Source organism: Streptomyces sp. Tu 3180 (genome assembly GCF_009852415.1).
Lineage (GTDB): Bacteria > Actinomycetota > Actinomycetes > Streptomycetales > Streptomycetaceae > Streptomyces.
In genome coordinates this window covers 8256120-8313790 of sequence record NZ_WOXS01000002.1, presented here as the reverse complement: position 1 = coordinate 8313790, position 57671 = coordinate 8256120, and the positions used below count along the sequence as shown (strand labels likewise).

47 protein-coding genes and 8 pseudogenes (2 of these 55 cut by a window edge) are annotated in these 57671 nt (G+C 72.7%); 30 read left to right on the top strand and 25 right to left on the bottom strand.

Features of this window, described 5'->3' with window-relative positions:
- The 6 genes from GL259_RS37155 to GL259_RS37130 all read right to left on the bottom strand — a co-directional run.
- Positions 1-600, bottom strand: partial view of an AfsR/SARP family transcriptional regulator gene (locus tag GL259_RS37155; protein WP_159538144.1) — the 5' portion only. It extends 228 nt beyond the left edge of the window; 600 of the gene's 828 nt are visible here — the first part of the coding sequence; it begins with the start codon at positions 598-600; the stop codon falls past the left edge of the window.
- A 409-nt stretch (positions 601-1009) separates the two neighbouring features.
- Entirely contained in the window at positions 1010-1639 is a 630-nt protein-coding gene (locus tag GL259_RS37150; protein WP_243762517.1) for a ScbR family autoregulator-binding transcription factor, read from the bottom strand.
- A gap of 32 nt (positions 1640-1671) precedes the next feature.
- A complete protein-coding gene (locus GL259_RS37145; RefSeq protein ID WP_159539278.1) occupies positions 1672-3255 on the bottom strand; it encodes an acyl-CoA carboxylase subunit beta in 1584 nt (527 codons plus the stop codon).
- A gap of 117 nt (positions 3256-3372) precedes the next feature.
- Entirely contained in the window at positions 3373-3570 is a 198-nt protein-coding gene (locus GL259_RS37140) for an acyl-CoA carboxylase subunit epsilon (protein WP_159528431.1), read from the bottom strand.
- A 1266-nt stretch (positions 3571-4836) separates the two neighbouring features.
- Positions 4837-6066: a cytochrome P450 gene (locus GL259_RS37135; protein ID WP_159538140.1), complete on the bottom strand. Its 1230-nt coding sequence runs from the start codon at positions 6064-6066 to the stop codon at positions 4837-4839.
- 105 nt (positions 6067-6171) lie between these two features.
- Positions 6172-6852, bottom strand: a complete 681-nt coding sequence (locus GL259_RS37130) for a ScbR family autoregulator-binding transcription factor (protein ID WP_159528433.1) — start codon at positions 6850-6852, stop codon at positions 6172-6174.
- A 320-nt stretch (positions 6853-7172) separates the two neighbouring features.
- On the opposite strand from GL259_RS37130, the gene GL259_RS37125 reads away from it, so the two are divergent.
- Positions 7173-9131 carry an acyl-CoA dehydrogenase gene (locus GL259_RS37125; protein WP_243762516.1) on the top strand — a complete coding sequence of 653 codons (1959 nt, stop codon included), beginning with the start codon at positions 7173-7175 and terminating at the stop codon, positions 9129-9131.
- 710 nt (positions 9132-9841) lie between these two features.
- Here the strand turns inward: GL259_RS37125 and GL259_RS37120 are convergent.
- The 3 genes from GL259_RS37120 to GL259_RS37110 form a co-directional block, all read right to left on the bottom strand.
- Complete coding sequence (locus tag GL259_RS37120; RefSeq protein WP_243762515.1) at positions 9842-10954, bottom strand: PP2C family protein-serine/threonine phosphatase; 1113 nt, start codon at positions 10952-10954, stop codon at positions 9842-9844.
- 151 nt (positions 10955-11105) lie between these two features.
- Positions 11106-11564, bottom strand: coding sequence for a Fur family transcriptional regulator (locus tag GL259_RS37115; protein WP_208026579.1), 459 nt, complete (start codon positions 11562-11564; stop codon positions 11106-11108).
- Positions 11561-11983: an ATP-binding protein gene (locus GL259_RS37110; RefSeq protein WP_159538136.1), complete on the bottom strand. Its 423-nt coding sequence runs from the start codon at positions 11981-11983 to the stop codon at positions 11561-11563. The genes GL259_RS37115 and GL259_RS37110 overlap by 4 nt, the downstream gene beginning before the upstream one ends.
- A gap of 791 nt (positions 11984-12774) precedes the next feature.
- Between GL259_RS37110 and GL259_RS37105 the strand changes: the two genes are divergently transcribed.
- Positions 12775-14280 (top strand): M1 family metallopeptidase, encoded by a 1506-nt coding sequence (locus tag GL259_RS37105; protein WP_243762514.1) that lies wholly within the window; start codon positions 12775-12777, stop codon positions 14278-14280.
- 284 nt (positions 14281-14564) lie between these two features.
- Here GL259_RS37105 and GL259_RS37100 read toward each other — a convergent pair whose 3' ends face one another.
- The 3 genes and pseudogenes from GL259_RS37100 to GL259_RS37095 form a co-directional block, all read right to left on the bottom strand.
- On the bottom strand, positions 14565-14954 hold the full coding sequence (locus GL259_RS37100) for a hypothetical protein (RefSeq protein WP_159538132.1): 390 nt from the start codon (positions 14952-14954) through the stop codon (positions 14565-14567).
- A gap of 510 nt (positions 14955-15464) precedes the next feature.
- A pseudogene (locus GL259_RS39595) lies at positions 15465-15592 on the bottom strand (IS5/IS1182 family transposase); the annotation flags it as partial.
- Between the two features lie 79 nt (positions 15593-15671).
- Positions 15672-16871, bottom strand: coding sequence for an Ig-like domain-containing protein (locus GL259_RS37095; protein ID WP_159538130.1), 1200 nt, complete (start codon positions 16869-16871; stop codon positions 15672-15674).
- A 268-nt stretch (positions 16872-17139) separates the two neighbouring features.
- Between GL259_RS37095 and GL259_RS37090 the strand changes: the two are divergent.
- The 5 genes and pseudogenes from GL259_RS37090 (at position 17140) to GL259_RS37070 (ending at position 22815) form a co-directional block, all read left to right on the top strand.
- Positions 17140-18280: pseudogene (locus tag GL259_RS37090) on the top strand (peptidoglycan bridge formation glycyltransferase FemA/FemB family protein).
- Complete coding sequence (gene murJ, locus GL259_RS37085; RefSeq protein ID WP_279578647.1) at positions 18277-19947, top strand: murein biosynthesis integral membrane protein MurJ; 1671 nt, start codon at positions 18277-18279, stop codon at positions 19945-19947. Before GL259_RS37090 ends, murJ begins: the two are co-directional and overlap by 4 nt.
- Positions 19948-19970: 23 nt before the next feature.
- A complete protein-coding gene (locus tag GL259_RS37080; RefSeq protein ID WP_159538126.1) occupies positions 19971-20654 on the top strand; it encodes a response regulator transcription factor in 684 nt (227 codons plus the stop codon).
- A gap of 137 nt (positions 20655-20791) precedes the next feature.
- Positions 20792-22207 (top strand): HAMP domain-containing sensor histidine kinase, encoded by a 1416-nt coding sequence (locus GL259_RS37075; protein WP_243762626.1) that lies wholly within the window; start codon positions 20792-20794, stop codon positions 22205-22207.
- Positions 22204-22815 carry a hypothetical protein gene (locus GL259_RS37070; RefSeq protein ID WP_159538122.1) on the top strand — a complete coding sequence of 204 codons (612 nt, stop codon included), beginning with the start codon at positions 22204-22206 and terminating at the stop codon, positions 22813-22815. Before GL259_RS37075 ends, GL259_RS37070 begins: the two co-directional genes overlap by 4 nt.
- Before the next feature lie 264 nt (positions 22816-23079).
- On the opposite strand, the gene GL259_RS37065 is transcribed toward GL259_RS37070, so the two are convergent.
- The 4 genes and pseudogenes from GL259_RS37065 to GL259_RS38065 form a co-directional block, all read right to left on the bottom strand.
- Complete coding sequence (locus tag GL259_RS37065) at positions 23080-23754, bottom strand: LysE family translocator (protein WP_159538120.1); 675 nt, start codon at positions 23752-23754, stop codon at positions 23080-23082.
- Between the two features lie 104 nt (positions 23755-23858).
- Entirely contained in the window at positions 23859-24236 is a 378-nt protein-coding gene (locus tag GL259_RS37060) for a hypothetical protein (protein WP_159538118.1), read from the bottom strand.
- 637 nt (positions 24237-24873) lie between these two features.
- Positions 24874-25104, bottom strand: a pseudogene (locus GL259_RS37055) (hypothetical protein); the annotation flags it as partial.
- Between the two features lie 18 nt (positions 25105-25122).
- Positions 25123-26433 (bottom strand): hypothetical protein, encoded by a 1311-nt coding sequence (locus tag GL259_RS38065; RefSeq protein WP_159538116.1) that lies wholly within the window; start codon positions 26431-26433, stop codon positions 25123-25125.
- 287 nt (positions 26434-26720) lie between these two features.
- On the opposite strand from GL259_RS38065, the gene GL259_RS37045 reads away from it, so the two are divergent.
- Positions 26721-27500 (top strand): hypothetical protein, encoded by a 780-nt coding sequence (locus tag GL259_RS37045; RefSeq protein WP_243762513.1) that lies wholly within the window; start codon positions 26721-26723, stop codon positions 27498-27500.
- A gap of 888 nt (positions 27501-28388) precedes the next feature.
- Here the strand turns inward: GL259_RS37045 and GL259_RS37040 are convergent.
- The gene (locus GL259_RS37040) at positions 28389-28973 is read right to left on the bottom strand and encodes an XRE family transcriptional regulator (protein ID WP_159538112.1); all 585 of its coding nucleotides are present in this window, start codon (positions 28971-28973) and stop codon (positions 28389-28391) included.
- A gap of 118 nt (positions 28974-29091) precedes the next feature.
- Here GL259_RS37040 and GL259_RS37035 point away from each other — a divergent pair.
- From GL259_RS37035 to GL259_RS37025, 3 genes and pseudogenes are all read left to right on the top strand, one after another.
- Positions 29092-29486: pseudogene (locus tag GL259_RS37035) on the top strand (EamA family transporter); the annotation flags it as partial.
- Between the two features lie 47 nt (positions 29487-29533).
- Complete coding sequence (locus GL259_RS37030; RefSeq protein WP_159538110.1) at positions 29534-30241, top strand: phenylalanine--tRNA ligase beta subunit-related protein; 708 nt, start codon at positions 29534-29536, stop codon at positions 30239-30241.
- 38 nt (positions 30242-30279) lie between these two features.
- The gene (locus GL259_RS37025; protein ID WP_159538108.1) at positions 30280-31179 is read left to right on the top strand and encodes a dihydrodipicolinate synthase family protein; all 900 of its coding nucleotides are present in this window, start codon (positions 30280-30282) and stop codon (positions 31177-31179) included.
- A gap of 139 nt (positions 31180-31318) precedes the next feature.
- Here the strand turns inward: GL259_RS37025 and GL259_RS37020 are convergent, their stop codons facing one another.
- On the bottom strand, positions 31319-31684 hold the full coding sequence (locus GL259_RS37020; RefSeq protein ID WP_159538106.1) for a hypothetical protein: 366 nt from the start codon (positions 31682-31684) through the stop codon (positions 31319-31321).
- Between the two features lie 801 nt (positions 31685-32485).
- Here GL259_RS37020 and GL259_RS37015 point away from each other — a divergent pair.
- On the top strand, positions 32486-32851 hold the full coding sequence (locus GL259_RS37015; RefSeq protein ID WP_159538104.1) for a transglycosylase family protein: 366 nt from the start codon (positions 32486-32488) through the stop codon (positions 32849-32851).
- Positions 32852-34020: 1169 nt separating this feature from the next.
- A complete protein-coding gene (locus GL259_RS37010; protein ID WP_159538102.1) occupies positions 34021-34440 on the top strand; it encodes a hypothetical protein in 420 nt (139 codons plus the stop codon).
- A 96-nt stretch (positions 34441-34536) separates the two neighbouring features.
- Here the strand turns inward: GL259_RS37010 and GL259_RS37005 are convergent, their stop codons facing one another.
- From GL259_RS37005 to GL259_RS36995, 3 genes and pseudogenes are all read right to left on the bottom strand, one after another.
- Positions 34537-35271 carry a LysE family translocator gene (locus GL259_RS37005; RefSeq protein WP_208026577.1) on the bottom strand — a complete coding sequence of 245 codons (735 nt, stop codon included), beginning with the start codon at positions 35269-35271 and terminating at the stop codon, positions 34537-34539.
- A gap of 373 nt (positions 35272-35644) precedes the next feature.
- Positions 35645-36601, bottom strand: coding sequence for a hypothetical protein (locus tag GL259_RS37000; RefSeq protein WP_159538100.1), 957 nt, complete (start codon positions 36599-36601; stop codon positions 35645-35647).
- Positions 36602-37436: 835 nt separating this feature from the next.
- Positions 37437-37706, bottom strand: a pseudogene (locus GL259_RS36995) (TetR family transcriptional regulator); the annotation flags it as partial.
- A gap of 238 nt (positions 37707-37944) precedes the next feature.
- On the opposite strand from GL259_RS36995, the gene GL259_RS36990 reads away from it, so the two are divergent.
- The 5 genes and pseudogenes from GL259_RS36990 to GL259_RS36970 all read left to right on the top strand — a co-directional run bounded on the left by GL259_RS36990 (position 37945) and on the right by GL259_RS36970 (position 42745).
- On the top strand, positions 37945-39210 hold the full coding sequence (locus tag GL259_RS36990; protein WP_159539272.1) for a GAF domain-containing protein: 1266 nt from the start codon (positions 37945-37947) through the stop codon (positions 39208-39210).
- Between the two features lie 102 nt (positions 39211-39312).
- Positions 39313-40836, top strand: a complete 1524-nt coding sequence (locus tag GL259_RS36985; protein WP_159538096.1) for an aldehyde dehydrogenase family protein — start codon at positions 39313-39315, stop codon at positions 40834-40836.
- Positions 40837-40911: 75 nt separating this feature from the next.
- Positions 40912-41611 (top strand): annotated as a pseudogene (locus GL259_RS39225) (IS5 family transposase); the annotation flags it as partial.
- Between the two features lie 195 nt (positions 41612-41806).
- Positions 41807-42205 (top strand): hypothetical protein, encoded by a 399-nt coding sequence (locus GL259_RS36975; RefSeq protein ID WP_159538094.1) that lies wholly within the window; start codon positions 41807-41809, stop codon positions 42203-42205.
- Positions 42206-42463: 258 nt separating this feature from the next.
- Positions 42464-42745 carry a hypothetical protein gene (locus tag GL259_RS36970; protein WP_159538092.1) on the top strand — a complete coding sequence of 94 codons (282 nt, stop codon included), beginning with the start codon at positions 42464-42466 and terminating at the stop codon, positions 42743-42745.
- Between the two features lie 106 nt (positions 42746-42851).
- On the opposite strand, the gene GL259_RS36965 is transcribed toward GL259_RS36970, so the two are convergent.
- Positions 42852-43076, bottom strand: a complete 225-nt coding sequence (locus GL259_RS36965) for a hypothetical protein (protein WP_208026575.1) — start codon at positions 43074-43076, stop codon at positions 42852-42854.
- A gap of 50 nt (positions 43077-43126) precedes the next feature.
- On the opposite strand from GL259_RS36965, the pseudogene GL259_RS36960 reads away from it, so the two are divergent.
- The 12 genes and pseudogenes from GL259_RS36960 to GL259_RS36905 all read left to right on the top strand — a co-directional run.
- Positions 43127-43330, top strand: a pseudogene (locus GL259_RS36960) (NADP-dependent oxidoreductase); the annotation flags it as partial.
- Positions 43331-43388: 58 nt separating this feature from the next.
- Positions 43389-43532, top strand: a pseudogene (locus GL259_RS39590) (MerR family DNA-binding transcriptional regulator); the annotation flags it as partial.
- 374 nt (positions 43533-43906) lie between these two features.
- Entirely contained in the window at positions 43907-44695 is a 789-nt protein-coding gene (locus GL259_RS36950; protein ID WP_159538090.1) for a GntR family transcriptional regulator, read from the top strand.
- A 64-nt stretch (positions 44696-44759) separates the two neighbouring features.
- On the top strand, positions 44760-44987 hold the full coding sequence (locus GL259_RS36945; RefSeq protein ID WP_159538088.1) for a ferredoxin family protein: 228 nt from the start codon (positions 44760-44762) through the stop codon (positions 44985-44987).
- Between the two features lie 36 nt (positions 44988-45023).
- Positions 45024-46367 (top strand): ABC transporter substrate-binding protein, encoded by a 1344-nt coding sequence (locus GL259_RS36940; protein WP_159538086.1) that lies wholly within the window; start codon positions 45024-45026, stop codon positions 46365-46367.
- On the top strand, positions 46364-47248 hold the full coding sequence (locus GL259_RS36935) for an ABC transporter permease (protein WP_159538084.1): 885 nt from the start codon (positions 46364-46366) through the stop codon (positions 47246-47248). The genes GL259_RS36940 and GL259_RS36935 overlap by 4 nt, the downstream gene beginning before the upstream one ends.
- Positions 47232-48005, top strand: coding sequence for an ATP-binding cassette domain-containing protein (locus GL259_RS36930; RefSeq protein ID WP_159538082.1), 774 nt, complete (start codon positions 47232-47234; stop codon positions 48003-48005). Before GL259_RS36935 ends, GL259_RS36930 begins: the two co-directional genes overlap by 17 nt.
- Positions 48002-50791, top strand: a complete 2790-nt coding sequence (locus GL259_RS36925) for a fumarate reductase/succinate dehydrogenase flavoprotein subunit (protein WP_279578646.1) — start codon at positions 48002-48004, stop codon at positions 50789-50791. The genes GL259_RS36930 and GL259_RS36925 overlap by 4 nt, the downstream gene beginning before the upstream one ends.
- Before the next feature lie 787 nt (positions 50792-51578).
- Positions 51579-52940 (top strand): bifunctional o-acetylhomoserine/o-acetylserine sulfhydrylase, encoded by a 1362-nt coding sequence (locus GL259_RS36920; RefSeq protein WP_159538080.1) that lies wholly within the window; start codon positions 51579-51581, stop codon positions 52938-52940.
- Positions 52937-54133, top strand: a complete 1197-nt coding sequence (locus tag GL259_RS36915) for a homoserine O-acetyltransferase (protein ID WP_243762624.1) — start codon at positions 52937-52939, stop codon at positions 54131-54133. The genes GL259_RS36920 and GL259_RS36915 overlap by 4 nt, the downstream gene beginning before the upstream one ends.
- 93 nt (positions 54134-54226) lie before the next feature.
- Positions 54227-54364, top strand: a complete 138-nt coding sequence (locus GL259_RS39220; protein WP_243762510.1) for a nitroreductase family protein — start codon at positions 54227-54229, stop codon at positions 54362-54364.
- A 492-nt stretch (positions 54365-54856) separates the two neighbouring features.
- Positions 54857-55687, top strand: coding sequence for a DUF1684 domain-containing protein (locus GL259_RS36905; protein ID WP_159538078.1), 831 nt, complete (start codon positions 54857-54859; stop codon positions 55685-55687).
- Positions 55688-55713: 26 nt separating this feature from the next.
- Here GL259_RS36905 and GL259_RS38055 read toward each other — a convergent pair whose 3' ends face one another.
- The 3 genes from GL259_RS38055 to GL259_RS36885 all read right to left on the bottom strand — a co-directional run.
- The gene (locus GL259_RS38055) at positions 55714-55860 is read right to left on the bottom strand and encodes a hypothetical protein (protein WP_208026574.1); all 147 of its coding nucleotides are present in this window, start codon (positions 55858-55860) and stop codon (positions 55714-55716) included.
- 378 nt (positions 55861-56238) lie between these two features.
- Positions 56239-56796, bottom strand: a complete 558-nt coding sequence (locus GL259_RS36890) for an XRE family transcriptional regulator (RefSeq protein WP_159538076.1) — start codon at positions 56794-56796, stop codon at positions 56239-56241.
- A 12-nt stretch (positions 56797-56808) separates the two neighbouring features.
- Positions 56809-57671, bottom strand: partial view of a helix-turn-helix transcriptional regulator gene (locus GL259_RS36885; RefSeq protein WP_159538074.1) — the 3' end only. It continues 1384 nt past the right edge of the window; only the last 863 of its 2247 coding nucleotides appear in the window; the start codon falls outside the window, past its right edge; it ends in the stop codon at positions 56809-56811.

Sequence of the window (57671 nt, the reverse complement as noted above, 5' to 3'; positions counted from 1 at the left end):
CATCCGGTACTGGTTGACCAGCACGGTCAGCTCCGGCAGCAGCTCCCGGTGGCGCCCCAGCCGCAGATCGGCCTCGATGCGCTGGTCGAGCACGCACAGCCGGGCCTCCTCCAGCCGCTTGACCTCCATGCCGATGCGGGGGCCGGCCTGGATGTCGGTGAGCGCCGGCCCCGTCCACAGCGCCAGCGCGTCGGCCAGGCGGCGGGCCGCCCCGGTGTAGTCCTCGGCGTCCATGGCCCGGTAGCCGGCGCCCGCCCGGCGCTCGAACTCGCGGAAGTCGATGCTCCCGGAGCGGGTGTCCAGGCGGTAGCCGCCGGGCACGGTGGCCAGGACGTCCTTGGGGGTGCACCGCTCGCCCGCGCCCCGCCCGAGCGCCTCGGCGATCAGCTCCCGCAGCTGCAGCACGTAGGTCTGGAGCGTGGTGCGCGCGCTGCGCGGCGGCTTGCTCCCCCACAGCTCCTCCACCAGCGCGGTCACGGGGACCACCTGGTCGGCGTGGAGGGCCAGCAGGGCCAGGACCTGCCGCGGCTTGGGGGCCGTCGGCACGATCGACACCCCGTTCTCGCGCAACGACAGCGCACCCAGCACTTCGATGTCCACATTGTCCCCCACGAGTTCGGGCTGGAGACCGGGACCGGGCCCACCTGCTGCCGCCGCCGGAATCCGGTGCTCTGCTTGGCATTGAACCCCTCGATAAAAAAACAGCACAGTCGGTTTGTCAACACAGGACAGACACAGCCCGGCTCGAGCGGCGGTATCCGGCCAGACGAGGACCGGGCGCGGCGGGACGCCGGGGCCGCGCGGCCAGGCAAGAGCCCAGGCTGAAGCCCGGATTCCGCTCCGGCACCGCACAGAGCAGCGAAAACAAAGCGCCGCCGGACGGCCGGATCCGTCCGGCCGAAAACGTGCGCCCCCGGCCCGCGCGTCGGTGCGCGGGCCGGGGGCGTGCGGCCGCCGTCCCCGCCCGGGGCCGGCCGGCGGGGGCCGGGGAAAGATACCGGGCGGTCTTCTAGCGGGTGTCGCGGGCCGGGGGGCCGGCCGCGGGCCGGGCCGGGCCCTCGGGGCTGAGCCGGGCCAGGGCGGCCTCGGACGCCAGCGTGGGCAGCAGCAGCCGCCACAGCTGCGCGATCGTGTCCGGGGCGAGCCAGGCGGCGTCCCGCACCCCGAGCACCTCCACGCCCACGGTCGCCGCCACCACGGCGGTGACGACCTGGTCCGCGGTCGCGTCCTCGCGCAGCTCGCCGCTCTCGGCGCAGCGGCGCACCTGCTGCTCGACCCGGTGGCGCCAGCACCGGCGCAGGTCGGTGCGCGGCACCCGGGTGGCCTCGCCGCTCAGCTCGAACCCCGCGCGCAGCACCACGTCCTCGCGCAGCACCTCGGCGAGCCGGTGGGTGGCGTCGATCAGGTGCTGCAGCGGGCTGCGCCCGGGGCGGGCGGCCTCCTGCGTGATGGTCCGCAGCACCACCGCGGCCGCCTCCTCCACGGCGTCCGCCAGCGCCGCCTTGTTGGCGAAGTGGAAGTGCAGTGCGCCGCTGCTCACCCCGGCCCGGGAACTGATCCGGGTGAGCGAGGCGACCGCGAAGCCGTCCTGGTCGAACGCCTCGGCCGCCGCCCGCACCAGGGCTTCGCGTGTGCGCACTGCGCGTTCCTGCTTGACCATCAGCTGCTCCGTTACTGTGGGGGGTTGCCGTGCTTGCGCGCGGGCACGTCGGCCTGCTTGGTGCGCAGCATCGCCAGGGAGCGGATGAGCACCTCGCGGGTCTCGGCGGGGTCGATGACGTCGTCGACCAGGCCGCGCTCGGCCGCGTAGTAGGGGTGCATCAGCTCGGCCCTGTACTCCTTGACCATGCGCTCCCGCGTGGCGTCGGGGTCGTCGGACGCGGCGATCTGCCGGCGGAAGATGACGTTGGCCGCGCCCTCGGCGCCCATCACGGCGATCTCGTTGGTCGGCCAGGCGTAGGTCAGGTCGGCGCCGATGGACTGGGAGTCCATGACGATGTAGGCGCCGCCGTAGGCCTTGCGCAGGATCAGCGAGATCCGCGGCACGGTGGCGTTGCAGTACGCGTACAGCAGCTTGGCGCCGTGGCGGATGATGCCGCCGTGCTCCTGGTCGACGCCCGGCAGGAAGCCGGGCACGTCCAGGAGGGTGAGGATCGGGATGTTGAACGCGTCGCACATCTGCACGAAGCGGGCGGCCTTCTCGGACGCGGCGATGTCCAGCACCCCGGCCAGCACCCGGGGCTGGTTGGCGACGACGCCCACGACCTGGCCGCCCATCCGGGCCAGCGCGCAGATGACGTTGCGCGCCCAGCGCTCGTGGACCTCCAGGTACTCGCCGTCGTCGACGATCTCCTCGATGACCTCGGCCATGTCGTAGGGCCGGTTGCCGTCGGCCGGCACCACGTCCAGCAGCGCCCCGGACCGCCGGGTCTGGGGGTCGGTGCACGGCACGCAGGGCGGGAAGGCGCGGTTGTTCTGCGGCAGCAGCGACAGCAGGTAGCGCACCTCCGCCAGGCAGCTCTCCTCGTCGTCGTAGGCGAAGTGGCACACCCCGGAGGTCTCGGCGTGCACGTCGGCGCCGCCCAGCCCGTTCTGGGTGATCTCCTCGCCGGTGACGGCCTTCACCACGTCGGGGCCGGTGATGAACATCTGCGAGGTGTCGCGGACCATGAACACGAAGTCCGTCAGGGCGGGGCTGTAGGCCGCGCCGCCCGCGCACGGGCCGAGCATCACCGAGATCTGCGGGATCACCCCGGACGCCCTGGTGTTGCGCTGGAAGATGCCGCCGTAGCCGGCCAGCGCCGAGACGCCCTCCTGGATGCGGGCGCCGGCGCCGTCGTTCAGCGACACCAGCGGCGCGCCCGCCGCGATGGCCATGTCCATGATCTTGTGGATCTTGGTGGCGTGGGCCTCGCCCAGCGCGCCGCCGAAGATCCTGAAGTCGTGGGCGTAGACGAAGACCGTGCGGCCCTCCACCGTGCCCCAGCCGGTGATCACACCGTCGGTGTACGGCTTCTTCTCCTCCAGGCCGAACCCGGTGGCCCGGTGCCGGCGCAACTGCTCCACCTCGCAAAAGGAGCCCGCATCCAGCAGCAGCCCGATGCGCTCGCGCGCGGTCAGCTTGCCCTTGGCGTGCTGTGCCGCCGTCGCCCTCTCGCCCGGTCCGGCCAGCGCCTGCGCGCGCACCGCCTCCAGCTCGGCCGCGCGCTCGCGCGTGCTCGCCGCCCGCGCCGCCACCCGGGGCCCGTCCTCGATGACCGTCACTGGACAACTCCCTCCTCGCGGTGCGGCCGACACTGCCTCCCGGCAACAAACCGCTAGGACGGTTTGTTGGCGCGCACACGAATGTACCAGGGCAGGCGCCCCGCGGACCTACTGCCAGTTGTAGGGGGAGCGGTAGGCCTCGGCGGCCCGCTCGGGGCGCCACGGCGCCGATCCGGGCGCCGGCCCGGAACCGGTGTCCGCCTCCCGCGCGGCCAGCAGCGAGACCAGCACGGCGGTGACCGCGGCCAGCTCCTCGCGCGTGGCCCGGCCCCGCTCCACACGAAGTACGGCGTGCGGGCTGTCCATCCGGCCGCCTCCCCCTCTTGTCGAAGCTCCCCGCAACCGTCGGCCACCGCGCTCAAGGGCCGCTCTCGAACCGGTCGAGACCGTCCGGACGGTCCCGGCCGGAACTTCCCCGCCGCTCCCGGCCGCGCCCCGCCCGGCCGGGGCGCGGCCGGGAGCGGCGGGGGCGGGCACCCGGGCAGGCCGGACGACGGGGGCGGGCGGGCCGGGGCGGGCGGGACGGCGAGGGCGGGCCGGGGCGGCGAGGGCGGGCCGGGGCGGGCGGGACGACGGGGGCGGGCGGGCCGGGGCGGGCGGGACGACGGGGGCGGGCGGGCCGGGGCGGGCGGGACGGCGAGGGCGGGCCGGGGCGGGCGGAGGGGCGCGCCCGCGTCCCGCCGGCGGGGCTCCGCCCGGCACCGGGCGCCGGGCGGAGGCCCGTGCCGAGGCCGGGGCCCGCCGGGTCTTTCCGGCGCGGCCGGCCGGCGGCAGCAGGGGGCGCGTCCGCTCGCCGTGCGGTGCCGGCCGCGGGCCCCTTGCCGCGGCGGGGCGTGCCGCCTTCGCCCGGGCCGCCCTCACGCCGCGCCCGCGGCCGGGAGGCTGCGGGCGCCGGCCGGTCCCGCAGGTGCCCGCGGGCCGCTGCGCGGCCGGCGCCGGGAGGGAGCGGCCGCGCCGGCGGTGCTCCCCGGCCCCGCACGGCGCCCGGCCGGCGCCCCTCCCCCGGCGGACGCGCCGGTGCCCGGCGGGCACCGGGCCGGCGCCGCGCGCCGCCCCGGTCCGCCGGGCGGGGTGGCGCCTGCGGACGCGGTGCGCACCGGCGCCGGCGCGCCGCCGGGCGCGCCGCGTGCCCGGGCGCCGTACCGCCGTCCGCGCCCGCCGCCGGGCGCACCGCGGTACCGGGCGGCGGTTGCGGGGGGAAAGGGGGTGCGTCCGGCGGCGGGGCCCCGGCGGACGCGGGCGGCCCGGGTGCCGGCGCGGTGCGCGCGGCCGTCCGGGCCGGTCCCGCGCGTCCGGTCCCGGGCCGGTTGCGGGCCGGTTGCGGGCCGCTCGTGCCCGTGTCCGGGACGGTCCCCGGGGTGCCGGAGCGCCGCGGGCACCCGCCGGGGCCCGCGGGGGCCGGCAGGGGTGCCGGGGCGGTGGTGCGGGGCCGGGCGCCGTGCGGCCCCGCCCCCGCCGCCCCGCCCCTCTCGCCGCCCGCCCTTCCCGTGCGGGCGGGGCGGGTGGGTGGGGTGCCGTCCGGCCGTGTCCGCCGCCCCGCCCCCCCCCGGGGGGCGGCGGACGCGGTGGGTGTCAGGGGCCGAGCAGCACGGGCAGCGAGCGGTGGCCGTGGAGCATGAAGGTGGGCATCGGCTGGAGGTCCTGCGGTGCGCAGGCCAGCCTCAGGTCCGGGTAGCGGGCGAAGAGTTCGGCGAAGGCGACGCCGGCCTCGATCTCGGCGAGCGGGGCGCCCAGGCACCGGTGGGTGCCGTGGCCGAAGCCGAGGTGGCCGGCGCTGCGGTCGCGCAGCAGGTCGAAGCGGCCGGCGTCGGGCCCGTGCCGCTGCGGTTCCAGTCCCGCCGCGTGGAACCCGACGACGATGGGGTCGCCCTGTCTGATCAGCACGCCGTCCAGGTCGATGTCCTCGACGGCGAACCGCATGGGCGCGAACGCCGGGGGCGTGTGCACCCGCAGGGTCTCGTCGATCACGTCGCTCCAGCCGGCGCGGCCGGCGCGGACGTGCTCGAGCTGCTCGGGGTGGGTCAGCAGGGCCGCGACGGCATTGGTGATCAGGACGGCGGTGGTGTCCTGGCCCGCGGCGATCATCATGAAGAGCGTGCCGAGCAGTTCGTCCTCGGTGAGGCGGTCCTCCCTGTCCCGCGCGTCGATCAGCGAGGTGGTCAGGTCGTCACCGGGCTCCTTGCGCTTGGCCGCCACCAGCTGGGCGAGCAGCCCGTAGGCGCGCAGGCGCGCGGCGGTCATCTCCTCGGCGCTCAGGGTGCTGCAGAAGACCGCGTGCAGGGCGGAGCTCAGCTCGTCGGCGGCGGCGCCGCGGGGCACGCCGTACAGCTCGCAGATGACCCGCAGCGGCAGCAGTTCGGCGTAGGCGGTGCGCAGGTCCACCGCGGTCCCGGCCGGCGTGCCGGCCAGGTCGTCCAGGAGGTCCGCCGCGATGCGCCGCACCGTGGGCCGCTGGTCGCGCGAGCGGCGCGCGGTGAACGCCCCGGCGATCAGCCGGCGCAGCCGGGCGTGGTCCTGCCCGTAGGAGAAGAGCATGTTCTCGTTGGCCACCCACGGATACAGCGGCCACTCGTGGGTGATCTCCCCGGCGATGAACGCGGGCCAGTGCCGGCGCGCGTCCCGGGAGACCCGGCGGTCGGTGAGCAGCCGCTCCACGTGGGCGCGGCCCACCACCGCCCAGGCGAGCACCCCGCCGGGCAGCTCCACCCGCACCGCGGGCCCCTGCTCCCGCAGCATCGCCGCCTCCGCGGCGAGGTCGCGCCCCGTCACGTCCAGGGCGTAAGGACAGGCAGTCGTTCCCATTTCGGCACTCCCCCAGGTTCGGCCTTGCCCAGTTGTGTTGCGACGTGCCCGTGCGCGCCCCGGCCGGACCGCGGCCCGGATTGAGGAAACCGAGGGGGTGCGGCGTCAGTCGACGGCCACCGCCCCGGCCTCCCGGCGCAGCTGCAGGGCCTGTTCGTAGACCCGGGCGCCGCGGTCCGGCGCCATGTCGAGCCGGATGAGCACCGCCGGCACCGCGATGCTGGACATCAGGTGCCGCTCGATGGAGGACACCCGCTCGGCGAGGTCGGCGTGCCCGGTCATGATCTTCGACAGGATCTGGCACCCGGTGAAGGCCGCCACGAACACCCGCGCGGCGTCCTCGATGTCGACGTGCGGCAGCAGCTCGCCGTTGTCCCTGGCCCGGGTGAGCAGGGCGACGTTGTGCTGCAGCCACGCCGCCATCGGCACCTGCCGGTCCAGGCCGTCCTGCGGAGAGCCCTGGTCGACCGTGAGCCGGATGCTGCCGCGCACCAGCGGATCACCGGTGCTCAGCAGGTGGGCCAGCAGGAAGGTGGCGTCCAGCCCCTCCTGCAGCGCCAGCCGGCGCGCGGGCAGCGGCGGCGCCGAGGCCAGCTGGTGCGCCAGCACCTCCTGGGCCAGCTCCTCCTTGGAGGAGAAGTGGAAGTACAGGGCCCCCTTGGTGACACTGGCCCGCTGCAGGATCTCCGAGATCGTCGCCGCCTCGTACCCCACCTCGGCGAACACCGCGGCGGCGGCGACCAGGATGGAATGGCGCGTCCTGACCGCGCGTTCCTGCAACGCCACCGCCCACCTCCGCCACCGGGAAGACCCCGGAAAGAAACCGACAGGTTCGTATCCTCCCATCCGCCCCGGCCCGGATCAAGCGGCGGGCCGGACGCCGGGAACGCCCCCTCCGGGCGGGTTTCCCCGGATGCCGCGCACCTGAAGAAAACCCAGCGGACGGTTTCCGTTTGACCGGCGTCCGCCCGCACCGGCCGGATATAACGGGCCCCTCCCCGCCCGAAGCGGGCATTCCGCTACCCGGCCGGGCCCGAAGCCGCCACAGCGGCGGTCTCGTTTTGCTCATCTTTGACTTGTAAGAAAACCGGTAGGTCCGTATCTTCTTGGCTCACCGCACGGCACGCCTTCCGGAACTGCGACAACGGGGAGAGGGCCATGGTCCTTGTGACAGTCCAGCCCGAGGAACGCTCCACAGCACCCGGCGCCACACCCGCCTTCCCGGCCCAGCGCGGCCCGGGCGGACAGCGCCCGGCCCCGGCGGCCCGGCCCCCGGCGGCCCGGCCTTCGACCGCTTCGCGCCGCTCGCCCTGACCCCCGCCCGGGAGCTGACCCGCCTGCTGTTCGGCCCCCGCAGCGAACGCAACCGCATCCACGCCCCCTGGCGCCGGCTCATCGCCGGCGAAACGTTCCGCCCCCGCCCGGACCTGTCCCCCGCCCAGCAGGTCGCCCGGTCCTACGAACGCCTCCGCCTGGTCAACGACACCCTCGACGACCCCGCCCGACTGGCCCGCGACCCCCACCTGCTGGCCGCCCTGCACGAATGGACCGCGATCGCGGACGGCGGCGGCGGCCTGTGCACCCTCGCCAGCATCCACTACAACCTCTTCCTCGGCAGCCTCCTGGACCACCCGGACGACCGGCGCGACCTGTCACCCTTCACCTCCCTGCAGCGCACCGGAACGTTCCTGTGCACCGAGGTCGACCACGGCAACGACAGCTTCGCCCTGGAGACCACCGCCGAACTCGACCCCCGCACCGACGAGTTCGTCCTGCACACCCCCCACCCCGGCGCCCGGAAATTCATGCCCAACACCAGCACCACCGGCGGCCCCAAGACCGCCCTGGTCGCCGCCCGCCTCCTCACCGGCGGCCGCGACCACGGCGTCTTCCTCTTCCTCACCCCCCTCAGCGACGACCACGGACCGCTGCCCGGCATCCGCGTCACCCCCCTGCCCCTGCGCCCCGACGCCCCCGTCGACCACTGCCTGACCGCCTTCGACCACGTCCGCCTGCCCCGCCAGGCCCTCCTCGAAGCCGAACACGGCCGCCTCGACCACACCGGCACCCTCACCAGCACCCTGGGCAACCCCCGCAAACGATTCCTGCACTCCATCAACCGCGTCACCACCGGCAAACTCTGCATGAGCGCCGCCGCCGTCGGCGCCACCCGCGCCGCCCTCGCCATCGCCGTCCGCCACGGCCAGCACCGCCACGTCAGCGGCCCCCGCCCCGGCCAGCGCATCCCCCTCAACACCCACCGCACCCACCACGGCCGGCTCCTCACCGCCCTGGCCACCGCCTACGGCATGACCTTCCTGCACCGCACCGCCACCGACCGCTGGGCCCGCCACACCCCCGCCGACCGCGCCGACGCCGAACGCCTCGTCGCCCTCACCAAAGCCTGGAACACCTGGCAGGCCCGCACCATCACCACCGAATGCCGCGAACGCTGCGGCGCCCACGCCCTCCTGCCCACCAACCCCCTGTCCGCCTTCCCCGCCTACATCGAAGGCACCATCACCGCCGAAGGCGACAACCTCGTCATCTGGACCAAAACCGCCGCCGAACTCCTCTTCCACCACACCCCCGACCCCACACCCCCCACCCCCCACCGGCCCCCACCAACTCACCGACCCCCACTTCCTGCGCCACCTCCTCGCCCGCACCCGCGACCTGTGGCACACCCGCGCCCGCACCGCCCTACGCCAAGGCCCCCCAACGACCCCACCGCCCGCTGGAACACCGCCGCCCCCGCCGCCCTCCACATGCTCACCGCCCACACCGCCCTCACCACCACCGACGCCTACCTCCACGCCCTCCACCACACCACCGACCCCGAAACCCACGACCTCCTCACCCACCTCTGCCTCCTCTTCCTCCACACCCAAATCACCCCCCACACCGGCGACCTCCTCGCCCACCACCACCTCACCCCCGAACACATCCACCACCTCCCCCACACCCACACCACCCTCACCCACCACCTCGCCCCCCACCTCACCACCCTCACCGACGCCTTCGACCTCCCCGACCCCTACCCCCACCCCCACACCGCCTACTGACCCCGGCACCCGGCCGAGCTGGCCGTCCTCCACCCGTCCACATGGCCCGAGAGGTTCGGACAAGGGCCTGGTCAGGATGAGCCGGCTGGACGGTCCCTACGCCTTCTTCGCCGCCCGGCCGCCCGGTACCGGCAGCGTGCGGCAGCGCCTCAGCGGGATGCCGGCGTATCGGCTCGGCTCTTGGGGAGTGCCTCGCGGCGACCTGATGTCCGGCGGCGAGCGCCTGGGCGGTGAGCAGGCGGCCGGTGAGCAGGCGGCCGGTGAGGCCGTTGGCTCCGGAGACGGCGATACGCATGACCGCTGCCCCCTCTCGGTCTTGTCCGGTTTGCTCGCCAGAAGCTGCAGGTGCACGTGCGGGCATCGGAGAACCCGCCTGGCGCATGTCGTCCGTTCCGCCACGCTCCGAGGGCTGGGCGGCCCGTCTCCCCCAGGACGGGACAGCCCGGTGGTTCTGCGACACGGGGGGAGACACGGCTCGGCCGTAGGGGTCGGCGGCCGCCCGATGACGGCGTTCTCCGCTGCGACACCGGAGCGGTACCCGCGGCCCGCTCTCCGGGTGCGCGAACAGCCCCACTGCTCACCCGGGCGGTGAGGACGGCACGCAGGGCCGGCGATGCCCTCGTACGGCGGCGCACTGCCCGTCGAGGACCCCTCCCAGCTTGATCAATCCGAGGATCGTCCCCCGGTCGATCAACGTGACAGCGCTCGAGCTACTGCTCCGGAGACCCGGCGTGCCGGCGGCGCACGGCGAGGGCCGCGATGTCGTCGTCGAGCCTTCCGCCCGCGTAGCGGAGCAGGTCCGCGTGCAGCCGGTCCAGCAGCTCACGGGGCGGCGCCTGGTGGTGCTGCCGCGCCCAGTCCGCCAGCGGGAAGAACTCGCCGGCTCGGTCGCGGGCCTCCGTCACGCCGTCGGTGTAGAGCAACATCTGGTCGCCCGGGACGAAGGCGACGGTGTCCACGTAGTAGTGGTCTCCCAGGAGCGCCGAGAGGTTGAGGGGGGTCGAGGCGAGGGTGGGCTCGAGAACGTGGATCTCCCCGCCGCTCACGAACACCGGCGGCGGGTGCCCGCAGTTGAGGATTCTGACGTACCCGCTGCCGTGCGGGATCTCGGCGATCAGGGCGGTGGCGAAGTGCTCCGTCTGGTCATCAGCGGGGACCGCGGCGCTGTAGCGGGAAATGGTGGTCTGGAGCCGACGGACGAGGGCCCCGAGGTCGGGCTGGTCGTACGCGTTCTCCCGGAAGCAGTTGATCACCGCGGAGGCGGCCCCCACCGCCGACAGGCCCTTGCCGCGAACGTCGCCGATGAGCAGCCGGACGCCGTACGGCGTGTCGGCGGCCTCGTAGAAGTCGCCTCCGATCCGGGCCTGCTCCTGGGCCGCCAGGTACAGCGACTCGATCTCGACATCCTGGACCCGGTGCGGCAGCGGCCGCAGCAGCACCTTCTGGGCCGCGTCGGCGACGAGCCGGACCTGGAAGAGCGTCTCCTCCCACTGGAGTCGCAGATGACTCGCGTACGCGGCCGCCAAGGTGACGGCGATGATCGCGGCGGCCGTGTACGGCGTCCCCAGATCGGAGTAGACGAAGCTGAGGCCGATCATGATCAGCAAGCAGAAGATCCCCAGCAGGACCGTCGGGAGCACGGGCCACAGTGCGGCGGCGAGGGCGGGCGCCGCGGGCAGCAGGCGGCTGAAGGCGATCTCCCTCGGAGTGGAGAACGCCAGGCCGGTGATGAGGACGGTGACGATCACCGGTGACAGCAGCACGGCTTTCCGCTGGCCATCGTTCGGACGATGGCGACGCCGGAACCTTCCTGAGCCGATCACAAAAGGGATCATATCTGGCCGATACGGGCATCGATCGCGGCAGCGCAGGTGGTCGTGTCCGGTGATCAGCGCTCGTACGGTTTTCCGGCACGGTCGGACGGCAGCGCACGGGCTCTCCCCGCGCGTCGTGGGGCCGCGAGGGCGGGTTCCGTCAGGGAACCGGTGCCGCGGTCCGGCAGCCGGGGCACAGGCCCCAGAACGTGACTGCGGCCTCCTGGGTGTCGTATTCCTCCGGCAGCCGCGGTTCCATGCAGGGCGCCGCGCCCACCACGCACTCCACGTCGCGGATGGAACCGCAGGCCCGGCACACGAAGTGGTGGTGGTTGTCGTGGCGCTCGGTCTCGTAACGGGTGGGGTGACCCGCTATCTGGGTGGATCGGACCAGACCGGCATCCGTGAGGGCGTGCAGCACGTTGTAGGTGGCCTGCAGAGACAGGCGGCCGGTGATCCGCTGAGCACGCTCACGCAGGGTGTCGGCGTCGAGGTGACCGCCCGAGTCGGAGACGGCCGTCAGCACCGCCATGCGCGGAGCGGTCACTCGCATACCCGCCGTACGCAGCCGCTCGGCGGCCAGCGCCATCGGTTCATCGGCGGTGCCGGAGGCCGTCATGCCGCCTCGTCCCTCGCATCACCGTCGAGACCGGGTGCGCAGGGGTCACCGGAGAGCTCGAACCACACGCTCTTGCCCTCGGGCCCGCTCTCACAGCCCCACCGTGCGGCCAGCATGTCCACGAGGGCGAGTCCGCGACCGCACTCGTCCTCCGGGCCCGCCTCGGCCGGGCGGGGAGGGTCCGCGGTGCCATCGCTGACCAGACAGCGGAGGTCGGACACCCGCTCCAGGGTGAGGCGCAGCGGACCGGAGGCATGACGCAGTGCGTTGCTGACCAGTTCGCTGACCAGCAGCTCGGCGGTCGGCACGAGGTCGTCCAGACCCCACTGCGGCAGCACGTCACGTATGACGGACCTCGCCGAGAAGCACGCGGTCGGCGACCACGGCAGGGACCAGGGCCCGCCCACGAACGATTCCACGCGGGTTCCGGCCGCCGTACCGGACGGCAGGGCGGCAGCCGGTCGCTGAGGACCGGGGACGACCACATCGGCGATCGTTCCACCCGGAAGGGTTTCCCGGGGAACTGTGCGATCCATAAGGGCGCGCTTTCGGGGACGGTTGCAGTCTCCCTCACGACCGTACGCCTTTTCTTGAATCGGTCAAGTTTGTGGATGACGCCCTTTTTCATGATCTGGAACATTTTGTGGCGCACACACCGCGACCTCCGCTCCGCCGGGTCGGCCGGAGCCGGCGCAGGACGCGTTCTCGTACCGCGTCCACCACGCGGTGTGCGGCACGATGCGCACCACCACCACCCGCCGGCACGCCGTGCATCCACTCGGTGAGCGATGCGCACCGGAGCGGCCGATGGGACGAGGGTGAGCCTCCGCCCACTTGAAGTCGAGGCCGAAGGGCTGGTGCGACCGCTTCGCGGGGTGCTCGCTCCGGTCCTGGGCGGCAGTCCCGTGCGGGCGGCGGGGCCGGGGGCTTACGTGCGGGCGTCGATCACCGGGGTGGGGCCGCAGGCGAGCCTCGTCCCGGGAGCGACGCCGACCTTTTTCCCCGGATGCCGCTCCGCGGAATCCGGAGGAGTCGCTCGTCTGACGGACTTCTCGCTTCTCGTGAACCGATCATCCGGTTCTCGCATCTTGCTGTGTCGGGAGCGCTCCGCGCTTTCATGCACTCGTCAACAGGACACGTAGAGAGAGTACTTGTGAAGTATCGTGCGCGTGTTACAGCTCCGGCAGCACTTCTCGGTGCGGGGGCGGCCATGGCTCTGTCGTCACAGACCGGGTACGCCCTCGGTGGCGACGACCTCCCCCGGGACGCGTCCGGCGGAACCGGCCTCGGGGATCCCGTCTTCCCCTCCCTGGGCAACACCGGCTACCGGGTGGCGGCCTACCTGCTCGACTTCACCTACCACGCCGACACCAAGCTGGTGGACGCCAAGGCGACGATCACGATCCGGACCACCGAACGCCTCGCCGGCTTCTCACTCGACCTGCTCGGCCCCGAGGTCGACGCGGTATGGGTGGGCAAGCGGAAGGCGGCGTACGAGCAGCAGCCCGAGAAACTGCTCGTCACCCCCTCGACGGCCCTGCCCGCCGGTGCGTGCACGACCGTGCGCGTGCACTACCGTGCCGATCCGCGCAAGCTGAGCTTCCCCTACAACGGATGGGTGCCGACCGACGACGGATTCGCGACCGCCCCGCAGCCGGACCTGGCGCGTACCGTCTTCCCCTGCAACGACCACCCGAGCGACAAGGCGGACTTCACGATCCGCGTCACCGCGCCGGACGGTCTGACGGGTGTGGCCACCGGATCGCTGGTCGCCACGGACAAGAAGGGCGACGGCACCACCACCTGGACGTACCGTTCGAAGCATCCGGTCGCCACCGAGCTGGTCCAGGTCTCCGTGGGCGAGTACAAGGTGGTCGACCGAGCGGGCCCCAACGGCCTGCCGTTGCGCGACGTGGTCCCTGTGGCGCGCGCCGAGGCACTCGAACCGGCCCTGTCCCTGACACCGGCTCAGTTGTCCTGGATAGAGCAGCGCCTGGGCGGCTTCCCCTTCGAGACCTACGGCATTCTGCCGGCCAACACGGACGCGGCGAACGCCTTCGACTTCACCGGCCTGGAAACGCAGACCCTGACCGTCTACAAGCCGAACTACCTCCTCCAGAAGGAGAGTGCGATCGGCTCGCACATGATGCACGAACTGGTCCACAGCTGGTTCGGCAACCTCGTCTCCCCCGCCACCTGGGCCGATCTCTGGCTCAATGAAGGACACGCCGACTACTACGGCCTGCTCTACCGTTACGAGCGCGGCTGGCCGGACAGCCTGGGGCTGACCAGCATGGAAGCACGGATGAAGGACGTCTACTCCCGCGGTGACCAGTGGAGGCGGGACGCGGGGCCGGTCGCCGCACCGACCGCTGCCAACCTCTTCCACAGCCAGCGCTACACCGGCGGAGTACTGGTCCTGTACGCGCTGTGGTCCCTGGTGGGTGAGGAGGTCTTCCAGCGCATCGAGCGGGCCTTCCTGGACCGCCACCGCCACTCGTCGGCATCCACGAAGGACTACATCGCCACAGCCTCCGAGACATCCGGTCAGGACCTGTCGGGCTTCCTCAACGAGTGGCTGTACGGCACGAGAACCCCGCGGATGCCCGGTCACCCGGACTGGGTCGTCACCCCGCCGGTGGCGACCGCCCGCCGTCAACCGCACCTCTCGAAGGATGCCGCAAGCGCGACGCTGTGCTGCTCGCCTCACGCGTGAGCACCGCGGCTGCTGCGGCGAAGGCCGCAGCAGCCGCACACCCGGCCTCGGTGCCGCCGCTGCGGGCGTCGCGAACGGGCAGCGGCGTCATGTGCACGGGCGTTGCCACGCTGTCGGGCGGGTGACTGTCCGACGGGGCGCCGGAGCGTGGCGGGCTCGCGGCCCGGGCCGTGGTGGGTCGTCCGGTGACGCCGGTGATCCGGTTCCGGATCGTGCCGGTACGGAGACGTGCGTCCCATCCGGACGTCCCTCCCCGGGCCATCGGGATCCGTGACGGGCGAGCCTCAGCGGCGGCTGTCCGCGCCGGCCCCGGCCAGCCCTGTCCCAAGAAGGACGTATGCGGCGAGGGCCAGGACCGGCATGTGCCCGCCCGGGAAGTCGATGTCATCGATGTAGTACCCGGAGAGCCCCGCCCAGACCAGCCCACCGACGAGCACCAGCACGGCGTTGCCGGTCTCCCCCGTTACCCGCATGCCGGCCCACAGCAGGAGGGGCATGAGAGCCCAGGAAGCGGCCGTGGTGAGCAGGAACTCGAAGGCGCCGGAGAACATCGTGTCCCCGCTCGCGGCCGCGCTGCCGCGGGCCCACGTGTAGCCGGCGGACATGAGGGCGTGGCAGGCCACGGTGGCGGCGGCGACGGTGAGAGCGCCTTTGGCGTGTCGCACGTACTGCATGGCGGGTCTCCTTGCTGGTCACGGACCGGTGGTCCCGACGCGGGCGGGTGGGGGCACCGGCCGTGTGCGGGCGGGGCCACGATGCGACCGGCCCGCGCCGCCCACCGCTCCCGCGGCCTGACCGACCGCATCGGGCGTGGTCCCGTGGTCGCCTCCGCGCGTGCGTTTCTGTTGCACCGACTGTGTGCCGGACCCATGGCCGGTCGGAGTCTGCCGAGGGCCGTGGCCGGCGCGGTGGCGGTGGATGCGATCACCTTGCCGTCGTGCGGGGCGTTGTCATGGTTGCGGTGGGCGAACACCGACAGGACGAGCGGCGCGTCCGATCCGGGTGACCGGACGATCGCCAGGTCGGCGGCGGTGCCGTGGTTGCTCGCGCCGCCGGTGCCGGTTCCGTCGCCGGCCGTCCGGTCCTTCGGGAATCCCTCCTTGATCCGGTCGGCGCCGGTGAGGCCGGCCTCCAGTCGGCTGCACGGCCACCAGCAGCACCCCCTCGGCCGGCGGCAGCCGTCACGGACGGCCCCGGCCGCAACCCTCGCCACCGCGTTCCCTGATCGCCCTCAGCGACCGACCGAACGGGTCGGTCCGCAGCCCCGTGAACGTCTCCCCCACACTCGCTCGGCCCTCAACACCCGAACCATACAACGCAGATGTCCAGTCCACGGCCTTCTGCAACGCCCTTCGGCCAAGCCGCGCCCCGGCCGGCAGGCGCCGCCGTCCTCACCGCAGCGCGCTCTTCTGCCGCCAGGCGGTCCACGACACGTTCCACGCGCCGAAGCCGTTCCCCGGGGCGACCACGCCCTTGGTGTCCTTGCCCGTGATCTCGAACGGGTCGCCCGGCCGTACCTGCCGGTAGAACCAGGCCGCGTCCGCGTCGCTCATGCCTATGCAGCCCGAACTGCGGTTGGCGTTGCCGAAGTGGGGAGCGTTCCACGGGGCGGCGTGCGCGTACATGCCCGACCAGGTCAGCCGCATCGAGTGGTCGACCGTCTTGTCGTAGGCGTCGCCGAGTCCGACCGTCTCGGAGTTCATGTTGATGGTGCCCTCCTTGGCCATGAGCACGGCCGTTCCGCGCCAGGAGCGCTTGTCCCCACCGGGTGTGCCGCCGGAGACCGGGATGCTCCGGACGGTCCTGCCGTCGCGTACCAGCGTGAGCCGGTGGCGGTCGAGGTCGACCTCGACGACCTGCCGGGCACCGACGGTGAAGGTCGTCGTGTAGTCGCGTACGAACCAGCCGCCGGGACCCGAGTCGGTGCCGTTCAGTTCGGCGTTCAGCGTCACCTTCGTCCCGGGCTTCCAGTACGACTTCGGACGCCAGTCGACCCTGTCCCTGCCCGACCAGTCGCGTATCCAGCCCCAGGAGCCCCCGGTGCCGTCCGAGGTGGTGACTTCGAGTTGCTTCTCGACCTCGGCGCGGTTCCTGACCGGGTGGTCGAAGACCAGGGAGATCGGCTGGGCCACGCCGACGGTGGTGCCGGTGCCCGGGCGCCAGTCGACCTTGTTGACCTTGTCCGCCTCGACCGTGGTGAAGGACGTCTTCGTGGTGGCGGGGGTGCCGCCCTCGGTCCGGGTCGTGGCGGTGACCGTGTAGGCCGTGCCGGGCGCGGCCTTGCGGTCCGAGACCCACTTTCCGCCGTCGTCCGCGACCTTGCCGGGCAGCCGGCGGCCGTCGGCGTCGGTGACGGTCACCGAGGTGAGACGGCCGTGGGAGGCGGTGACCGTCACCGGCCGGCCCGGCGCGGCCCGCCGTCCCTCGGGCGTGACGGTGACCGTGACGGGCCGGCCGTCGGACTTCTCGGTCCGCGGCGCGTCCGAAGGGGTCGGCGACGGACTCGACGAGCAGGCGGCGAGCGGCGCCAGCAGGGCCGCCGCGACGGCGGCCCGTATCGGGGCATGGGCGGACACACGGGTGCGGTGCAAGGGGACCTCCGGGCCGGACGACTCCGCGGTGACGAGCGGACCGTCGTGACTCTAGAGCCGGAGAAGACCAGGTCAGCCGCTACGGGGCGATGTGACGGCGGTTGGTGAGGAGCGGTCATGGTCTCGTCACATTCGCCGCGCGGAGCGGTCACGGGCCGCTGTGAGCATCCTCGGCGTCCCCGTGACCAGCCGGGGAGAAGGTGAGGCTCAGACCGTGTCAGCACTGCTCGTACCGCCCGGCCGCGTCCCCCGGGCGGGGAAGGGACCGGTGTTCCTCGGGCCCGTCACGCCCGGGGCCTACCGCGCCTTCCTGGCGTCGCCCGCCGGCCGGGCCCTCGGCCCCGGATTCCTGCAGTGCCCCTCCTGGGCCGACGTCAAGGAGGGCTGGCGGGCCCGGCTGCTCGGCTGGGGAACCGGTCCGGGACCGGGCGCGCTGAGCGGTGTGGCGCTGGTGCTGCTGCGTCAGTTCCCCGGCACCCGCAAGTACTTCGCCTACCTTCCCGAGGGACCCGTGGCCGACTGGGCGGATCCCGACGTCGACGTCTGGCTCACGCCGCTGCTCGACCATCTGCGCGGCGCGGGCGCGTTCGCCGTGCGCATGGGCCCCTCGCCCGCGTACCGGCGCTGGGACGCCTCCGCGCTGAAGCCGCTCACCGGACCGGGCCGCCGACTGGGCGACGTGCTCGCCAGCGAGGTCGACCCGCTCGGCACCGCCGTCGCCGAGCGGCTGCGCGCGGGGGTGGCGCCGCTGCGGCGGTGACGGGTCCGCGGACGACGGGGACGCCCAGCCCCGCCACGTCTTCCGGATACCGCTCGCCGGACGCACCACCGAGGACCTGTGGTCAGGACTCAACCAGGAGTGGCGGCGCAACGTCCGGCGCGCCCGGAAGGAGGGCGTGGAGGTGGTCGTGGGCAGCGCCGCCGAACTCCCCGATTTCCACCGGCTGCTGGGCATCACCGAGCGGCGCGACGGCTTCCGGCTCGGCCGCTCCCTCGCCTACTACGAGCGTCAGTACGCGGCGCTCAACGCCGAGGAGCCGGGCCGGATGAAGCTGTACCTGGCCCGTCACCGCGGTGAGATCCTCGCGGCCCACACGATGATCACCGTGGGTGGCCAGGTCTGGTACCAGACCGGCGCCTCGGCCGGCCACCGCCGCGAGGTGCGGCCCTCCAACGCCCTGCAGTGGCGGATGCTGCTGGACGCGCACGCCCTCGGCGCCGACGTCTACGACATGCGCGGGGTGCCCTCCACTCTCGACCCCGCCGAGCGTGCGTACGGACTGCTGCGGTGGAAGCTCGGCACCGGCGGACAGGTCGTCGAGACGCTGGGGGAATGGGAGAGACCGTTGGGCGGCACCGCCAACCAGACGCTCCACCGCGCCTTCCAGGCGTACCTGAACCGCCGGTGAGCGCCACGGCTCCGACCGGTACGGGCGGCACCGCCGTCCGGCCGGACGGCGAACGGTCCGGCGACGGCGGCGCCGGTGCGAAGGCGACGTCCACGGCACGCAGCAGTGCCGTCATGGCCGCCGGGTCGGTCGTCTCCCGGGCCACCGGCTTCGCCCGCTCCGCCGTGGTCGCGGCGGCGCTCGGCACCATCGGGCCGACCGCCGACGGCTACGCGGTCGGCAACTCGCTGCCCACCATCGTCTACATGCTCCTCCTCGGCGGCGCGCTCAACGCCGTCTTCGTCCCCGAGCTGGTCAAGGCGGCCAAGGAGCACGAGGACGGCGGCGGCGCGTACACCGACCGGCTCGTCACGGTCTGCGTGGCCGCCCTGCTGGCGATCACCGCGACCGCGGTGTGGGCGGCTCCCGCGATCGTCGACGCGTACACCGACTACAGCGGCGGGCAGGCCGCCATGACAACCGCGTTCGCCCGCTACTGCCTGCCGCAGATCTTCTTCCTCGGGCTGTTCACCCTGCTCGGTCAGGTCCTCAACGCACGCGGCCGGTTCGGCGCGATGATGTGGGCGCCGGTCGTCAACAACCTCGTCGTCATCACCGTGTTCGGCCTGTATCTGGCCTTCGCCGCCGGCGGCGGGGACACGCTCACCGCGACCGGGACGGCCTTGCTCGGCTGGGGCACGACCGCCGGGATCGCCGTCCAGACCCTCGTCCTCCTGCCCGCGCTGCGCGCGGCCCGGTTTCGCTGGCGGCCCCGCTTCGACTGGCGCGGCAGCGGGCTGACCCGCCCGTTGCGGTCGGCCCTCTGGCTGGTGCTGCTCGTGCTGGCCAACCAGGCCGCCCACTGGGTCACCACCCGGCTGGCCACGGCCGCGGGCCTCGAAGGCGGCCCGGGATACAGCGCGTACAACAACGCCTACGTCCTGTGGGCCGTACCGCACGGCGTCATCACGGTGTCCCTGGTGACCGCCCTGATGCCCCGGATGAGCGCGGCCGCCGCCGACGGGGACACCGCCGCGCTGCGGCGCGACGTCTCCCGGGCCCTGCGCACCTCCGCGTCCGCCGTCGTACCCGCCGCGTGCGTGCTGCTCGCCCTCGCCCAGCCGGTGACGGCCCTCGTCTTCGGGTACGGCAGGACCGGTGCCGACGACACCGCGGCCACGGCCGGGATTTTGACGGCCTTCGCGCCCGGACTCCTCGCCGTGTCGGGCCAGTACGTGCTGTCGCGCACCTTCTACGCGCTCTCCGACACCCGCACCCCGTTCCTGCTCAACCTGGTGACCGTCGCCCTCAACGCGGGACTGTCCGTGGCGGCCGCCCAACTGCTGCCCGCCCGCTGGGCCGTGACCGGCATGGCGGCGGCGTACTCGGTGGCGCTGTGCGCGGGCTGGGCGGTGACGGCCAGGGTGCTGAGCCACCGCCTCGCCGTCGCCCGTCCGCTGCGCTCGGCCGCCGCGGCCACGCACGCACGGCTCCTCGTCGCAGCCGTACCCGCCACCGTGCTGGGCCACCTGGCCGCGCTGGGCGCCGCACGGGCCGGGGCCCTCGCCGCCGCAACCGCCGGGGCCGCCGCCGTCGTGCTCACCTTCGGCGTGCTCGCCCGCCCGCTGCGGCTCACCGAGCTCGACGCCCTGCTCTCCGGCCTGCGCCGGAGACCGACCCGGTCCTGACCACCACCGAGGGAGAACTGCACATGCCCCGCGTGCTCCTCATCGAGGACGACCCTTCCGTACGCGAAGGAGTCGAACTCGGTCTGCGCCGCCGTGGACACGAGGTACGGGTGGCCGCGACCGGTGAGGCCGGTCTCGCCGCGCTGACCGAATTCCGGCCCGACCTGATGCTGCTGGACCTGATGCTCCCCGGCATGAACGGCGTGCAGGTCTGCCGGCGGGTCCGTGAGCAGAGCCAGCTGCCGATCATCATGCTCACCGCCCGGGGCGACGACTTCGACGTGGTGATCGGCCTGGAGGCCGGCGCCGACGACTACATCGTCAAACCCGCCCGCACCGCGGTGATCGAGGCCCGCATCTGCGCCGTGCTGCGCCGCATCGACAACACCGGCCAGGGCCGGACGGCCGTCGAGGTCCACGGCGACCTGGTCGTCGACCGGGCCGGGCTGAGTGTCACCAAGTCCGGCCGGCGCCTCGCGCTCGCCCCCTCCGAACTCAGGCTGCTCCTGCACCTGTCCGCCACCCCCGAACAGGTGTTCAGCAGGCAGCAGTTGCTGGAGCACGTGTGGGAGCACAGCTTCCACGCCGACGCACGACTGGTCGACGCCTGCGTCGCACGGCTGCGCGGCAAGGTCGAGGACGAGGCGGGCAGCCCCCGCTACATCCAGACGCTGCGGGGCTTCGGTTACCGCTTCGGACCGCTGTGACCTCCGGCACCGGCCTCGCGCGGCGGGCTGCCGGCGGACGTGCCGGCCGCCGCCGCGCGGCCGACGACGGTACGACGCCCGTCGGCGCTTCCGCGGGGCGGGCGCGGGCCAGGACGTTCGGGCTGCGCACCCGGCTGGTGTTCGCCTTCCTGCTGGTCGCCGCCGTCAGCGCGGGCACCACCTCCGCGCTGACCTACCGCGAGGCCCGCAACGCGCTGCTGAAGACCGCCCAGGACACCGCGGTCTCCTCGTTCCGCGACCAGGTCCAGCAGACCGGCTGGTCCCTGCCCGTGCAGGAGGAGGGGCTGGAGGAGATCCTGCGTGACATCGCCCGCAAGGGAAAGCCGCATCCCTGGGTGGTGTTCGCGGAGTACGGGTCGCTGCGCGCCTCCTCCGGCGAGAACCCCGTCTCCACCGTCATCACCCCCGAACTGCGCCGCGCCGCGCGGGCCGATCCCCACGGCAGCTTCGAGCGGGTCGTCAAGGACGGCGTGCCCTACCTGACCATCGCCATGCCCACCGTCTTCAGGACCGGCCCCGACGGCGTGCTGCCCAGCGGACTCGTCCTCTACGCCGTCATGCGGATGACCGACGAACAGGTCGGCGTCGACGCGCTCCTCGTGGCCGCCCGCGACGGTGCCCTGCCCGGTCTCGCCGTCGCGCTGATCCCCGGCCTGATCGCCGCCCGCAGCGTGCTGCGCCCCGTGCGGGAACTGCGCGAGGCCGCCCGGAGCATGGGCAGCGGCAGACTCGACACCCGGATCGCGGTGCGCGGCAGCGACGAACTGGCCGACCTGGCCCGCACCTTCAACGAGTCCGCGGCCGAACTGGAGACCTCCGTGCGCGAGCTGCGCGAGGCCGAGGCCCGCGCCCGCCGCTTCGCCTCCGACGTCTCCCACGAACTGCGCACCCCGCTCGCCGGGATGCTCGCCGTCACCGAGGTCCTCGACGAGGACGCCGACCGGCTCGACCCCGACACCGCCCGGGCGGTCCGCCTGGTCAGTACCGAGACCGGAAAGCTCGCCGTGCTCGTCGAGGACCTGATGGAGATCTCCCGCTTCGACGCCCGCGCGGCCGAGCTCAACACCGACGAGGTCGACGTCGCCGAGACCATCGGCAAGACGCTGCAGAACCGGCACTGGACCGCCCCCCGCGTCCACACCGGCCTTCCCCTCGGCATCCGCGCCCGGATCGACCCGCGCCGCTTCGACGTCGTCGTCGCCAACCTCGTCGGCAACGCCCTGCGGCACGGCGGCGCGCCCGTCACCGTCAGCCTGCGCGAAGAGGCGCGCTCCCCCGGCCCGCCGGTACTGATCACCGAGGTCGCCGACAGCGGGCCCGGTATCCGGCCCGACGCGCTTCCGCACATCTTCGACCGGTTCTACAAGGCCGACGCGGCGCGCACCCGGTCGGCGGGCAGCGGCCTGGGGCTGGCGATCACCCTGGAGAACGTGCGGCTGCACGGCGGAACCGTCCGCGCCGGGAACCTCCCCGAGGGCGGTGCCGTCTTCACCGTCGAGATACCGCTCCACCCGGAGGAGGCCGGCGGATGAGACGTGCGCGGACGTGCCGGCGTACCGGCGCGGTCGCCGTCGCGTCGGGGATGCTGCTGCTCGGCGGCTGCGGCATCCGGGAGACCGACGTGATCGAGGCGGGCGGTCCCGCCTCCGTCCAGGCTTTCGTCGACCATGACCTCGAGATGCTGCTCTTCTTCCACTCCCGCGAAGGCGTGATCAGCCCGGTGGTCCGGTCCGCCGATTCCGTGATCGAGTACGGTCCCGAGGGCGGCATGGTCGCCGGTCAGGTCCCCACCGGCGCGGGCTCCGCACCCGTGGCGACGGAGAAGGTGATCCTCGCGCTGTTCTCCGGTCCCGACGAACGGGACCGGAGAGCGGGGCTCACCACGTCCCTTCCTCCCGCTCCCCCCGCCCTGTCGGCCGGAGCACTCCGGGTGGAGGTCTCGCCCGGCGGCGAGAAGGTCACGACCGACCTGCCGGTCGCACTGGACGGACTGGACCGGGCCGCACTGCGCCAGCTGATCTGCACGATCGCCTACAGCCATGACGCCGACGGCCGGGTCACCGTGCGGCTGAGGGGGACGGACGACGCGTCGACGTCAGGATCCTGCGACCTCGACCCGGCGTCGAGACGACGGCCTTGACGCCCGGCGCGCCGGGCGTGGTCGGTCTCGTCTGCCCCTGGGGTCTCCGACGGCGGTTCGACGAGGTGAAGTCCCGGCCCGCGGGTGCGACGCGTGCCATGAGGCGCTGTCCGTTCCCCTGGACATCGGCCTCGTCCCGGTCCGGGCGTCTCCCGGAATGACGAACCACCACTGTCGAGCTGGCCGAGCGCTCCGAGAAAGGACTTGGGGGAGGCATCGGCCTCCCCGCTGTCTCCTCCTTCCTACGCCCCGCCCCGCCCCGCCTCAGGAGGCCGCGGCGACGCCGATGCCGATGCCGATGAACAGCCAGCCGGTCGTCAGCTCCCAGCGGTGGCGGATCTCCGGCCGGGCGAGGAAGGCCCGCAGCCGCGCGGCGACGGCGACGAGGGCGAACCAGTAGACGACGCCGATCAGGACGTCGAGGATGCCGAGGAAGAAGATCTGCCGCGCGGTCGAACCGCCGCCGTGCACGAACTGCGGCAGGATGCTGAGGAAGAACAGCGCCGCCTTGGGGTTGAGCACGTTGGTGAGGAAGCCCTCGGTGAAGCCGGACCGCCACCGGCCGCGGGCCGGCTCGTCCGGGGCCGGGGCCCGCGGAGCGGTGAGCCCCTCCGGGCCGTCTGCCGCCGCTGCCTCGGCGCGGCGCTCGCGGACGGTCCGCCGGGCGGCCAGGACCGCCCGGATCCCGAGGTGGACCAGGTAGGCCGCGCCGAGCAGCTTGATGGCGTCGTAGACCGCGGGAGAGCGGGCGGCGAGCAGCGACAGCCCCGCGGCGGCGGCGAGCATGTGCACGCACAGTCCGGTCTGGGCGCCCAGCGCCGCGGCCCGTCCCTTGACGGGGTGCTCGGCGGCCGAGCGCACCACCACCAGGAAGTCCGGGCCGGGGACCACGTAGGCCACCAGAACGACACCGAGGAAACCCGCCAGGTCGACCGACATCCGCTCTTCCCTTCGCTCGTCCCGTGGCCTGTCCCCCACCGAGGGGTCTCGTCATGGGCCGGGTCCTGGCCCGTCCTGTCCGGCCCTGGTCCGCTGAGACCCGCTCAGGCCGCGAGCGTTCGCCTGCCGACCACCGGGGCGACGGCTTCGTCGAGCATTCCCAGGCCCCGTTTCCGGTGCTCGTCCGCCACGGTCAGCGGCGGCAGGACCTTGGCCGCCTCGTCGTGGGGCCCGGCCGTCTTCAGCAACAGGCCGTCCCGGTGAGCGGCGTCGCACACCTCGCGGGCCGCACCGGGGCGGTCGAAGGGCAGGCTCCCGGCCGGACCGCGCCCGCGCGGGGCGGCCGGCCCGGGCCGGCGGGCGGTCTCGGTGGGGGCGCGGCGCACCCGTTCGCCCAGGGCGGTGGTCCGGTTCTCCGGAGCACGGTCGGACCAGAACAGTCCCAGCGTGCGGGCCCGGTGACGAACGCGGGTCGTATCCACGGAACGTGCCGTTGTGCTCGCCGGGCTTCCACACGTCGTACTCGGGGCGCATGAGCGTCAGGGCCATGGGCGTCCCGTACCCGCTGATGGACTCGGGCAGGCAGACGAGACCGGGACCGGGACCGGTTCAGGCCGTTCCGAAGGAAGGGAGAAGAACGGTCCGGTGCGTCCGCAGCCCGTCTGGATGTCGTCCGCCACGAGGGGGGGCACCGTGCTCCCGGGCCCGGGCGGCCAGGGCGCGCAGCCGGACCGGGCGGGCGGGACGTTGCCGCACGGCCGGGCGTGGAAGCACGCCGAGGGCCCGAAGGCGTTGTTCGACCACGTGGCGGGGTGGCTGCGCCGCAACCGCGTGCTGCTGCCCAGGGTGGGCGTGCCGGCCCGACAGGTGGCAGCTCAACGGGGGCGGAGGAATTCCACCGCAGGGTCTCCTCGCGGTCCCGGCGTTCTGTTCAGCCATGCCGTTGATGACGCGGGAGACGACGTACACCCCGTACAGGGCGAGGAGGAGGCCGAGGAATCGTGTCCGCGTGGGCAGGGCTCGGCGCTGATGGGTGTTCCACATATGCTGGAGCCGCACCACAGCGGAAACGGCGCCGAGCGCGGCGATCGCCGTGAACACCCAGAACGGCACCGGCCGAGTGGTGGCCCAGCACAGCTCGAAACCGAGCCGGAGCAGGAATCGCCCGTGCTCCGGGTTGAGCCAGACCCGCAGGGGGCGCCGCCGGGACGAGAAGCCCCTGTCCTCCTCATGGGCCCCGTCGGCCGGCGGCACCCTGAGCGTGGTGTAGCCGTCGGGACGTCTGTGCGGCTTGGCCGCGTAAGGGTTGAGCGGGCCGTCCACGCCGAGGAACAGCAGTGGTCGGTTCACGGTTCCCCCGGGTCCTGCTCACTGTCGACTTCCCCGGCACGCGGACCGGATCTCTTGCAGGAGTGTCCGGTAGTCCTCGCCGTAGGTGGTCACAGCCGCGTACACCGCGTCCAGGGCCGCCTGGAGCGGGTCGGCTTCGGCGGCGCCGAACAGTGCGGGCAGGGCCATGTGGGGCTGGGACATCCGCAGGGCAGGGTCCGGCTCGCCGAAGGTGATCCTCATCGTGTACGGCGTCGCTTCCCCGGGTTGCGGCGCCGGCGGTGCGGCAGGGCTCGGCGGCTTCGCCATGGCGGCCGCGGGACCGATGATCCGCGGGACCGGTACGGGCTCGGGCGTCGGCGTGTGCGCGTCGTGGCGGGCGGGTGACCGGAAGGGGGGCCGCTCGGGCGGGACGGCCCGGCCGACGGTCCTGTCGGGGACACGCGGGTCGGACTCCAGAGCCCGACATGCCCGGTCCAGGTCGTCGAGGGGTGGCGGCAGCGGGCGGCCCTCGGCCAGGGCGGTGAGTCCTGCGGCGATCCAGTCGAGCTCGGCCAGCCCGGCCGCCTCGCAGGCGCGGCGCGCGGCCAGCAGCGCTGTCGCCCGCTGGGTCCCGGGGCCGGCGGCGTCGATGGCGTGGACGAGGGACGGGTCGAAGGCGAGCAGGCCGCGCACGTTGCCACGGACATCGCGCAGGGCCTGGCTCGGTACTTGTCCGCCCCACTGCCGGCGTTCGTGGGCGAGCCGGTGCTCTTCTTCGGCCTGTTCCTGTGCGAGACGGGCCTGGCGTTCGGCTTCGGCGCGTTCGGCCGGTGTGGGTGGGGCCGGCTGCCGGCGGGCGTAGTCGTGCCCGTACGCGGCGGTCCCGGAGGTCTGTTTCAGTACGCGGTCCGGTGCGGGCGGGGCGGGCCAGAACTGCAGCAGGTAGCAGTCCAGCCGAGGCTCGTCGTCCAGCCGGGTGTCCTGCCGGCGTGCCTCGTCCATGCCCTTGGCGCAGTAGCGCACCCGGTAATCGATCTCTTCCAGGTCGAGGTCCCAGGAGGCCTCCCCTGCCCATTGCACGAGAGCGCTGCCGGCCGAGACAGGGCGGAAGGACACCTCCACCACGTCCTCCCACACCGGGTCCAGTGGCGGAGCCTGGTCGTGCACCTCGACGGTGAAGCCGACGTTGCCCGTGTGCAGCCCGGTCGACAGCCACAGCGCGCCGGGTACCGCTGCCCCGCACAACCCGGCACTCTGCCCGGCGAACGACTCCCGGAGGTCCGGGCCGAAGCTGTCCGGATCGCTCTCGACGTGGATCTGGCCGTAGTGAACGTGGACTTCCCCCTCGACCGGCCTGCGCATCCTCATCCCCTCGCCGCCAAGAACACGTCCTGCCCGGCAACCTACGGCACGGCACCGACATGGTGCCGCGCTGATCCCGGCACCGCCGAGCAGCCGGTCCCGGACCGAGGTGCCGGGGATGCTCACGCCGGTCGCGGGCGGAAGCCTGAGGCGTGGATCGTTCGTCAGCGGTCAGCTCGCTGGTTCTTGAGGTACGCCTCGCCGTCCTGGCCGGGTGCACGGCGTGCTCGGGCGGCGAGGGAAGGCGGATGCGCACCTGGGACCATGAGCGCATGTCCGAGGAGTCGAATCCGATGTCAGACCTGTGGCCGCTTGCGCCGTCCGGAGCCACCGACTGGCTGCTGGAGCTGTGCGGCGACGGCACAACCGGATTCATGCCCCCGGCGATGCCCGACGCGGTGTGGGTGCTCAACGCCATGTACGAGCACGAGCAGGGACCGGCCGGTGTGTCGTATGCCGAGTACCACCAGGCACGTCCTGCCGACGGAAGCACCCTGCCCCACATCGTCGCGGGCATCGACCTCGACGCCGTGGGCGTCGCGACAGGAGGAGGACTCGGCCGCGCCCGGCACCCGGGCCCCGGCCGGCAACGGCTGCGGTGGGCCGAGCTTGCCCGGCGGACCGGCGATCCGGTCGTGCCCGACGGGCTGATGCCCTCCTACCGTTGCTTTCCCTCGGTCAAGAAGGAGGGCAGCCGGCCCATGAGCACGGTCCCGCCGACCGAGGGGAGCCTGGACCGCGAGACCTGGAACCGGCTGATCGCCATCCTCACCCAGTACAGTGCCGCAGGCCCGGACACCCACTGCCTGGCCTATTACAACCCGCTGATGCTCGGAGCCGTCGACTTCGACAACCTCCACGTGCGTGCGGGCCGGCTCGGCGACGCCGAGGTCCTCTACGACCACTCCGAAGCCGACTTCAGCCCGTCCAACCTCTGGGCCGATGACCGCTCCTGGGTCCTGTGCACCGACTACGACCTGTGGGCCACCAAGATCGCCGGACCCCCGCCCCTCATCGACGCGTTGCTGAACGACTCCGGGATCGAGGCGGTTCGCCTGCCCTGGGCGCACTGACAACGAGCCGCCCGGAACCCTTCTCCGGCTCCGAAGCGGAAGCGCCTTCCGTTTCTCGCAGGACGCGCCGAGGCATCCGGCCCAGCAGGTCCCGGGACCTCCTCCCCCAACCTCCCTCAGTACAACGGGCGGTGACCGTCCGGCCCGCGGGCGGAGTGAGGCCGCCGCCGACAGCCCGACGACCGAACGAACACGGCGCGGGGGCGCTCGGAGGCGCGACGCGACCGAACGGCCGGCAGGGCAGCGGCGGCGAACCCTGACCTGCGCAGGGTGATCGGGCGGACAAGCGGAGCACCTCGCGGCGCACGGTCCCGGGCACGGCGGCGGCCAGAGGGCGGGGCACGTCAGCGTGGCGCGGTCAGTCGACCGCGCGCAACACCAGCCGCACAACGCTCATGACTCCTCGCCCGATCCACCCGAGCAGTCCTGTCTCCACGACCAGCTCGGCAGCGTCCGCGGCCGTGTCCCCCCGGTCCGACCGGGAAGGGCACCGGGAACAGGAGCGAGGCCAACGGCGCTTCTGCGCACCGCACTTCCTACACATCGCCATGGCCTCATTCTCTCCTTGTCTCCGGACTCCCCGGTACACGCGAAGCCCTGTCCGCCCGTCCGCCTTCTGCGGTCCGGATCCGGGCGAGGGCGATGTCGTCGTCACCGGCGTTGGCCTGCGACCGGCGTAGCGGCTGCCGGCCTCCCTCCGATCGTCGCAAGCGACCTCTTCGGCTTCGGCACCCGTCCCCGCACCGCACACAGGTGAGCTCAGCTCGCCCAGGGACAGCCGGGCGAACCACCTGGCCGCCTGCGAGACAACGGAACAGCGCAGGATCAAGTGCGGTACACCCTTACCGGGCACGGCGTTGGGCCTCGCACTGCCTCATGACGTGCCGGTCAGGCCGGCGTGCCGGGACCGGGCGGGATGTGAACGGTCATGATCAGGTGGCATGTCCCGGTGCCCGAGCCGCGGTAGGTGTGGGGAGCGTCGCCGTTGAACGTCGCGGTCTGCCCGGCGTCGACCGCGTGTTCGGCGCCGTCGACGACGAGCACCATTTGCCCGGCTGTGACGCTGACGGTCTCCACGACGCCGGTCTGGTGCGGGTGGCTGGAGTACTCCTCGTCCGGTTCCAGTCTCCAGCGCCAGACCTCGACCGGTGCCGGTCCCGACGTGGTCAGCATGAGCCGCGCCTCGCCGCCTTTCTCCCCGGCCCACAAAGGCACGACGGCATCGGCGGACACGACCCTCACACGGCTTTCGGCCGGCCCTTCCATCAGTGCGGACACCGAGATGCCGAGAGTGTCGGCGAGGCGGACCAGGGTGGCGAAATTGGGGTTGCCCTGGGATTTCTCCAGGGCGACCAGGGCACCCTTGCTGACTTTGGCGCGTCGGCCGAGTTCGTCCAGGGACAGTCCGGCGCGGGTGCGGGCCGTACGGACGTTGTGCGCGAGCGTCCGCAACGCCGCTTCGGTCTCGGCCATCGCCATCACCCCTCGGGACAGTGGGTCAGTGCACTGGACCGCGCGGTCGTTCGGTTGACGACTGTCGGTCGGTGCGTTGTACGGTGTAGTCGTTCCATTGATAGTAAGGGATGTACCCGTGATCGCTCCGCTGCTGGCCCTGGGCAGCTCCCCGGCCTACGGATGCGCCGGCTTCCTCGGCGGCCTCGGCGCCCGCAAGGCTCACGTCCTGCGCACCGTGATGATCGCCGCCCCGGCCTCGCTCACCGTCGAGCTGCTGCTGTGGCCGTTCCTCGGTGCCTCGTTCGCCCCGCCACACTCGTCTGGGGCGCTGCCTCCGGCTTCGCGTCGGCCGCCGCGTTCGCCCTGCTCCACCGCACGCTCGCGATCGGTCCGATGAACGTCCTGTCCCCGGTCACGGCACTGGTCCCGGCGATGCTGCCGGTCGGTGTCGGTCTGGTGCAGGGGGAGCACCTGGGCCCGGCCGGGCTGATCGGCCTGGGCACCGCCGCCGTCGCCGTCAGCCTCCTCGCCCTTGCCTGACCTGTCCGCCCAGCCGCCTTCCTCGAACGGACCACCTGATGACCACCTTCCGTATCAGCCCCGCCGTCGCCGACGCCTTCCCCGACACCCTCATCGCCGTCGTCACCGCCACCGGCCTGCGCGGCGGCGAGCCCTGGCCCGCCACCACTGCCGCCCTGGAAGACCTGGAGGCCCAGCTCGCCGACGGTGCCTGGCAGCCCGCCGACGAGAACGACCCCCGCATCGAGGCATGGCATACCGCCTACCGCTCCTTCGGCACCAACCCCCGCCGCATCCGCCCCAGCGTCGACGCCCTGGGCCGCCGCATGGCCAAGAAGGGCACCCTGCCCCGGATCAATCCGGCCGTCGACTCCTACAACGCCGTCTCCGTCCGCCACGGCCTGCCCGCCGGCGCCTTCGACCTCGACCGCGTCGCCGGCGGCGTCGAGATCCGCCACGCCGACGGCAGCGAGACCTTCACCCCGCTCGGCGAGCCCGGCACCGTGGAGAACCCCAAGCCGGGCGAGATCATCTACACCGACGCCACCGACGTGCTCACTCGGCACTGGAACCACCGCGACGCCCACCGCACCCGTGTCACCGAAGACTCCACCCACGTCGCTTTCGTCCTGGAGACCGTCGCAGCCGCCCGCGACGGGCAGCTGCTCAAGACCGCGGCCGACGAACTGCAGACTCTGCTCCAGCCGCACTGCGAGCGCAGCACCGTGCACCACCTCAGCCCGGCACACCCCCACACCACCGCCTGACCACCACCCCCTGGCCCGCCCACCTGTGGAGGTTCGTCTTGTTCACCGGTCTGAGCGCCTTCCCGCTCACTCCCATCCCCGGCAACGGCAGTGTCGACGAGAAGGCGTTCGCCGCGCTGGTCGGCCGGCTCGCCGCCGCGGGCGTCGACTCGATCGGGGCGCTGGGCTCCACCGGTTCCTACGCCTACCTGACCCGCGAGGAACGCGCCCGTGTCGCCCGCATCGCGGTCGAGCACGCCGACGGGGTTCCGGTCATCGTCGGCATCGGGGCGCTGCGCACCCGCCAGGTGCTCCAGGCGGCCGAGGACGCGCAGAACGCCGGCGCTGCCGGCGTTCTGCTGGCACCGGTGTCCTACCAGCCGCTGACCGACGACGATGTCTTCGGCCTGTTCGAAGAGGTCACCGCGAACCTGTCGATCCCCCTGGTGATCTACGACAACCCCGGCACCACGCACTTCACCTTCACCGATGAGCTGTACACGCGCCTGGCCCGGCTGCCGCAGGTGGCGTCCCTCAAGATCCCCCCGCTTCCCGCCGACCCCGAGCAAGCCCGGGCTCGTGTCGAGCACCTGCGCCGGCTCCTGCCCGCCACGGTGACGGTGGGCATCAGCGGAGATGCGGCCGCAGTCCGGGGCCTGAACGCCGGATGCGACGCCTGGTACTCCGTGATCGGCGGCATCTTCCCCGAATCGGCCCTCGCCCTCACCCGCGCAGCCCAGGCCGGCCGGCACGAGCGGGCCCTGGAGGAGTCCCAGCGCCTCCAGCCCCTGTGGGACTTGTTCGCCCGGCACGGGGGATCCCTGCGGGTCGTCGCCGCGGCCGCCGCTCACCTGGGCCTGACCGCCCACCGCAACCTCCCCCTGCCACTGCGCGGCCTGAACACCAAGGAACGCGCCCACCTCGCCACGGTCATCGAGCAGCTCCAGCTCCACACCTGACAGCCCGCCCCCTCACGCACCCGAGAGGGGGCGGCACTCCGGCCATCCCTCTGCCCGACATCCCTGCAGCAGAGCGCGCGGCCATGTGCCCGGGCGCCGACCACTCCGCCGACGAGCCCGGCTGGGGCCCGCCGGCCCGCTACGTCATCGCGGCGACACTGGCCCGCACCTCCGACGGCGGCGCCGTCGTGGCCATCGTGCTGATGGGCAACACCAGCGGCGGCTCGGGCCGGCCGGCGCCCTGGGCGCCTGCATCACCGCACCCCGCCTCCTGGGCCCCTCCGTCGCCCGCAGCCCGGACACCGCCCGCGACAGCCGCACCGTCATCGCCACGGCCTCCCTCGCGCACGGCACCGCCCTGGCTGCCGCCGTCCTGCTCCACCCGCACACCCACCCCGTCCTCACCGCCGCCCTGCTGGTCGTCTCCGGTCTGTTCGGACCTCTGCCCACCGGAGGCATCAGCAGCCGCCTGCCCGCCATCGCCGGCCGCGACCAGCGACGCCAACGCCGCGCCCAGGGCTGGGACGTGGCCACCTACGGCATCAGAGGCACCGTCGGCCCGCCCTCGTCGCCGCCTACGCCGCCGCCGGCATCGCCCATGCCTACTTCTTCGCCGCCACCCTCGCCGCCCGCAACGAATACGCCCCCGACAACGCCCGCGGACAGATCTTCGTCTGGGTCGGCGCCCTGAAGACAACCGCCGGATCAGCAGGAACAGCAGCAGCCGGTGCCCTCATCGGCACGAGCGCCGCACTCCCTCTCCTCCTGGCTGTCGCGCTCACCTTCACCGGCACCGTCAGGAGTCGTCCAGCTCACAGGCCGGACGCGCGAAGGTGCGGGATTCCCCGAAGTGCCCGTGCAGGGCGAACAGAGGGCGTCCCGGACCACTGAAGTCGAGGGAGGACAGGCGACGCCCGGCCACCGTCAAGGCCGCGCGTCTCGGCTCGGGCGGGATCGTTGGTGTCATGGTGGTCGTACGCGGGGATCGAATTGCCAAAGGCCACGAAGCGAGCAGTATTCGCCCGCACGGGGGTACGAATACTGCCTCCTGGACCCCACCGCCTGACCGCGGACCTCCGGCCGCAGAAAGCGCGTCGACGGGCTGACGCCCGGTCACCTGTCCTGCGCCCGGAGGACCTCGTGGTGCCGTCCGGGCTCCCGCGCCTCCGACTGAAGCCGGGAGTCAGTCGGCGCGGATGCGTCGGATGCCCTCCGAGCAGCCGAACGGGCGCAGTACCGCCCGTCCGGCTCAAGGAAACGGCAGCCGACATGCCATCCCCCCGTCGCGTGGAGTAACAGTCTCCCTATGACTAGCAGACGAAACACTCATGCGGGCAGCGGGCGCAGGGCTCACAGCAGCCGGATCCGCACCGTCCTGGTGGTCCTGGTCACCGCGGCTGCCCTCGGCACGTCCACCCAAGCGGTGGCCTCCCCGTCGACCGCCTCGGGAACGGACTGGGACGCCATCGCCGCATGCGAATCCGGCGGCAACTGGCAGGCGAACACCGGAAACGGCCACTACGGCGGTTTGCAGTTCACGCAGTCGAGCTGGGTCGCGGCCGGCGGGCTCCGGTACGCCCCGCGCGCGGACCTGGCCACACGCAAGGAACAGATCGCCGTGGCCGAACGCCTGGCCCGTCTCCAGGGGATGTCGGCCTGGTCCTGCGCCTGAGCACCCGGCCCTTCCCGTCGGCGGAGCTGCATCTGCCCTGAGGGCGGTCGCTTGAGAGGAGGTGGACGGACCGTGGATCACGACGGACCTGCGTCTGTCCCAGCCCATCTCATCGATCCCTGCGAACACCTGCTCCGCGCCGGTGACACCCATGAACGCGACGACTCCCACCGACTCGCCACCACACGCGCCCGAGCCGAACAGCAGCCGGTCAGCTGAACCAGCCCTGAGTACTTGGTCTCTGTCGCCAACGAGCTCCAGGATCGCTCGGCCCAACGCCGTCCCGGCTGGAAGCGTCCATGTCTCGCCGGCCCCCAGGCGAGATCAGAGCCCAGCTCCCGCGACGCCGAACGCACCATCGGCGGGCACCCGTGATCCGCGGACTGTGCGCCTCGGCGAGCAGGCAGATCGCCGTCCTCGAACCAAGTCACGACCTCCCCCGGGGCGGGATCGCGCACGCGTTCCGCCGTTGGAATGCGGCTGTCCGACGGCCGTACGAGGGCCTCGATCGGCTCCACGGGCGCGGTGACACGGACCTCTGCAACGGCGACCACCACGTCCGCACCCTGCCGGAGGTCACGCTCCGTGCCCTGGGGTCCAAGGCACGGCGCGAGTTGAGCGCAGTCATCGGTCCCGCAGAACGCGTCCTTGATCACACGCTCAACCATCCCTTCACGTCCCCAGGCCTCCCCTGGTGGGTGCGTCCCATCGGTGTCTGGACCTGCAGCTGTTCCTGGTTCTGACCGACATGCCCAGGCACATCAGGCCATAACTGCCGCCAGCACTGATCGACATTCGTTCTCCGGTTTCACCTGTACAGCCAACGCGCCGGCTGACTTCGGTACGGGACGGGTGAACGCCTGCCGCACGGCCCGCTCGAGGCCGTCTCCGTTGATGGTCGGCTGTGTGGGCCGCTGGGTGGTGTTCCGTCCTGAGCCGGGAGAGTTGCCCGGCCCGCGAGTTCAGCGGTCACATCCGCCGGCGGACCCGTGCTCCTCCGGTCGCTGACCACCGCTGCACGAGACGCGTTTCCCACCGCACGACCATGATCGGCGATCAGAAGCTCGACGTCTCCCTGCCCACCGCGCACGGGCTCGTGAGGCCCGTTCCACAATGATCGAACGCGGCGGGGGGACACTGGGTCTGAGCGTCGGAAGGTGGTTGCAGACATGGCAGAGGCTGTCCCTCGGCCGCCCGCGTCGGTGGAACTCGAAGCGGCCCTCCGGTCGCTGGGCGTGGCGGACCCCGCGCCGTGCGAGCGGTGGGACGGTGACGGCTGGGTGGCGGACTGGGGCGGTGGCGTCCACGCTCACGACGTGTACGTCCTCGTCATGGGTGCCCGCGATCACCCCGGGAGCGTACGGCTCATGCTGGACGACTTCACGTTCGAAGACGTGCGTACGGAGCACGTGGGCGAGCTGGTGCGCAGGACGTTCACCGGTGACGCCAGGGTGACTCGACGCCGCGCGCTGCTGTCCCGGCAGCTCGTCCTCGAGGTCCGGGCGGGCGCGACGGAGTACTCGGCGAGCGTGCCCGGCGTCTGCGTGGACGATCTGTCCACCTGGGCGAGGCCCCTGGTCACGCCGTAGAGGAACGGTCCGGGATCCCGTCGGACACCGGATCCCGGACCGCCGCAGCAGGTCGAGGCAGCCGAAGAAGGACTCGCCCCGGAGGCGCACCCGCGCTCACGGGCGCGGAACAGCCCCGGCGGGCTCCCGGTTCGCCGGGTGCGAACGGGACGCGCAACGTGAAGCGGGCGCGGCATGTGGGGTGAGCGGCCGTTTCGGCACCCGCTGAGGGTGGGAGGTGACGCCCCCGACCCCGACCCCGAACCCGATCAGGACGACACCGGTGATGCGGTCCATGACGCGTCGTACGGCAGGCTCCTCGAAGAAGGCGCGGGCCTTGGCCAGTACCAGCACGTAGCCGCCGAACCAGACGAGCGTCAGGACCGTGCGGACGGGGACCAACAGGGTCATTCCGGGATGCGGCGAGAAACCGGACGGCGCGAGCGTGGGCGGGAGGCCGGTGCAGAAGACCGCGGTCCTCCGGTCGAGGACGCTGCTGACCAGTCCCGTACGCCACGGGTCGCCGGACGGGGCCGCAGGGCTCGTCACCGACGTCGTCGAACGACCGCTCCGGCTCCGCAGCAGGGCCCGGACACCCAGGAAGCCCGGGTGGACGGCCCCGGCAAGCTCGACGGTCGTGCAGGCCGTGGCGGACCCCGCCAGGACGGCCGCCGGACCGACCACCGTGGGCACACCCCGGATGAGCGGCCCCGCCGTGATGCCACCTACGGTGCGCGGACCGTCCTGCCGGCCGGACACGATGGCTCGCTCCGTCACCACCGCCGTGTCCGGGCCGGGAACCGTGGTCAGGACGGCGAACACACCCATGGCCGTGAGGAGCTGGACGAACACGGGCCAGGTGTCGCACCCGGTACGCCTCGCGGCGAACACCCTGACCGAGCAGCGGTCACGCCTACCGGCGCCCGCCTCCGCCCGCGCCGCGTCCGCGCTCCGGCTCCCCGATGAGCCGTGTTTCCAGGCGGTAGTCGACGGTGACATCACCGTAGTCCCGGCCCGGCACGACCTTCTCGGGAAGGTGCTCCCGATCACTGTGACTCGTCGACTCCCGCTCCCCGGTGCCCGGGAAACGGACGGCTGTCCGGGGTTCCTCCGCGAAACGGAGTCGCTCGGTGTGGACCGTCGACCGGAACGAGATGTCCCGCACCGTACTCTCCGTTCGTGCGCCTCCCCGGCCGACGCCGTCCGACGCCAGGGCATCAGCCGTTCAGGGCGGCTCTTCCCGTTCGTCGGCGGCGCGGCGGCGAACGGGCCGCGGTGACGGCTTCCCGTCCTCGGCACGCACTCGGCGCTTGCGGGTGCCGCCCTCACTCCGGGCGGTCCGGTCCCGGCGTGCGTCCTCCGGACTGCGCGCACTCCGTGCGTCCGACTCGGTTCGGCGTACGGTGCCGCCCTTCCGGGCGGCTTCGTCCGTCGCTGCCGTCACGCCCACGGCTTCGCCCACGACGCTCCCGGTGACGCCGCCGACGTCCTCGCCGGTCGCACCGGCAGCCGCCCGGCTCGCTTCACCGCCGACGTCCTCCACGGCGCGGCCGACGTCACGGCCCACGTCCCGAACGGCAGCCCCGGTGCCCTGGCCCACGTCACGGACAGCAGCCCCGGCGCCCTGGCCCACGTCCTGGACGGCCCGTCCGGCACCCGTGCCCAACTCCCCCACCGCCTGGCGGGCTCCACCACCGACGTCCTGTACGGCGGATCCGACCCCTCGCGCCAGGTCCCGCAGGATCTCCGGATTGCGGTCGAGCGTGGTGAGCACCCGATCGACGATCATGGCGACATTGTCGAGACGCACCCTGAGCTGGGCCTGTGCCTCCACTCCCGAAACACCCAGGTGCACGCGACCGAGGGTGACGTCGGCGCCCACACTCAGCCTCAGCAGATCCAGCACCTCGGTCTGCAGGGAGACGTGCGCTCGCAGGTCCTCGACGTCCAGGTCGATCTCCTCGACCTTCAGCACAGGAACGTCCAGGAAGACATCGGGGTTCGCATCGGCAGCCACGACGGCTCCACGGGGGGCGGCCGCATCCTCCACCTCGTGGGAGCCCGGCTCCTCGCCGTACGGCTCCGGCCGGGTGTACTCCCCGAGGTCCTCGGCGTCGGGGCCGTCGTCGTACGGGTCGCCCTCCACTGCGGGCGCCTCGTCGTTCTCGGTGTTGTCGTCCATCACCGCGCCTCCCCGGTTCGCCGGCCCTCTCGTTCCATCTTGCTGCGGCACGAGGATCAACGCGCGGTCAGCATCGCCCGGCGGTGGACCGGGATCGCGGGGCGGATACGGCGAGACGGAGATCCGCAGCCGCGGCCGCACCGGCACTGCCCCCGTCAACGGCGGGCGTGTGAGGCCGACTTCGGCCGAAGAGAACCCGCGGCTGACGCTGTCCCGTCAGCGGCTGCTTCACCGAGCCCGTTCTGCCCGGGCGCACGGCGCGGACGCGGTCGTCGACGCAGCCGACAGCGACCGCACCGGCGCAGCCCGGACACCGGTCGCCGCGCTCCCGGCCTCGGGCAGGGCACTGGTCCACACCTCGCGGGACGAGCAGCGGCCCGGCGCCGAGGGCGTCTCTCCAGGTCCCCCTGGACGCACCCGGGTACCTGGGGTTCAAAGGGTTTCGGCATGTCCTGCCAGTGCGGCGGTGTCTGTCCGGGCGGTGCCGTCCGCCCCCGTGTGCTTGCCCGGGGACCCGTCGTGGTGCGGATCGGCACGGTGAGCACGGCGAGGCGGCCGCCGGCCAGAGCCGTGCAGACGCCGACGGCCGCGTTGGACCAGGAGGCGAGGAGCGGGCCCCGGTGGCCGGCAGCACCGGCATCAGCAGCAGTCCGCCCAGTGCCACGGCGACGGCCCCGATCACGAGCGGTCCCACCGGGGGCGGGGGCCGCGGCGCTGCCCGTGGTACCCCACGGCACCGATGCCACCAGCACACACCGCCCCCGCGCCCGCCGTGCCGTCGCGCGTCCGGCGGGCCGCGTCACAGCCGGTCCGGCAGGTCGGCCGCCATGGTCCGGGCCTCTTCCGGGCGGCGCCGGTACAGGCCCGGCCACTCCTCGTGCCGCGCGTCGAGGCGGGCCCGCACCAGGTCGGCCCTGTCGGCCTCGGAGGAGAAGTCGTTGTACAGGCTCATCTCCGCCGCGCCCGCCTCGGCGGTGATCGTGTCGGTGCCCGTGGCCGCCACCCCGTCCGCGGGGAAGCGCCGCGCGGCGGCGGCGAGCGGCCTCTCCCGCGCGGCTCCCCGCCGCGTGCCGGGCCTCGAAGCCGCGGCGCCGGTCTCGCTCACCGCGGCCCATCCCCCTTGTTAGGTAGGTCAGTCTACCCAAGAAGTGAGGGCGCCCTTCTCGGTGGCCGCCCCACCGCCCGCGGCCCGGTCCTGGAGTTGCTCGCCGACCCGGTCCGGTCCGCACCGCGTGGAAAGTACCGGTCCGCGGCCCGCGGGAGCCGCGCTCGTCGAGACGGTTGTCGCCGCGCGCACCCCGAGCGACGATGTCCCCCAGCGCATCGCCCTGCGGGAGGCCATGGTGACCGATCCCTGGGTGGCCCTGGAGCCAGGAGCCGACCCTGCCGAGCACGTCCGCGTGCTGCACCGGGCGCACGAGACCTTCGCCGAGGCCGGTACGGTGCCGCGCCCGGTGCGCGGCGTGGTCGCCGAGTCGTGGCGGCGCTCGGCGCGCGCCGGGGTGCACCCGGACGGCACCGCCGACATCGAACTGACGGACAGTGACCTGAAGGCCTGCCGGGCCGAGCACCCGTTGGCGCATGTGATGCCGCTGTTCCGGGAGTTGCTCGGAACGTTCGCCTCCGACGGCCGGCACCTGCTGGCGGTGTGCGACGCGCGCGGCAGGCTGCTGTGGGTCGAGGGGCACGCGTCGACGCTGCGGCAGGCGCGGCGGATGAACTTCGTGCCCGGCGCGCGGTGGTCGGAGAACGCGGTGGGGACGAACGCGCCGGGTACGGCGGTCGCCGTGGGCCGTCCGGTCCAGGTGTTCGCGGCCGAGCACTTCGTGCGGCGCGTGCAGCCGTGGACGTGCGCCGCCGCCCCGGTCCACGACCCCCGCACGGGGCGGCTGCTCGGTGCCGTGGACATCACCGGCGGGGACGGCCTCGCGCATCCGCACAGCCTGGGGTTCGTGCAGGCCGTGGCACGCGCGGCGGAGTCCCAGCTGGCGCTGCTCGCCCCCGGCGGCCGGGCCGCCGGCGGGCTCGAGCTGACGGCACTGGGCCGCGACCAGGCGGTGCTGACGACGGAGGGCCGCAGGATCCGGCTCAGCCGCCGGCACAGCGAGATCCTCGTCCTTCTGGCCGGGTATCCCGACGGTCTGACCGGTGACGAACTGCTGTGCGCCCTCTACGAGGACGAGTCGGTGACACCGGTGACGCTGCGCGCGGAGCTCGCCCGGCTGCGCCAGGTGCTCGGGCCCGGGCTGCTCGCGTCGCGGCCCTACCGGCTCACGGTGTCCCCGGAGTCGGACGTCGCGGTCGTCGAGCGCCGGATGGCGGCCGGCGCGGTCACCGCGGCCCTGGCCGCCTACCCGGGCCCGCTGCTGCCCGCCTCCCGGGCCCCGGCGGTCGTACGGCTCAGGCGCCGCCTCGCCGACGGCCTGCGCGCCGCGCTGATCGCCCGGTCGGACCCCGACCTGCTGGCCGACTGGGCCCACGCGCCGTGGGGCGAGGAGGACGTGGACGTGTGGCGGGCGCTGGTCACGGCCCAGCCGACGGCCGTGAACCGGGCCCGTCTGGCCGCGCTCGAATCGGAGCTGGGGGCCCCGGACGGCTGGGCCCGGTAGCGCCGCCGCTCCCCCGCAACGTGGTTGCAACGTCCGCCTCCTTACGCTCCGGCGCAGAGTTGCCCAACGGCGGGCAGCGCTGCTGAAGGAGGCCAGTTCCGCATGACCCGTTACGCGGCGCCCGGGAGCGAGGGCGCGATCGTCTCCTACCAGTCCCGCTACGACCACTTCATCGGCGGGGAGTACGTGCCTCCGGTCAAGGGGCAGTACTTCGAGAACCCGAGCCCGGTGAACGGGCAGCCGTTCACCGAGGTGGCGCGTGGCACGGCGGAGGACGTCGAGGCGGCACTCGACGCGGCGCACGCGGCCGCGCCCGGCTGGGGGCGCAGGTCGGCGACCGAGCGGTCCGACATCCTGCTGAAGATCGCCGACCGCATGGAGGCCAACCTGGAATCACTCGCGGTGGCGGAGAGCTGGGAGAACGGCAAGCCCGTGCGGGAGACCCTGGCGGCCGACATCCCGCTGGCCATCGACCACTTCCGCTACTTCGCCGGTGCCGTGCGCGCACAGGAGGGCTCGCTCAGCGAGGTCGACGACGACACGGTCGCCTACCACTTCCACGAGCCGCTGGGCGTCGTCGCCCAGATCATCCCGTGGAACTTCCCCATCCTGATGGCGACGTGGAAGCTCGCGCCCGCCCTCGCCGCGGGCAACGCGGTCGTCCTCAAGCCCGCCGAGCAGACGCCGGTCTCCGTCCACTACTGGCTGAGCCTCGTCTCCGACCTGCTGCCGCCGGGCGTGCTGAACATCGTCAACGGGTTCGGCCCGGAGGCCGGGAAGCCGCTCGCCTCCAGTCCGCGGGTGGCGAAGGTCGCCTTCACCGGCGAGACGTCCACGGGGCGGCTGATCATGCAGTACGCGGCCGAGAACCTGAAGCCGGTCACGCTGGAGCTGGGCGGCAAGTCGCCGAACATCTTCTTCGACGACGTGTGGGAGAAGGACGACGAGCTGCGCGACAAGGCCCTCGAAGGGTTCACGATGTTCGCGCTGAACCAGGGCGAGGTGTGCACGTGCCCCTCCCGGGGGCTGATCCAGCGCGGCAACTACCCCGATTTCCTGGCCGCGGCCGTCGCCCGCACCGAGCTGATCAGGCCCGGGCACCCGCTCGACACCGACACGATGATCGGCGCGCAGGCCTCCGGCGAGCAGCTGGCCAAGATCCTGTCCTACATCGACATCGGCCGGCAGGAGGGCGCAAAGGTTCTGACGGGCGGCGAACGCGCGGAGTACGACGGCGACTTGAAGGGCGGTTACTACGTGCAGCCGACCATCTTCGAGGGGGACAACCGGATGCGCGTCTTCCAGGAGGAGATCTTCGGCCCTGTCGTCTCGGTGGCCTCGTTCGACGACTTCGACGACGCGATCGAGATCGCCAACGACACGTCGTACGGCCTCGGCGCGGGTGTGTGGACCCGCGACATCAACACGGCCTACCGCGCCGGGCGCGCCATCCAGGCGGGCCGCGTCTGGACGAACTGCTACCACGCCTATCCCGCGCACGCGGCGTTCGGCGGCTACAAGCAGTCCGGGATCGGCCGGGAGACGCACAAGATGATGCTGGACCACTACCAGCAGACGAAGAACCTGCTGGTGTCGTACTCGCCGAAGAAGCTCGGCTTCTTCTAGGCGCAGGAGGGAAGGCGCCTGAGCCGGGCTTTCGCCCGTCAGGCGCCGAAGCCGGTGGAGGGCCGGCCGCGGGCACCGGACCGGAAGGCCCGGTGCGGGATCCGGTTCGTGCTGCACACCGGCATCCGGTGAAAGTACCTGCCCCAGGAGCTGGGCTTCGGCTCGGGCATGACCTGCCGGCGACGCCTGGCCGCGTGGAACGAGGCCGGAGTGCGGGGACCGGCTGCACGTGCTGCTGTCGAAGAAGCTGCGGTCGGCCAAGCAGTCGGACCGGTCCCGGGCGGTGATCGACTCTTCCCGTGCGCGGGCGGCCGGCGGGGCCCGGAAGCGGTCCCGGCCCGGTCGACCGCGCACGGCCGGGCAGCAAGCACCGCGTCCTTGTCGGCGGCCGGGGCATCCCGCTCGCGGTGTCGCTGACCGGCAGTGATCACAACGATGCCCCCGGCTCCCGCCCCCGCTCGACAAGGTCCCGCCCGTCGCCGGCGTCGTCGGCAGGCCACGGCGACGGCCGGACATGCTCTTCGCGGACCGCGGCTACGGCCACGACAAGTACCGGTGCCCGCTGTGGGCCCGGGACATCCGCCCGGTCATCGCCGGACCAGGCCGGCCCCACGGCTCCGGCCTGGGCACCTTCCGCTGGGCCGTCGAACGCACCGTCTCCTGGCTGCACGGCTTCCGCCGCCCGCGCAGCCGCTGGGAACGACGCGACGACATCCACGAAGCCCTCCTCGGCCTCGCCACCTGCCTCATCACCCACCGACACGTCCAACGCCTTTGTTGGGACCGCCAAGACGTTCCGAGCGGTGCTCGCGTGTGCATTGGCCGCGCTTGCCCGCCGGGGCTCGAGACCGGCCCGGCGAGCAGGGCTCCCGTGCGCCCGGTGCGTCCCGATGGCCCGCTACCGAACTCGATCGGGCGATGCCGGGTGATTGCCTGACGGGCGAGGGGTGCGTCCGGTAGATGTGTGCGCGTGAATGACTCCACGTCCCCCGAGGACGGCGAGCCCACCTCCTTCGTCGAGAAGACGAGGAACTGGTACGGGAAGCACAGGACGACGATCCGCGCCGTGGGTGGCGCAGTCGGCAGCGTGGCCGCGGCCGTCGCGGTCGTGGCCGTCAGGCGGGCCACGGAGCAGAACGTCACCGATGCCGCCGAGGTCACCGAGGACGCCGGGCCGGCCTCCGCCCCCGAAGCCACGGGCGAGGGCCGACGGCCCGCCAGCCCTCACGTGCGGAAGCTCCCCGAGGGCTGGAACGCCAGCGAGCAGAAGAAGGCGCGGTACAAGGAGGAGACAGGGGACGACCTCGCTCCCGGCACCACTTACGTCAACCCCCCGGAGGACGAGGACCCCGGCGAAGCCGCAGCCTGAGCGCCTGGGTGAAGGACACCGCGGCCTGTCATTCCTGTGCAGTGCCGACGGAGCCGCTGCAGAGCGTCTCCGCCGCCGCTGACCTACGGCTCCCCTTGCCGCCGGAGGATGCGGGGCGGGGGCCCGCCGGCCTTGTAACCGTGGCGGAATCCGAGCTGCCAAGACGTGGCGGCCCCCTCCCCGTCTCCGGAGGCCGTACCCCTCCTTTGCCGCCTCCGCCCCTCCCGATCGCCAGCCGGGCCCCCTACGATCCGAATCATGATCAAGGTGACGTGGGCGCTGGTGGCCGAGCACGTGGACGAGTGGACCGGGGAAGACATCACGCGGGGTGCGGCCGTCCTCGAATCCGAGGTGGCTGCCGTGATCGAGGCGAGCGGCATGACACCGGCAGCGATACGGCACTTCCGGGAGGACTTCCTCGGCCCCGTGGTGGAGGCCCTCCGCAGCGAAGCGGCCCCCGCCCTGGCGCGCAACGAGCAGTGGAGCAAGGCGGCCGGGCCCCTCCTCGCATACGCCGAGCGAACCACTGAACGTGGTTGAGTGGCGTCGGGACGGTTCCCCGGACACAGGCCCGCCCGGGACCGGTGGTCCGGTGCCGTGAGGTGCGCACCGATTCGGTGCTGTGAGCTGCGGCGAGGCCGTTCGGTCAGGCGGTTCTCCGGTACTGGTCGATCAGGCCGCCGAGGAGGGGCTGTCGCCGGATTCGCTGGACCTGGAGGCCGGTGACGTTGGCTGGAGCGGGCGGTTTGGTGCCGTCCGGGGGCAGTTGGCGCCGGGACTGGTGGGGGCGGTGCTGGTTGGAGTGCCGGATGTACTCGGCCAGGACCGCCTGGACATGGGCCTCGCTGTGGATCAGGATCCGGTGCCTCACACGGAGAAGCCGCAGGCCAAGCCCAGAACCGTAGGTCCGAGCGGGACAGGATCACGCTGCGCGGCTACAGCGGCACGGACCACCCCGAGGTGGCGGAAGAGTGGGTCACCCGGTTCGGCTCCTGGCCTCGCTCCGGTGAGATCTCCTTTCCGCACGTGCGGGTCCCGGGCATCGGACGCGCCCCTCGAGCGTTGCAGGAACTGTTCGAGGGGCGGTGCTTCGGCACCGTCGTCGTGGAGCTGCCGTACCAGTGACGGATCGCCGCCGCGCCTCGCGGGCCGGCGCGCGACACGGACCGAGGCGAGGGTCGGCATGCGGATCCCGGACGCGGCGGCGGCAGCCGGAACCACCCCGCGGGCCCTGCGGTTCCACGAAGAGCGCGGCCTGCTGCCCCCGCCGCCGCGCACGGCCACCGGCCAACGGCGGTACGGGCCCGACGGGATCGCCCGGGTCCGTGTCATCCGTGGGCTGCCCGGCCTCGGCCTCACCGTCGAGGACCTGCGCGGCATCGCCGACCGCATCCAGCTCCTGGTCGAGGATCCGGGGCGGTGCTGCGCGAACGCCGGCGCGACGTCCCCCGCCTCCGGCGTGGTCGAGCGCCGGCCGACGGCCATCGACGCCGGGATCGAGCGCCTGTGCCCGCTGCGCGCCCGGCCGGCTCGGCGGACAGGACGGGCGTGGGCCCTTCCCGCGCGGTACCGGCGGACCCCTGGCAGATCTCCCCTCCTGTCCGCCGAAAAACCCAGGTCAACGTCGTATGCGGCGATGCGTCAGGTGGCGCAACACTTCGGCAACACCACTATCCCTACCGGATCGGTAGGGTTCCGAACATGCCGCCCACCGACCGCATCCGAGACCACGCCGGCCAGGGCGCGCCCACCGTCGCCGCCCGGCGCACGCGGCGTCGGCTGCGCGCGGACCAGGCACGCCAGCTCGCCGACCTGCTGCGCCACCAGCTCCTCACCGGGGGCTTCCCGGCCGGTACCCTGCCGCACGAGTCGACCCTCGCCACCGAGTACCGGGCCTCGCGCAACACGGTCCGCCAGGCCCTCGACCTCCTCCGCGCCGAGGGCCTCGTGGAACGCCTCCCCGGCGTCGGCACGGTGGTCGTCGCCCAGAAGTACCCCCACGGGCTCGACCGGCTGATGGGCCTCGCGGAGACCCTGCACGAACACGGCCGCGTCACCAACGAGGTCCGCACCATGGGCCCGGTCCCGGCCCCCGCCCCGGTCGCCGAGCGCCTGCGCGTCCCGCCCGGCGCCGACGTCCTCTACGTCGAACGTCTGCGCCGCCTGAACGGCCTCCCCCTGTCCCTGGACCTCACCTACATCCCCCTGGACATCGGCGCGGCCCTGCTCGGCTGCGACCTGGAGAACACCGACGTCTTCCGCCTCCTGGAGTCCCTCACCGGCCAGCGCCTGGGACACGCCGACATCACCCTGGAGGCGGTCAACGCGGACGCCCATTCCGCCGCCGTGCTTCAGGCACCGTGCCGTGCGGCCGTGCTGATGCTGGAACGCCTCACGCACCTCGCCGACGGGCGGCCCGTGGACCTGGAGTTCATCCGCTTCCGCGGCGACCGCATCACGATGAGCGGCCTGTTGTACCGCTCCCTCTGACACCGCCCTCTCCCACGGCAAGACCTGCAGCAAGACCTGCAGCGCGACATTCCTGGAGACAGCCATGCCCTTGGTGCCCCAGCGGGCCGACGTGCCCGTGACCATCGACGAGTCGAAGTGCATCGACGGCTGCACGCTCTGCGTGGACATGTGCCCGCTGGACTCCCTCGCCATCGACGCCGGCAGCGGCAAGGCGTACATGCACGTCGACGAATGCTGGTACTGCGGTCCGTGCGCGGCCCGCTGCCCCACCGGAGCCGTCACGGTCAACATGCCCTATTTGCTCCGCTGATCCCCTCGACCTGCTCCGGTGAAAGGCCGAACCACCATGAAACGCACGGCAGTCGCAGCATCCGCAGTCGTCCTTCTGCTCCCGCTCAGCGCCTGCGGCGGTGCCGCCGAGGCCGGCAGCGGCTCCACGGTCACCGTCACCGTCGGCTACCAGTCCAAGACCATCAACACGGTCACGGCCGGCACCCTGCTCCGCTCCCTCGGTTACTTCGAGAAGCAGCTGACCTCGCTCGGCGACGGCATCACCTACAAGGTCGTCTGGCAGGACTACGCCACCGGCGCCCCCATCACCGCCCAGATGACCGCCGGGAAGATCGACATCGGCTCGATGGGCGACTTCCCGCTGCTCATCAACGCCGCCCGCGGCAAGCAGCTGAACCGCCCCACCCACCTGGTCTCGGTCACCGGCTACAACCTGCGCGGCGGCCTCAACACCATCGTCACCGCGCCCGACTCCAAGCTCACCTCCCTGAAGGACCTGAAGGGAAAGAAGGTCTCCACGAGCGTCGGCTCCGCCGCCGACGGCACCCTGGTACGGGCCCTGCAGCGTGCCGGCATCGACCCGAACGAGGGCATCGAGAAGCTCAACCAGCAGCCCGCGGTGGGTGCTTCGGCCCTGGCCGCGGGCAGCGCGGACGCGCTGTCGCAGTTCGTTGCCTGGCCCGGTCTGCTCACCTACCAGGGCAAGGCGAAGGCCCTGTACGACGGCGCCCAACTGAACCTGCCCACCTTTCACGGGGTCACCGCCCGCGCGGACTTCGCCCAGGACCGGCCGGCCGTCCTGGAAGCCTTCCTGAAGGCCCAGGCGCAGGCCACCGACTACCTCAACGCCCGCCCCGTCGCCGCCGCCGAGAAGGTCGCCGAGGCCACCGGCCTGCCCGCCGAGGTCGTGTACCTCTACAACGGCGCCCACGGCATCTCCACCTTCGACCCGGCGGTCAGGCCGCAGCTCGTCTCCGCGCTGAAGCAGGACGTGTCGGTCCTGAAGGCGGCGAAGCTGACCGGCGACGTGGACGTGGACGCGTTCGTCGACGACCAGTACGTGAAGAAGGCGCTCGGGGCGTCGTACGGGAAGCAACGCGCGGCCACGCCGCCCGCCGCCGCGAGCGAGGTGTGGCCGAAGGGCGCCCAGAGGACCAGGACCTTCACGTCCCCGGCGGAGCTGCTCGGTTACGTGGCCGCCCACCCCGATGGCATCCGCGCCGCCTACGTCCCCGACGCCACGACCGGCACCCTCTGGTTCGCCGACAAGGCGGTGTGGGTGACCGACGGCGGGAGGCTGCTGCCGTTCGTCACCCCGGCGACCGCGCAGGCGTACGCCGACCGGCACGGCGGGGCGCGTGTCATCACGTATGCCGACGCCCTGGAGCGTGTCGCGTGAGCCGGCCCGCACCACGAGCCGCCCGGTACGCACTGCGGGCGGCCGCCCTCGCCGCGGCCCTCGGCCTGTGGCAGCTCCTGACCGGCCTGGACGTCGACGTGTGGCTGCGCTTCTCGCAGTTCCCCACGGTCACCGACGTCGCCCACGCCTTCGCCGACCGCCTCGCCGGGGCCGACTACTGGACGGACCTCACCGACAGCCTGACCCGCATCCTCACCGGCTTCCTGCTGGCAGCGGTGCTGGGGGTGGCAGGGGGCGTGCTCGTGGCACGCTCCCGGCTGGCCGAGGACCTGCTGGGGCCACTGCTGGAGGTGGTCCGCCCGATCCCGGCCATCGCCCTCGTCCCCGTCGCGATCCTCCTCTTCCCCTCCAACGAACAGGGCATCGTCTTCATCACCTTCACCGCCGCCTTCTTCCCGGTCCTGGTCTCCACCCGGCACGCGGTGCGTGCGCTGACGCCCGTGTGGGAGGAGGCCGTGCTGACGATGGGCGGCAGCCGGTGGCGCATCCTCGGCTCGGTGGTCCTGCCGGGCGCCCTGCCCGGCGTCTTCGGCGGCCTGTCGGTCGGCATCGGCGTCTCGTGGATCTGCGTGATCTCCGCCGAGATGATCTCCGGCCAGTACGGCGTCGGCTACCGCACCTGGCAGGACTACACGATCGTCGACTACCCGGGCGTCTTCGTCGGCATGGTCACGATCGGCGTCCTCGGCTGGCTCACTTCCATGGCCGTGGAACTCCTGGGCCGCCGCCTGACCCGCTGGCTGCCGCGCACGTCGTACGTCCCCGGCGCGCGCGTCCCGCGGCGGACGCGCCAAGCCCCCTCCCCCGCACCGGCCGGCCCCAGGCCCAAGGAGGACGTGTCCCATGACCAGCTCGTCTGACGTCCGTTCACCGTCCCGCAGCCGCGCCGGCACCCGCCTCACCCTGCACGACGCCGCCCTCGGACGCCCCGGCGCGCCCGTGCTGGACAAGGTCGACCTTGACGTGGCCCCCGGAGAAATCCTGACCGTCGTCGGCTCCTCCGGCTGCGGCAAGTCGACTCTTCTGCGCACCCTGGCCGGTCTTCTGCCCCTGCTCTCCGGAGGGATCACGCAGGACGGACGCCCCTTGACCGCCCCGTCCGCCGAACGCGCCCTCGTGTTCCAGGAGGACGCCCTGCTCCCCTGGCGCACCCTGCGCGCGAACGTCGAACTGCCCCTCGCCATCGAGGGACTGCCCCGTGCCGATCGCCGTACCCGGGCCGAGGCGTGGCTCGACCGGGTCGGACTCGCCGAGCACGCCCGGCGCTGGCCGCACCGCGTCTCCGGTGGCCAGCGTCAGCGCGCGCAACTGGCCCGCGCCCTGGCCGCCGGCCCCCGTGCCGTGCTGATGGACGAACCGTTCGGCGCCCTCGACGCCCAGACCCGCGCCGGCATGCAGGACCTGCTGGTGGAGGTGCTGCGCGGCACGGGCGCCACCGTCGTCTTCGTCACCCACGACGTGGACGAGGCCCTCTTCCTCGGCGACCGCGTCGCCCTGCTGGGTGCGGGCCGCCTCATCGCCGTACGGGACGTACCGCGCCCACGCGAGCGCGCCGCCCACGACGACCCGGCGCGTATCGAGCTGCGGCGCGAAGTCCTCACGTCACTCGGTTCTTGAAAGGCACCCTGGTGGACACCCCCCTGCAGATCCCGGACCTCATCGGCGCGGACGAAATCACCTGCGACGTCCTCGTCGTCGGCGGCGGCACCGCCGGCACCATGGCGGCCCTGACCGCCGCCGAGCACGGCGCGGACGTCCTGCTCCTGGAGAAGGCGCACGTACGCCACTCCGGCGCGCTGGCCATGGGCATGGACGGCGTCAACAACGCGGTCGTCCCCGGCCGCGCCGAGCCCGACGACTACGTCGCCGAGATCACCCGTGCCAACGACGGCATCGTCGACCAGTCCACCGTCCGCCAGACCGCCACCCGCGGCTTCGCCATGGTCCAGCGGCTGGAGTCCTACGGCGTGAAGTTCGAGAAGGACGAGCACGGCGAGTACGCCGTACGCCAGGTCCACCGTTCCGGCTCCTACGTGCTGCCGATGCCGGAGGGCAAGGACGTCAAGAAGGTCCTGTACCGGCAGCTGCGGCGGCGCGAGATGCGGGAGCGGATCCGGATCGAGAACCGGGTGATGCCGGTGCGCGTGCTCACAGCGGAAGGGCGTGCCGTGGGCGCGGTGGGCTTCCACACCCGCACGGGCGCCTTCGTCACCGTCCGCGCGGGCGCGGTGATCCTGGCGACCGGCGCCTGCGGCCGCCTCGGCCTGCCCGCCTCCGGCTACCTGTACGGCACCTACGAGAACCCCACCAACGCGGGCGACGGCTACGCCATGGCGTATCACGCAGGCGCCGAGCTGACCGGCATCGAGTGCTTCCAGATCAACCCGCTGATCAAGGACTACAACGGTCCCGCCTGCGCCTATGTCGCCAACCCCTTCGGCGGCTACCAGGTCAACCGGCACGGCGAACGCTTCGTCGACTCCGACTACTGGTCGGGCCAGATGATGGCGGAGTTCGCGGAGGAGGTGGCGAGCGACCGGGGCCCGGTCTATCTGAAGCTGAGCCACCTCCCGGAGGAGTCGATCTCGGCCCTGGAGTCGATCCTGCACTCGACCGAGCGCCCGACCCGAGGCACCTTTCACGCCGGCCGCGGCCATGACTACCGCACCCACGACGTCGAGATGCACATCTCGGAAATCGGCCTGTGCGGCGGCCACTCGGCCTCGGGAGTGCGGGTCGACGACCACGCCCGTACGACCGTCCCGCGTCTGTACGCCGCCGGGGACCTGGCCTGTGTCCCGCACAACTACATGATCGGCGCTTTCGTCTTCGGGGACCTGGCGGGCGCGGACGCGTCCCGGTACACGCCGTACGACGGGGAACTGCCCCTCGGCCAGCTCCAGGAAGCGCACGAGCTGATCTACCGCCCGCTGCGCAACCCCGACGGTCCGCCGCAGCCGCAGGTCGAGTACAAGCTGCGCCGTTTCGTGAACGACTACGTGGCCCCGCCCAAGTCCGGCGCCCGGCTGTCGCTGGCCCTGGAGGCGTTCGAGCGGATGCGAGCCGACATCGCCGCGATGGGCGCCCGCACCCCGCACGAACTGATGCGCTGCGCGGAGGTCAGCTTCATCCGTGACTGCGCGGAGATGGCCGCGCGGGCGTCCCTGGCCCGCACGGAGTCCCGCTGGGGCCTCTACCACGACCGTCTCGACCACCCCCACCGTGACGACGCGTCCTGGTTCCACCACCTCGACCTGCGCAAGTCCCCCACCGGTGGGATGGAGTTCACGGCGCGTCCCGTGGCTCGCTATCTGGTCCCGGTCGACGGCTTCACCCCGGTCGGCGGGCCCTCCCGCCGCCTGGGCGAGGTCCACCCGGAGCAGGTGGCGACCGCGGGGGCCCGGGAAGCGGCGCCGATGGCGATACGGCAGGGGCCCGCCCTGACCGGTACGACCGCCCACCCCGGTTCCGACACGGACACGCCGGCCACACCGCGCCTGCTCGAACTCCTCTCCCTCGCGGAGGACGAGCCCCGCTTCTCCGCCCTCGCCCCTTACCTGACCGACCCCGAGCCCACCGTTCGCCGAACGGCCGTCACCGTGCTGACGGAGACGGTGCCGCCGGGCACCGGACCGGCACTGGCCGCCACGCTCGCCGACCCCGACGCCGGCGTCCGCGCTGCCGCGGCCGCCTCACTGCGCGAACTGGTCGAGACGCTGGACCCTGAACCAGCCCTGCGCGACGGCCTCGTCGCCGCCCTGTCCGAAGCCGACCCCGTCGCCCGTGCCGCCGCACTCGACGTCCTGCGCGCCCTGCGCCTCGGTGACACCGAGCTGTTCACGGGCTCCCTGTCGGACGCGGACATCGCCGTGCGTGTCGCGGCCGTGCGAGCACTCGTGTCCATCGACGCCGCCGGGGAGCTGGCCCGCGCGGCGACCGCCGACCCGTCCCGCGAGGTCCGCGTCACCATCGCCAAGGCCCTGGCCGCCGTGACCGCGGGACAGCCCGACGGCACCACGTCGGCCGGCCCCGAACCCGACACGGTCCTCTGGGCCCTCACCGAGCTCATCGACGACCCCGACGCCCTGGTGCGTGCGGCCGCCTATGAAGCACTGGGCACGACCGGCTGCCCGGCTCCCCTGGCAGCACGCGCGGAAGCAGCCCTGACCGACCCGGCCTGGCAGGTGCGGGCCGGCGCCGCCACCGCCCTCTCCCTCGCGGCCCCCGGCCTCGCCGTACCCGCACTCGCCAAGGCCCTCGCCGACCCGAACGCCGACGTCCGCAAGGCCGCCGTGACGGCACTGATCCGGCACCGTGACGCCGAGGACGCCCGAGCGGCCCTGGCCACGGCGACGACGGACCCGGACGCGGACGTCAGGGCCTGTGCGGCCCGGGCACTGTGACCGCACCGCTTCGACGACGGAAAGGCCGCAAGAACCGAACGTGATCGCCTGGCGGACCCGGCGTGCCGGGACCGCCATGCGCTCCTTCGCGAAGTCGCCACCGCTCTCCTCGTCACCATGCAGAAGAAGCCCACCTCGTGGGCGTCGGACCGGAGTCGGGCGAGAAAGGTCTCACGGTCGGTGTCCGGGCCGCGGAAGCGGGAGATGTCGATGACGGGCAGGGCTGTGGGGTGGGCCATGGGGTTGTTCCTTGGCGGGAGCAGCCGACCGACCACGATGGCAGCGCAATAGCCGTACGAGAAAAGCCAGTTGTGTGAAGTGTGCGGCAGCAGAGGGAAAAGAGCCAAGGTCGCGGGCCGTCGAACCACGGTCAGCAGCACACCTCGTCGATCCGGTCCGCGCGGCGGCTCACCCGGAACGGGTCGGACAGCGCCGTGTGCGCCCGGCCGGTGGTCTCCACGGCCCGCTCGAAGCACACGCGGCAACGTCCGTCCGCTGTGCGTCCTGATCGGTGAGACACCCCCCTTTCGAGCTGGTGCGCGCACGCCCCTGTGTGGTTACCTGGCTCCATGACCGTGCTCGTGACCCGCCGCCACGTCGACTACGTGCGTGTCACCACCACGGGCTGTTCCGCCGTGAGCTGACCGCCCTCCGGCGTCCGACCAGGCTTTTCCCACCGTATCGAGCTGACCGCTGCCCTCTTCCGGGCGCGTGCTCTCAGCCTGCGGTTCCTTCACCTTCCCCTTCCCGCGCTCCGCGCATCGCCGTACCCGCACGAGGGAGAACCATGAGCCAGCCCATCGACTCCGTCACCGCCGGTCACACCCCCGACGACGAACCCGCCGGGCCCGACACCTCGGCCTGGTCCTTCGAGACCAAGCAGATCCACGCCGGTGCCGCACCCGACCCGACGACCGGGGCCCGTGCGACGCCGATCTACCAGACGACGTCGTTCGTGTTCCGCGACACCCAGCACGCCGCCGACCTGTTCTCACTGGCCGAGCCCGGCAATATCTACACCCGCATCCACAACCCCACCCAGGACGTCTTCGAGCAGCGGATCGCCGCGCTGGAGGGCGGGGCCGCGGCGGTGGCGCTGTCCTCCGGTCAGGCGGCACAGACCCTGGCGATCCTGACGCTGGCGAGTTCGGGGGACCACATCGTCTCCAGCACCTCGCTGTACGGCGGCACGTACAACCTGTTCCGGCACACGCTGCCGAAGCTGGGCATCGAGGTGTCCTTCGTGGACGACCCGGACGACGCCGAGGCCTGGCGGGCGGCGATCCGGCCGAACACCAAGGCGCTGTTCGCGGAGACTCTGGGCAACCCCCGCGGCAACGTCCTCGACGTGCGGGCGGTCGCGGACGTCGCCCACGGGGCGGGCGTGCCGCTGATCGTGGACAACACCGTGCCGACTCCCTATCTGCTGCGGCCGATCGAGCACGGCGCGGACATCGTCGTGCATTCGGCGACCAAGTTCCTGGGCGGTCACGGCACGGCCATCGCGGGGGTCGTCGTCGACGGCGGCACGTTCGACTTCGGGGCGCACGCCGACCGGTTCCCCGGCTTCACCGAGCCCGACCCGAGCTACCACGGCCTGCGGTACTGGCCGGCGCTCGGCCCGGGCGCGTACGCCGTCAAGCTGCGGGTGCAGCTGCTGCGCGACCTCGGTCCGGCCCTTTCCCCGCACTCCGCCTTCCTGCTCCTGCAGGGCGTGGAGACGCTCAGCCTGCGCATCGAGCGGCACTCCGCGAACGCGCTGGCGCTCGCCGAGTGGCTGGAGCAGCGCGACGAGGTCGCCGTCGTCCACTACCCGGGCCTTGCGTCCAGCCGCTGGTACGAGGCCGGGCAGAAGTACCTCCCGCGCGGCGCGGGCGCGATCGTCTCCTTCGAGCTGCGGGACGGCATCGAGGCAGGCAAGCGGTTCGTGGACGCCGTCGAGCTGTTCAGCCATCTCGCCAACATCGGCGACGTACGCAGCCTCATCATCCACCCGGCCTCCACCACCCACAGCCAGCTCGATGAGGAACAGCTGGCGGCCACCGGAACCTCGCCCGGCCTGGTGCGCCTCTCGGTCGGCATCGAGAACCTCGCCGACCTCAAGGCGGACCTGGAGGCCGGGTTCCGCGCGGCGAAGGGCGCGTCCTGAACACCATACTGACGCCGTCCCAGGTCCCCCTCCCGCCGGCCTCCGGGGCCTGGCGGGAGGGGGACCCGCCCGGGCGTCGTCAGTGGTACGAGCGGGAGAAGCCGCTCGCTCTGGAGGCGGGTGGTGAACTGCCGCGGGTACGCCTGGCGTTCGAGACCTGGGGGCGGCTCGCGCCGGACCGGTCGAACGCGGTGCTGGTGCTGCACGCCCTCACCGGCGACAGCCATGCGGCCGGTCCCGCCGAGCCCGGTCACCCCACCCCCGGCTGGTGGGACGGCCTCATCGGCCCCGGGCGGGCACTCGACACGGACCGCTGGTTCGTCGTGGCACCGAACGTGCTCGGTGGCTGCCAGGGCAGTACCGGGCCGTCCTCTCCGGGCCCGTTCGGTCGGCGCTGGGGCGGCGACTTCCCGTTCCTGACACAGCGTGACCAGGTCGCGGCCGAGGCCGGCCTGGCCGATGCGCTGCGCATCGACCGGTGGGCCCTGGTGGTCGGCGGTTCGATGGGCGGAATGCGAGCCCTGGAATGGGCGGTGTCGCATCCCGAACGGACGGGCGCGCTCCTGCTTCTGGCCACGACGGCCGCGGCGAGCGCCGAGCAGATCGCCTGGGCCAACATCCAGCTGCACGCCATCCGCTCCGACCCGTTCTGGCACGGCGGCCACTACCACGACACCGGCCGGGGCCCGCACGCCGGACTCGGCCTGGCCCGGCGGATCGCCCATGTCACGTATCGCAGCGAGCCGGAACTCCAGGTCCGCTTCGGCCGTTCACCCCAGGGCACGGAGGACCCCTGGAGCGGCGGCCGGTACCAGGTCGAGTCCTACCTCGACCATCACGCGGCCAAGTTGCCGCGCCGTTTCGACGCGGGCAGTTACGTCGTGCTGTCCGACGCCATGAACAGCCACGACATCGGCCGCGGGCGCGGCGGAGTGCGGGCCGCCCTGAGCCGGGTGACCGCCCGGACCCTCGTGGCCGGGGTCGGCTCCGACCGTCTCTACCCGCCGTCCCAGCAAGCGGAGCTGGCGGCGGGCATCGCCACGGCGGATCACCTGCGGCTCATCGAATCCCCCTACGGTCACGACGGATTCCTGATCGAGGTGGAGCAGGTGGCCGCACTCGTGGGCGAGCTCGTGCACAGGGATCCTCCGCCATCGGCACCGGAGTCAGGACATCACCGCCCATTTCCCTGACGGGTCCTCGGCCTTCAGCAGGCACCGAGAAGAAGGCGCCCCATCCGTCGAAGGAGGACAACGCGTATGTCGCCTCGCACCGCGGACTCAGCCGTGGCTGTCCACCCGCTGCTCGCCGAACGCCGGAGCCCGCGCTCGTTCGACGTCACGCACATGATCACCGACGAAGAGCTGACCTCCTTGCTGGAGGCGGCCCGCTGGGCGCCCTCCGCCCACAATCCGCAGCCGTGACGCTTCCTGGTCGGGCGGCGCGACGGCACGACGTACCGGCGGATCCCCGTCACCCTCGTACCCGGCAACCATCTGTGGGCGGGGAACAGTTCGCCGCTGGTCGCGGCGATGGTGCCGGAGCACCTCGGGAACGGCGTGCCGCACCACGGCGCCGCCCACGACACCGGACCGGCGGTTTCCCCACTGGTCCTGCAGGCACACGCCTTGGGGTCGTACGCCCATCAGGTGGCCGGCTTCGACCCCGAAGGGCTGCGCACGTCGCTGGGTGTTCCGGACGGCTACCGGCCGCTCTCCGTCACCGCTGCAGGGGCCCTGGCCGCGGCGGACCTCCTCCCGCAAAAGCTGCGCGACCGCGGGAGCGCCGCCCGTGAGCGGCGTCCTCCTTCGCTCAGGGCTGGGGCAATCCGCTCCCGGCCGGCCCCTGAACCTCACCTTCCTGCCCTTGCCCCCGTACCGCTCTGGCCATCAGCACCGTATTCCGCAGGAGTGCACATGACCGTCCAGGATTCCTCCACCAGCACCGACGCCTTCGTCGCGGAATGGGAGGCGTGGCACCGACGGAGGGACGCCGCGCTCGCCCATGAGCACGGATTCCTCGCCGTCACCGGCCTGCACTGGCTGGCCTCGGACCCCCAGCGCTTCCCCGACGCACCCGGCACCTGGTCGACCGGCGACGACGGCGTCACCGTCGTGCTCGACCAGGGGGAGGAGCTCGTCGTCGACGGCACCGCGGTGCGCGGACGGCACGCTTTCGGCGTCATCCCGGAACGCGGCGGCGCCAACGCCTTCTGGGGAGACGCGATGATCGAGGTCGCCAAGCGCGGCGGCAACGATCTGATCCGCCCGCGGCACCCGGAGCACCCGCTGCGCACCGCGTTCAACGGGACGCCCGCGTACGCGCCCGACCCGCGCTGGGTGATCACCGGCACGTACACCCCGTTCCCGGAACCGCGGCCGACCACCGTGGGCGCCGCCGTCGAAGGGCTGCAGCACGTCTACGACGCACCCGGCAGGATCCGCTTCCGGACCAATGGCCTGACACTGGGGCTGACCGCCTTCAACGGAAGCACACCGGGCGGCCTCCTCGTGCTGTTCACCGACGCGACCTCCGGTGTGACCACGTACGCGGCCAACCGCGCCCTGCAGGTCGACGCACCCGGGCCCGACGGCACCGTGGTGCTGGACTTCAACCGTGCCACCAACCTGCCGTGCGCCTACACCGACTTCGCGACGTGCCCGCTGCCGCCGGCCGAGAACCGGCTCCCGGTCGCGATCGAGGCCGGTGAGAAGATCCCCCACGAGCGGAAGCCGGCCGGGCGGTGAGCACCTCGCCCCTCCCCCGGATCCGCTCACTGTCGTTCGAAGGCGCGTACGTCCTCCGCCGCGCCGTCACGCGACGGGGCCACCGGTTCGTCCCCGCCGCCGTCCGGGGCGTTGAGGGCATGCGACACGGCGTCGGCCCAGGGCTCTCCCTCGTCCCGGTCCCAGGCACTCATCGCCGGGTCAGCAAGAGGGATGTCGGGGCGGTGGGGCACCCTCCGAGCAGGCCCGAGCGACCGCACCACCTGTGGCGCCGACGCTCCGTCGAAGAAATGACGGGGGGATCCACATCGCCCCAGGCGAGAAAGCGGGGGCCAGCTCGGCCATCACCGCCCAAGCCTGCCACGTCCATCCGACTGTGGTTCAAGCGGATTACCGCAGGATCCGCAGAAGCGTGCGGGAGGACTCTTCACGACAACTGCGGCGCTCGAAGCACCGCGGCCCTACGCGGGCCTGCCCTGCGATCGGTCTTGGTGACAACGCACCTGCCTTTGGGACGACTGTCGTGCTTCGGCTCACCGATGAGCTTGTGAGCGGTACTTGGGAGGCGGCTGCTACAGGTCGAACTCCAGGTGCTCGATGTCGGTGAAGCGGACCTCCTCCAGGCTGCCGGCGCGGCGGCCGCCGTCCTGGAAGTACACCTCCTTGAGCGCGTCGGCGGCGATCTGCTGGAGCTGCTGGTCGCCGGCGCCGGCCTGCTGGGCGTCGAAGAGGCGGGCCGCGTGCTGCGGGGGCAGGGCGACGGTCAGGTGCCGGATGCGGGACTCGTCCGTCGACCCGATCGGCGCGGTGTAGCCGAGGCGGGCGCGGGTGTCGAGGACGATGCCGCCGGTGGTGGCCGCCCTCTGCCGGGCCCTGGCGCGGATCTGCGGCTGCCAGCGCTTCTTCACCTCGCGCTCCAGGCGCGCGGCGAGGTCGGGGCGGGGCTTTTTGATCTGGTCCTTCACGTACCGTTCGACGGTGCGCTGGGAGATGCGCAGCATCTGGGCGACCTCCTTGGTGCTCTTGAGCTGTTTGACCAGGTAGCGCATCTGGGCGGGTGCGCTCTTGGGCGCCGGGCGGGTGAAGGCTTTTTGTACCGCGGCGTCCAGGCCGTCCCCGAACAGGCTCATCGTCGCCCCCTCCTACTCTCCGTTGTCGACGTCGGTGACGGTGCCGTCCTTGATGTAGCGGGCGAGGTTGAGGCCGGGGGCGTCGAACCGCTCGCGGACCTCTTCACCCCACAGGACGGACTGGGTGCCCTCGTGCTTGACCAGGCCGGGGTTGACGCCGAGCTTGAAGCCGCCGGGCAGCGGCTTGCCCTGGCGGTAGGGCAGGAAGTCCAGCGGGCTCTCACCGTCGGACGCGTAGACGACGCAGTCGGACAGGACCGCGACCGGGTACTGGCCGGTGAACGCCGCGTGCTTGACGATCTTGCGGTGGAGGTTGATGCGGGTGCGGGAGATGACGGCCGCGCGGATGTCCGGCCGCCACGTCGGGCGAGCAAGGGCGCGCCACGGCTGCCCGGGCCGCCAGCCCTCCCCGCGCGGGCGCTCGCGCAGCTTGCCCAGGCCGCCCTTGACGGTCGCCTTGATCGCCGAGGCGACGATCGCCAGCTGCGGGTCGCGCTCCTGGTAGCCGTCCATCGCCGCCAGGAAGTCGGCCGGCTCCATGTCGGCGTGGACGCCGAGGTCGGCCATCGTGGCGAGGTAGGCGTCGCGCAGCCGCTGGTACCAGCCGTCCAGGTAGCGGCCGTTGTCGTACCGGACGTACGCCTCGAGCGGGCGCACCTCGTAGCCCAGCTCCACCGCGTAGGCGACGGTCGGCGTCGCGTACCAGGCCGGGCCCTCGGGGCGCTCGCCCTTCGGCGTGAACGGAGAGGGCAGCAGGTCGCCTTCCAGCTGCACCCACTCCTTGCCGACCTTCACCCTCGACAGGCCGACGTGGGAGAGGTCGACCAGCCAGGAGCCGGGCAGCTTCGGGTCGAAGACCGGGTTGGTGACGTGCG

What these genes read in the sequence shown, in the direction of transcription:
- GL259_RS38055 (WP_208026574.1), bottom strand. Translation starts at nt 55,860, where the DNA reads ATGAGTGCCTGGGACCGGGACGAGGGAGAGCCCTGGGCCGACGCCGTG.
- GL259_RS38065 (WP_159538116.1), bottom strand. Translation starts at nt 26,433, where the DNA reads ATGAGGATGCGCAGGCCGGTCGAGGGGGAAGTCCACGTTCACTACGGC.
- GL259_RS36985 (WP_159538096.1), top strand. Translation starts at nt 39,313, where the DNA reads ATGACCCGTTACGCGGCGCCCGGGAGCGAGGGCGCGATCGTCTCCTAC.
- GL259_RS37080 (WP_159538126.1), top strand. Translation starts at nt 19,971, where the DNA reads ATGCCCCGCGTGCTCCTCATCGAGGACGACCCTTCCGTACGCGAAGGA.
- GL259_RS36970 (WP_159538092.1), top strand. Translation starts at nt 42,464, where the DNA reads ATGATCAAGGTGACGTGGGCGCTGGTGGCCGAGCACGTGGACGAGTGG.
- GL259_RS37105 (WP_243762514.1), top strand. Translation starts at nt 12,775, where the DNA reads ATGGCTCTGTCGTCACAGACCGGGTACGCCCTCGGTGGCGACGACCTC.
- GL259_RS37070 (WP_159538122.1), top strand. Translation starts at nt 22,204, where the DNA reads ATGAGACGTGCGCGGACGTGCCGGCGTACCGGCGCGGTCGCCGTCGCG.
- GL259_RS36950 (WP_159538090.1), top strand. Translation starts at nt 43,907, where the DNA reads ATGCCGCCCACCGACCGCATCCGAGACCACGCCGGCCAGGGCGCGCCC.
- GL259_RS36930 (WP_159538082.1), top strand. Translation starts at nt 47,232, where the DNA reads ATGACCAGCTCGTCTGACGTCCGTTCACCGTCCCGCAGCCGCGCCGGC.
- GL259_RS37100 (WP_159538132.1), bottom strand. Translation starts at nt 14,954, where the DNA reads ATGCAGTACGTGCGACACGCCAAAGGCGCTCTCACCGTCGCCGCCGCC.
- GL259_RS37000 (WP_159538100.1), bottom strand. Translation starts at nt 36,601, where the DNA reads ATGGACGACAACACCGAGAACGACGAGGCGCCCGCAGTGGAGGGCGAC.
- GL259_RS36890 (WP_159538076.1), bottom strand. Translation starts at nt 56,796, where the DNA reads ATGAGCCTGTTCGGGGACGGCCTGGACGCCGCGGTACAAAAAGCCTTC.
- GL259_RS37015 (WP_159538104.1), top strand. Translation starts at nt 32,486, where the DNA reads ATGACTAGCAGACGAAACACTCATGCGGGCAGCGGGCGCAGGGCTCAC.
- GL259_RS36905 (WP_159538078.1), top strand. Translation starts at nt 54,857, where the DNA reads ATGACCGTCCAGGATTCCTCCACCAGCACCGACGCCTTCGTCGCGGAA.
- GL259_RS36920 (WP_159538080.1), top strand. Translation starts at nt 51,579, where the DNA reads ATGAGCCAGCCCATCGACTCCGTCACCGCCGGTCACACCCCCGACGAC.
- GL259_RS37040 (WP_159538112.1), bottom strand. Translation starts at nt 28,973, where the DNA reads ATGGCCGAGACCGAAGCGGCGTTGCGGACGCTCGCGCACAACGTCCGT.
- GL259_RS37065 (WP_159538120.1), bottom strand. Translation starts at nt 23,754, where the DNA reads ATGTCGGTCGACCTGGCGGGTTTCCTCGGTGTCGTTCTGGTGGCCTAC.
- GL259_RS37030 (WP_159538110.1), top strand. Translation starts at nt 29,534, where the DNA reads ATGACCACCTTCCGTATCAGCCCCGCCGTCGCCGACGCCTTCCCCGAC.
- GL259_RS37135 (WP_159538140.1), bottom strand. Translation starts at nt 6,066, where the DNA reads ATGGGAACGACTGCCTGTCCTTACGCCCTGGACGTGACGGGGCGCGAC.
- GL259_RS36945 (WP_159538088.1), top strand. Translation starts at nt 44,760, where the DNA reads ATGCCCTTGGTGCCCCAGCGGGCCGACGTGCCCGTGACCATCGACGAG.
- GL259_RS37140 (WP_159528431.1), bottom strand. Translation starts at nt 3,570, where the DNA reads ATGGACAGCCCGCACGCCGTACTTCGTGTGGAGCGGGGCCGGGCCACG.
- GL259_RS37010 (WP_159538102.1), top strand. Translation starts at nt 34,021, where the DNA reads ATGGCAGAGGCTGTCCCTCGGCCGCCCGCGTCGGTGGAACTCGAAGCG.
- GL259_RS37115 (WP_208026579.1), bottom strand. Translation starts at nt 11,564, where the DNA reads ATGACGGCCTCCGGCACCGCCGATGAACCGATGGCGCTGGCCGCCGAG.
- GL259_RS37045 (WP_243762513.1), top strand. Translation starts at nt 26,721, where the DNA reads ATGTCAGACCTGTGGCCGCTTGCGCCGTCCGGAGCCACCGACTGGCTG.
- GL259_RS36940 (WP_159538086.1), top strand. Translation starts at nt 45,024, where the DNA reads ATGAAACGCACGGCAGTCGCAGCATCCGCAGTCGTCCTTCTGCTCCCG.